Source organism: Lysinibacillus irui (assembly GCF_028877475.1).
In the GTDB taxonomy this organism is placed as follows: Bacteria; Bacillota; Bacilli; order Bacillales_A; family Planococcaceae; genus Lysinibacillus; species Lysinibacillus irui.
On the sequence record NZ_CP113527.1, the window covers coordinates 2,940,268 to 2,997,938 of the forward strand.

At 37.7% G+C, this 57,671-nt stretch carries 56 protein-coding genes, 1 pseudogene and 1 riboswitch (2 of these 58 only partly in view); of the genes and pseudogenes, 12 read left to right on the forward strand and 45 right to left on the reverse strand.

Annotated elements, in window-relative coordinates; genetic code table 11:
- From era to rpsU, 12 genes are all read right to left on the reverse strand, one after another.
- Window positions 1-350, reverse strand: partial view of a GTPase Era gene (era, locus tag OU989_RS14880; protein ID WP_274793795.1) — the 5' end (the start) only. The gene continues 568 nt to the left of window position 1, outside the view; 350 of the gene's 918 nt are visible here — the first part of the coding sequence; the start codon lies at window positions 348-350; its stop codon lies beyond the left edge, outside the window.
- Window positions 337-750: a cytidine deaminase gene (locus OU989_RS14885; protein ID WP_274793796.1), complete on the reverse strand. Its 414-nt coding sequence runs from the start codon at window positions 748-750 to the stop codon at window positions 337-339. The genes era and OU989_RS14885 overlap by 14 nt, the downstream gene beginning before the upstream one ends.
- Before the next feature lie 58 nt (window positions 751-808).
- Window positions 809-1,159 (reverse strand): diacylglycerol kinase family protein, encoded by a 351-nt coding sequence (locus OU989_RS14890; protein WP_274793797.1) that lies wholly within the window; start codon window positions 1,157-1,159, stop codon window positions 809-811.
- On the reverse strand, window positions 1,160-1,633 hold the full coding sequence (gene ybeY, locus OU989_RS14895) for an rRNA maturation RNase YbeY (RefSeq protein WP_274793798.1): 474 nt from the start codon (window positions 1,631-1,633) through the stop codon (window positions 1,160-1,162).
- A gap of 8 nt (window positions 1,634-1,641) precedes the next feature.
- Complete coding sequence (locus OU989_RS14900) at window positions 1,642-3,762, reverse strand: HD family phosphohydrolase (protein ID WP_274793799.1); 2,121 nt, start codon at window positions 3,760-3,762, stop codon at window positions 1,642-1,644.
- A 348-nt stretch (window positions 3,763-4,110) separates the two neighbouring features.
- Window positions 4,111-5,067 (reverse strand): PhoH family protein, encoded by a 957-nt coding sequence (locus tag OU989_RS14905; protein WP_274793800.1) that lies wholly within the window; start codon window positions 5,065-5,067, stop codon window positions 4,111-4,113.
- Window positions 5,068-5,069: 2 nt separating this feature from the next.
- Window positions 5,070-6,182 (reverse strand): sporulation protein YqfD, encoded by a 1,113-nt coding sequence (locus OU989_RS14910; RefSeq protein WP_274793801.1) that lies wholly within the window; start codon window positions 6,180-6,182, stop codon window positions 5,070-5,072.
- Complete coding sequence (locus tag OU989_RS14915) at window positions 6,183-6,431, reverse strand: hypothetical protein (RefSeq protein ID WP_274793802.1); 249 nt, start codon at window positions 6,429-6,431, stop codon at window positions 6,183-6,185. It lies immediately after the preceding gene.
- A 54-nt stretch (window positions 6,432-6,485) separates the two neighbouring features.
- On the reverse strand, window positions 6,486-6,959 hold the full coding sequence (locus OU989_RS14920) for a hypothetical protein (RefSeq protein ID WP_274793803.1): 474 nt from the start codon (window positions 6,957-6,959) through the stop codon (window positions 6,486-6,488).
- Between the two features lie 26 nt (window positions 6,960-6,985).
- Entirely contained in the window at window positions 6,986-7,990 is a 1,005-nt protein-coding gene (floA, locus tag OU989_RS14925) for a flotillin-like protein FloA (RefSeq protein WP_274793804.1), read from the reverse strand.
- 3 nt (window positions 7,991-7,993) lie between these two features.
- Window positions 7,994-9,322 (reverse strand): NfeD family protein, encoded by a 1,329-nt coding sequence (locus OU989_RS14930; protein ID WP_274793805.1) that lies wholly within the window; start codon window positions 9,320-9,322, stop codon window positions 7,994-7,996.
- Between the two features lie 304 nt (window positions 9,323-9,626).
- On the reverse strand, window positions 9,627-9,800 hold the full coding sequence (gene rpsU / locus OU989_RS14935; protein WP_004227078.1) for a 30S ribosomal protein S21: 174 nt from the start codon (window positions 9,798-9,800) through the stop codon (window positions 9,627-9,629).
- A gap of 253 nt (window positions 9,801-10,053) precedes the next feature.
- A riboswitch (cyclic di-AMP (ydaO/yuaA leader) is annotated at window positions 10,054-10,193 on the forward strand.
- A gap of 100 nt (window positions 10,194-10,293) precedes the next feature.
- Between rpsU and OU989_RS14940 the strand changes: the two genes are divergently transcribed.
- Entirely contained in the window at window positions 10,294-11,631 is a 1,338-nt protein-coding gene (locus OU989_RS14940; RefSeq protein ID WP_274793806.1) for a TrkH family potassium uptake protein, read from the forward strand.
- Window positions 11,632-11,655: 24 nt separating this feature from the next.
- A complete protein-coding gene (locus OU989_RS14945; RefSeq protein ID WP_274793807.1) occupies window positions 11,656-12,312 on the forward strand; it encodes a potassium channel family protein in 657 nt (218 codons plus the stop codon).
- 52 nt (window positions 12,313-12,364) lie between these two features.
- Here the strand turns inward: OU989_RS14945 and OU989_RS14950 are convergent, their stop codons facing one another.
- The 4 genes from OU989_RS14950 to deoC all read right to left on the reverse strand — a co-directional run bounded on the left by OU989_RS14950 (window position 12,365) and on the right by deoC (window position 14,249).
- Window positions 12,365-12,934: a manganese catalase family protein gene (locus OU989_RS14950; protein WP_274793808.1), complete on the reverse strand. Its 570-nt coding sequence runs from the start codon at window positions 12,932-12,934 to the stop codon at window positions 12,365-12,367.
- Window positions 12,935-12,958: 24 nt separating this feature from the next.
- The gene (locus tag OU989_RS14955) at window positions 12,959-13,222 is read right to left on the reverse strand and encodes a spore coat protein CotJB (protein ID WP_016994107.1); all 264 of its coding nucleotides are present in this window, start codon (window positions 13,220-13,222) and stop codon (window positions 12,959-12,961) included.
- Window positions 13,219-13,443, reverse strand: a complete 225-nt coding sequence (locus tag OU989_RS14960; RefSeq protein WP_274793809.1) for a spore coat associated protein CotJA — start codon at window positions 13,441-13,443, stop codon at window positions 13,219-13,221. Before OU989_RS14960 ends, OU989_RS14955 begins: the two co-directional genes overlap by 4 nt.
- Before the next feature lie 134 nt (window positions 13,444-13,577).
- Window positions 13,578-14,249, reverse strand: a complete 672-nt coding sequence (gene deoC / locus OU989_RS14965) for a deoxyribose-phosphate aldolase (protein ID WP_274793810.1) — start codon at window positions 14,247-14,249, stop codon at window positions 13,578-13,580.
- Between the two features lie 300 nt (window positions 14,250-14,549).
- On the opposite strand from deoC, the gene mtaB reads away from it, so the two are divergent.
- Window positions 14,550-15,899, forward strand: a complete 1,350-nt coding sequence (mtaB, locus tag OU989_RS14970; protein WP_274793811.1) for a tRNA (N(6)-L-threonylcarbamoyladenosine(37)-C(2))-methylthiotransferase MtaB — start codon at window positions 14,550-14,552, stop codon at window positions 15,897-15,899.
- 316 nt (window positions 15,900-16,215) lie between these two features.
- Here the strand turns inward: mtaB and OU989_RS14975 are convergent, their stop codons facing one another.
- The 13 genes from OU989_RS14975 to OU989_RS15035 all read right to left on the reverse strand — a co-directional run bounded on the left by OU989_RS14975 (window position 16,216) and on the right by OU989_RS15035 (window position 31,776).
- Window positions 16,216-16,983 carry a CsxC family protein gene (locus tag OU989_RS14975; protein WP_274793812.1) on the reverse strand — a complete coding sequence of 256 codons (768 nt, stop codon included), beginning with the start codon at window positions 16,981-16,983 and terminating at the stop codon, window positions 16,216-16,218.
- A gap of 130 nt (window positions 16,984-17,113) precedes the next feature.
- Window positions 17,114-18,832, reverse strand: a complete 1,719-nt coding sequence (locus tag OU989_RS14980; protein ID WP_274793813.1) for a BC_2427 family protein — start codon at window positions 18,830-18,832, stop codon at window positions 17,114-17,116.
- 316 nt (window positions 18,833-19,148) lie between these two features.
- Window positions 19,149-19,952 carry a CsxC family protein gene (locus tag OU989_RS14985; protein WP_274793814.1) on the reverse strand — a complete coding sequence of 268 codons (804 nt, stop codon included), beginning with the start codon at window positions 19,950-19,952 and terminating at the stop codon, window positions 19,149-19,151.
- Between the two features lie 319 nt (window positions 19,953-20,271).
- Window positions 20,272-21,009 (reverse strand): 16S rRNA (uracil(1498)-N(3))-methyltransferase, encoded by a 738-nt coding sequence (locus OU989_RS14990; RefSeq protein ID WP_274793815.1) that lies wholly within the window; start codon window positions 21,007-21,009, stop codon window positions 20,272-20,274.
- Between the two features lie 83 nt (window positions 21,010-21,092).
- Entirely contained in the window at window positions 21,093-22,034 is a 942-nt protein-coding gene (gene prmA, locus OU989_RS14995; RefSeq protein ID WP_274793816.1) for a 50S ribosomal protein L11 methyltransferase, read from the reverse strand.
- Between the two features lie 21 nt (window positions 22,035-22,055).
- Window positions 22,056-23,174, reverse strand: coding sequence for a molecular chaperone DnaJ (gene dnaJ, locus OU989_RS15000; protein WP_274793817.1), 1,119 nt, complete (start codon window positions 23,172-23,174; stop codon window positions 22,056-22,058).
- Between the two features lie 227 nt (window positions 23,175-23,401).
- A complete protein-coding gene (gene dnaK / locus OU989_RS15005) occupies window positions 23,402-25,243 on the reverse strand; it encodes a molecular chaperone DnaK (RefSeq protein ID WP_274793818.1) in 1,842 nt (613 codons plus the stop codon).
- A 74-nt stretch (window positions 25,244-25,317) separates the two neighbouring features.
- The gene (gene grpE, locus OU989_RS15010; RefSeq protein ID WP_274793819.1) at window positions 25,318-25,890 is read right to left on the reverse strand and encodes a nucleotide exchange factor GrpE; all 573 of its coding nucleotides are present in this window, start codon (window positions 25,888-25,890) and stop codon (window positions 25,318-25,320) included.
- A gap of 17 nt (window positions 25,891-25,907) precedes the next feature.
- On the reverse strand, window positions 25,908-26,936 hold the full coding sequence (gene hrcA, locus OU989_RS15015; protein WP_274793820.1) for a heat-inducible transcriptional repressor HrcA: 1,029 nt from the start codon (window positions 26,934-26,936) through the stop codon (window positions 25,908-25,910).
- 89 nt (window positions 26,937-27,025) lie between these two features.
- Window positions 27,026-28,171, reverse strand: a complete 1,146-nt coding sequence (hemW, locus tag OU989_RS15020) for a radical SAM family heme chaperone HemW (RefSeq protein WP_274793821.1) — start codon at window positions 28,169-28,171, stop codon at window positions 27,026-27,028.
- A 192-nt stretch (window positions 28,172-28,363) separates the two neighbouring features.
- The gene (chrA, locus tag OU989_RS15025) at window positions 28,364-29,560 is read right to left on the reverse strand and encodes a chromate efflux transporter (RefSeq protein WP_274793822.1); all 1,197 of its coding nucleotides are present in this window, start codon (window positions 29,558-29,560) and stop codon (window positions 28,364-28,366) included.
- 55 nt (window positions 29,561-29,615) lie between these two features.
- Entirely contained in the window at window positions 29,616-30,470 is an 855-nt protein-coding gene (locus OU989_RS15030) for a DUF4179 domain-containing protein (RefSeq protein ID WP_274793823.1), read from the reverse strand.
- A 109-nt stretch (window positions 30,471-30,579) separates the two neighbouring features.
- On the reverse strand, window positions 30,580-31,776 hold the full coding sequence (locus OU989_RS15035) for a DHH family phosphoesterase (protein WP_274793824.1): 1,197 nt from the start codon (window positions 31,774-31,776) through the stop codon (window positions 30,580-30,582).
- A gap of 132 nt (window positions 31,777-31,908) precedes the next feature.
- On the opposite strand from OU989_RS15035, the gene OU989_RS15040 reads away from it, so the two are divergent.
- The 3 genes from OU989_RS15040 (at window position 31,909) to OU989_RS15050 (ending at window position 36,284) form a co-directional block, all read left to right on the forward strand.
- Window positions 31,909-32,613: a polysaccharide deacetylase family protein gene (locus tag OU989_RS15040; RefSeq protein ID WP_274793825.1), complete on the forward strand. Its 705-nt coding sequence runs from the start codon at window positions 31,909-31,911 to the stop codon at window positions 32,611-32,613.
- 346 nt (window positions 32,614-32,959) lie between these two features.
- Window positions 32,960-34,603 carry a pyridoxal phosphate-dependent decarboxylase family protein gene (locus tag OU989_RS15045; protein WP_274793826.1) on the forward strand — a complete coding sequence of 548 codons (1,644 nt, stop codon included), beginning with the start codon at window positions 32,960-32,962 and terminating at the stop codon, window positions 34,601-34,603.
- A complete protein-coding gene (locus tag OU989_RS15050; RefSeq protein ID WP_274793827.1) occupies window positions 34,587-36,284 on the forward strand; it encodes a methyl-accepting chemotaxis protein in 1,698 nt (565 codons plus the stop codon). The genes OU989_RS15045 and OU989_RS15050 overlap by 17 nt, the downstream gene beginning before the upstream one ends.
- Window positions 36,285-36,365: 81 nt before the next feature.
- On the opposite strand, the gene OU989_RS15055 is transcribed toward OU989_RS15050, so the two are convergent.
- The 5 genes from OU989_RS15055 to OU989_RS15075 form a co-directional block, all read right to left on the reverse strand.
- On the reverse strand, window positions 36,366-36,794 hold the full coding sequence (locus OU989_RS15055; protein ID WP_274793828.1) for a GatB/YqeY domain-containing protein: 429 nt from the start codon (window positions 36,792-36,794) through the stop codon (window positions 36,366-36,368).
- 122 nt (window positions 36,795-36,916) lie between these two features.
- Window positions 36,917-37,279 (reverse strand): hypothetical protein, encoded by a 363-nt coding sequence (locus OU989_RS15060; protein WP_274793829.1) that lies wholly within the window; start codon window positions 37,277-37,279, stop codon window positions 36,917-36,919.
- Between the two features lie 142 nt (window positions 37,280-37,421).
- A complete protein-coding gene (locus tag OU989_RS15065) occupies window positions 37,422-38,411 on the reverse strand; it encodes a zinc-dependent alcohol dehydrogenase family protein (protein WP_274793830.1) in 990 nt (329 codons plus the stop codon).
- 83 nt (window positions 38,412-38,494) lie between these two features.
- Window positions 38,495-39,178 (reverse strand): VOC family protein, encoded by a 684-nt coding sequence (locus OU989_RS15070; RefSeq protein ID WP_274793831.1) that lies wholly within the window; start codon window positions 39,176-39,178, stop codon window positions 38,495-38,497.
- Between the two features lie 359 nt (window positions 39,179-39,537).
- On the reverse strand, window positions 39,538-40,296 hold the full coding sequence (locus tag OU989_RS15075; RefSeq protein WP_274793832.1) for an SMI1/KNR4 family protein: 759 nt from the start codon (window positions 40,294-40,296) through the stop codon (window positions 39,538-39,540).
- Between the two features lie 273 nt (window positions 40,297-40,569).
- Here OU989_RS15075 and OU989_RS15080 point away from each other — a divergent pair, with 273 nt between their 5' ends.
- From OU989_RS15080 to OU989_RS15095, 4 genes are all read left to right on the forward strand, one after another.
- Entirely contained in the window at window positions 40,570-41,115 is a 546-nt protein-coding gene (locus OU989_RS15080; protein ID WP_274793833.1) for a GNAT family N-acetyltransferase, read from the forward strand.
- Window positions 41,116-41,126: 11 nt separating this feature from the next.
- On the forward strand, window positions 41,127-41,567 hold the full coding sequence (locus OU989_RS15085; protein WP_274793834.1) for a GNAT family N-acetyltransferase: 441 nt from the start codon (window positions 41,127-41,129) through the stop codon (window positions 41,565-41,567).
- Between the two features lie 129 nt (window positions 41,568-41,696).
- Window positions 41,697-41,831 carry a hypothetical protein gene (locus OU989_RS15090; RefSeq protein WP_274793835.1) on the forward strand — a complete coding sequence of 45 codons (135 nt, stop codon included), beginning with the start codon at window positions 41,697-41,699 and terminating at the stop codon, window positions 41,829-41,831.
- A 971-nt stretch (window positions 41,832-42,802) separates the two neighbouring features.
- On the forward strand, window positions 42,803-43,408 hold the full coding sequence (locus OU989_RS15095; RefSeq protein ID WP_274793836.1) for a hypothetical protein: 606 nt from the start codon (window positions 42,803-42,805) through the stop codon (window positions 43,406-43,408).
- A 603-nt stretch (window positions 43,409-44,011) separates the two neighbouring features.
- Here OU989_RS15095 and lepA read toward each other — a convergent pair.
- The 6 genes from lepA to gpr form a co-directional block, all read right to left on the reverse strand.
- Window positions 44,012-45,838 (reverse strand): translation elongation factor 4, encoded by a 1,827-nt coding sequence (lepA, locus tag OU989_RS15100; RefSeq protein WP_274793837.1) that lies wholly within the window; start codon window positions 45,836-45,838, stop codon window positions 44,012-44,014.
- 279 nt (window positions 45,839-46,117) lie between these two features.
- The gene (locus OU989_RS15105) at window positions 46,118-46,927 is read right to left on the reverse strand and encodes a PP2C family serine/threonine-protein phosphatase (protein WP_274793838.1); all 810 of its coding nucleotides are present in this window, start codon (window positions 46,925-46,927) and stop codon (window positions 46,118-46,120) included.
- On the reverse strand, window positions 46,920-47,372 hold the full coding sequence (locus OU989_RS15110) for an HIT family protein (RefSeq protein ID WP_274793839.1): 453 nt from the start codon (window positions 47,370-47,372) through the stop codon (window positions 46,920-46,922). The genes OU989_RS15105 and OU989_RS15110 overlap by 8 nt, the downstream gene beginning before the upstream one ends.
- Before the next feature lie 149 nt (window positions 47,373-47,521).
- Window positions 47,522-49,417, reverse strand: coding sequence for an acyltransferase family protein (locus OU989_RS15115; protein WP_274793840.1), 1,896 nt, complete (start codon window positions 49,415-49,417; stop codon window positions 47,522-47,524).
- Between the two features lie 464 nt (window positions 49,418-49,881).
- Window positions 49,882-50,742 carry a stage II sporulation protein P gene (spoIIP, locus tag OU989_RS15120; protein ID WP_274793841.1) on the reverse strand — a complete coding sequence of 287 codons (861 nt, stop codon included), beginning with the start codon at window positions 50,740-50,742 and terminating at the stop codon, window positions 49,882-49,884.
- 108 nt (window positions 50,743-50,850) lie between these two features.
- A complete protein-coding gene (gpr, locus tag OU989_RS15125; protein WP_274793842.1) occupies window positions 50,851-51,867 on the reverse strand; it encodes a GPR endopeptidase in 1,017 nt (338 codons plus the stop codon).
- A gap of 163 nt (window positions 51,868-52,030) precedes the next feature.
- Between gpr and rpsT the strand changes: the two genes are divergently transcribed.
- Window positions 52,031-52,279 (forward strand): 30S ribosomal protein S20, encoded by a 249-nt coding sequence (rpsT, locus tag OU989_RS15130; protein ID WP_274793843.1) that lies wholly within the window; start codon window positions 52,031-52,033, stop codon window positions 52,277-52,279.
- A gap of 186 nt (window positions 52,280-52,465) precedes the next feature.
- On the opposite strand, the pseudogene tnpA reads toward rpsT, so the two are convergent.
- Window positions 52,466-52,905 (reverse strand): annotated as a pseudogene (tnpA, locus tag OU989_RS15135) (IS200/IS605 family transposase).
- Between the two features lie 166 nt (window positions 52,906-53,071).
- On the reverse strand, window positions 53,072-54,085 hold the full coding sequence (gene holA / locus OU989_RS15140; RefSeq protein ID WP_274793844.1) for a DNA polymerase III subunit delta: 1,014 nt from the start codon (window positions 54,083-54,085) through the stop codon (window positions 53,072-53,074).
- Between the two features lie 234 nt (window positions 54,086-54,319).
- On the opposite strand from holA, the gene OU989_RS15145 reads away from it, so the two are divergent.
- Complete coding sequence (locus OU989_RS15145; protein ID WP_036121877.1) at window positions 54,320-54,457, forward strand: YqzM family protein; 138 nt, start codon at window positions 54,320-54,322, stop codon at window positions 54,455-54,457.
- 28 nt (window positions 54,458-54,485) lie between these two features.
- Here the strand turns inward: OU989_RS15145 and OU989_RS15150 are convergent, their stop codons facing one another.
- The 3 genes from OU989_RS15150 to OU989_RS15160 all read right to left on the reverse strand — a co-directional run.
- Entirely contained in the window at window positions 54,486-56,705 is a 2,220-nt protein-coding gene (locus tag OU989_RS15150; protein WP_274793845.1) for a DNA internalization-related competence protein ComEC/Rec2, read from the reverse strand.
- Window positions 56,706-56,779: 74 nt separating this feature from the next.
- Entirely contained in the window at window positions 56,780-57,349 is a 570-nt protein-coding gene (locus OU989_RS15155) for a ComE operon protein 2 (protein WP_274793846.1), read from the reverse strand.
- A 105-nt stretch (window positions 57,350-57,454) separates the two neighbouring features.
- On the reverse strand, window positions 57,455-57,671 hold the end of the coding sequence (locus OU989_RS15160; RefSeq protein WP_274793847.1) for a helix-hairpin-helix domain-containing protein. The gene runs 413 nt beyond the window's last position; the window shows 217 of its 630 coding nt (coding positions 414-630); its start codon lies off the right edge, out of view; its stop codon occupies window positions 57,455-57,457.

The window sequence follows — 57,671 nt, forward strand, 5'->3', positions numbered from 1 at the left end:
TTCCCAGCTAACATTTCTAGAATAAATTCATCGCCTTTACCAAGTTTCTGCTCCGCATTGACCATGAACATAATAACGTCCACTTCACGTAACGTGTTTTTAGAAACCTTGAGCATGAAATCGCCTAGTTTATGTTTTGGTTTGTGGATACCCGGTGTATCAATAAAAATCATCTGGCTATCATTTGTTGTTAGTACGCCTTGTACTTTATTTCGTGTTGTTTGCGGCTTATCACTCATGATCGCAATTTTTTGGCCAATGACACGATTTAAAAATGTCGATTTTCCAACGTTCGGGCGACCAATAATAGAGATAAAGCCTGACTTGTAGCCATTATTAGTTTCCTGCATTCTCTAAATCCTCCGTCGTAAAGGCAAACGGTAGTAATTCGCCCACTGACGTTACCGTAACATCACCTTTTAAATTCGTTAAATAGACAGGCATAGTTGGAGCACAAAACTCCATCATGACCTGACGACATGCTCCACATGGTGCACATGGCCCGTCCGTATCAGCTACAATCGCAATGGCTTCAAATTCGTAAATGCCCTCAGATATTGCCTTAAAAAACGCTGTACGCTCCGCACAATTCGTCATACTATAGCCTGCATTTTCAATATTACAGCCGTGAATAACCTCTCCCTCTTTTGTTAGAAGAGCAGCCCCTACTTTAAATTTTGAGTACGGAACATAAGCTTTTTCACGTGCTTTTTTTGATTCTTCTAGTAATGCTTGCATATCCATTGTCATCTATACTAATTCTCCCTCACATTTATGGTTTATTTACATTAGAAGACACTCATTTCCATTAAAACCATTTTGGTAGAAAGATGAGTAATCCGATTATAGCACTGAATAGCGCAAATACAAGCACTGCACCTGCTGCAATGTCTTTTGCTTGCTTAGCAAGTGGGTGTATCTCTGGGGAAGCTAAATCGACTACCCGTTCGATGGCTGTATTGATCATTTCTAGTGCAAACATTAGTGCTATTAATAGTAGCACAATATACCATTCGATACGAGATAAACCCGTTAAATAACCAGCCAACATAACAATAATTGCACTTACTACATGCGATTTAAAATTCTGTTCTTTACTCGCTGTTAGGATGCCTTCTATTGCATAGCCAAAAGATCGCAAGTATTTGCGCCAATCCATTTAGTCTCGTCCTAAACCGAAAGTCTTTAATATGTCATCTTGCTTTGCAAACATTACTTTTTCATCTTCTGGCTCCATATGGTCATAACCAAGTAAATGTAAAAAACCATGCACTGCTAAAAAGCCTAATTCTCGCTCAAAGGAATGATTGTATTCCTCAGCTTGCTCTTTTGCACGATCGGTTGAAATAATGATATCCCCTAATATTCGTGGCATACCTTCAAACGTTACTTCTATTTCCCCTTCACCCAGCTCCTCTAGTGCAAAGGAAATAACATCTGTTGGCTGATCCTTGCCACGGTATTCACGATTAATATCTTGAATCGCCTGGTTCGTAACAAACGTCACAGAAACCTCTGTTTCTGGCTCAATGTTTTCAATACTCGCAGCATGCTGCAATAGCTTTTCAACAAGCTCCGTATGCTGTACTGATACTTCATTTGTTTCATCTGTAAAATCAATTGTTAAAATCATAGATCCTCCTACTTGTCTGCCTTTGGATATTCAATACGTGAGTGGAAAATCCCATTCAACGTTTCACAAAGAACTCTCTCTATACATTTTAACTCTTTTATTGAAATATCGCATTCATCAAACTGATTATCCTGTACTCGATCATCAATAATTGCTCGTACTAGCTTATGAATTTTTTCAGCATTAGGTTCTTTCATTGAACGAACCGCTGCCTCTACACTATCCGCCACACTAATAATGGCCGCTTCCTTCGTTTGAGGTTTTGGCCCAGGATATCTGAACGTAGCTTCATCAATGGATTTCCCCTGCTCTTTTGCTTTAAATAAGAAAAATTTTAACAAACTTGTTCCATGATGCTGTAAGGCGATATCAATTATTTCTTGAGGCATTTTATAGCGTTTTAACATGTCAGCTCCGTCAGTCGTATGGGCTATAATAATTTCCGCACTTGTTTCAGGTGGTAATGAATCGTGTGGGTTAATACCAGACATCTGGTTTTCAATGAAAAAAGCTGGACGCTTTGTTTTACCAATATCATGATAGTAGCATCCAACACGTGCTAATAATCCATCAGCACCAATTTCTTCACACGCTGCCTCCGCTAAGTTCGCAACCATTACACTATGATGATATGTGCCTGGTGCTTCCATTAGTAATTTTTTTAATAATGGATGATTCGGGTTGGATAGCTCGATTAAACGTAGTGACGATAATAAGCTAAAGGCTGATTCAAAAAATGGTAAAAGTCCCATTGTTAAGGCCCCTGAAAGTAAAGCAGATAACATTGCTGCAATAAAATAAAACATTAATTCTGGTAGGCCATAGGATGATTGTGTCATTAATAAGTAAAAGGCGATAAAAGCCATATTTACAAGTGAAATCACACCAACCGCATGTAAAATATGTGAGCGCTTCTCAACACTACGTAAAAAGAATAGGCTGGCAAATCCGCCGAAAATGATATACAACGTAATTTCCATCTGCATTACCGATGAATAGCCTTCTTGAAAAATAACCCCAGCTGAAGCAGCTGTCATCACTGTAATCAAAACAGCCGCTCGCTCATCCGCTAACAATCTTACTAGCATTGTAGCTAATGCCGTAGGGAATAAAAAGGCAATCGTTACATCAAAGCCGCCAGACACTAAGCTAATAAACTTCATGAGCAGTATAGACAAACTATAAACAATTACTGTTACTAAAAGCGCATTGCGTTTTTTTCGTTCGTCCGCCTCCCAACGCTCAAATAAAATATACATGAACATCATTTGCAGTAAAGTGAGAATAATCAGTCCTGCAATTGGCTTTAAGGAAGCTTTATTACTAATCATCCCCAATAGCTCTAGTTGACGGTACGCCTCATTATCAATAATTTGACCTTCCTGCACAATAATTTGACCTTGTAAAATTCGTGTAGGCTCTACACTTTCCTTTGCCTGTTCTTTTCGAATTTTTGTTTGTTCCTCATTGATTGTTTCATTTTCAATAATACTTGTCCGTCCTATTAACACCACTGTATTGAATATTTTATCTGGATACCCTCGTTGTCCGCGAATCTTTGTCTCAAAATCATTTTGAGCAACAAAGACATTTTCTGGTCGAATGGATTTTTGTAAATATTCCTCTACAAATTTGGATAATTGCGTACTTGTTCTATTTAAGTCTTCTTCACTTTGCACTAATAAAGCTTCTAACTGCGAATCTGTAAAGATTAAAGGCATCTGGTCTTCATCTATGGATTCAAACTTTTTGCGAAGCTGTGTAACTTGGTCGGCAATGGGAATAGGTTCCTTACTACTTGCAACATCCTTTTTTACTTCTAGTACATAGTCAAATAATGATGTTACAATCGCTGCTCTTTGCTTGGCGACATCCTCCGAAAATTGATAGACCGAATCCACCGCATTTGCTGCTTTTTCTCGCTCTTGCTGTGTCTTATAAGTATCTTCAATCGTTTTAGTAGATCGTACGGTTTCAGGCGCAAGCTGTAATGGTTTGAAATCATATGTAACTCCTTTAACATTGCCATACATAAACGCAAATTGTAGGCCACCTGTTAAAATGAGAATAATGATAATAAAGTAGCGAAAACCGATAAACTCTGTAAATTTTCGAAGTTGTTTCTCCATCTGGCACCTCCTCTATCTACCTACTATCATACCAATTCAACATACATTTTTCTCGAAAAATGTAATAAGAAAGCAAAAAACAGCTATACATTTTCGTATAGCTGTCACATTTTTTTCCATATACTGATTGATTTTATGTTTACGACATTCGTCGACAACCCATTTCCCAGTGCACTTTGCTTTCGGGGCAGACTTCTTTAAAACCCGTTGCCCCTGACGCTTCGCTTTCGGGGCAGACTTCTTTAAAACCCGTTGCCCCTGGCGCTTCGCTTTCGGGGCAGACTTCTTTAAAACTCGTTGCCCCTGGCGCTTCGCTTTCGGGGCAGACTTTAGAATTGCTTTGCAATTCTAAAGTTGCTGTTCTTCGTAGGCTTGGATGATTTTGGCTACGATTGGGTGACGTACGACATCGCCTTGTTCTAATACTTGGAAATGTATTGATTTGACATACTTTAATGTACGTTCAGCTACGATTAAACCAGATTCTGTATTTTTAGGTAAGTCAATTTGCGTTTTATCCCCTGTAATGACCATTTTAGAGCCAAACCCTAAACGTGTTAAAAACATTTTCATTTGTTGATGGGTTGTATTTTGTGCTTCATCTAAAATAACAAAGGCATCATCTAATGTACGACCACGCATATAGGCTAGAGGCGCGATTTCAATTGTTCCACGTTCAATTAGTCGTTGCGTCTGTTCTGCTCCGTAAATGTCGTTTAAAGCATCATAGAGAGGTCGTAGATATGGATCTACCTTTTCCTTTAAATCACCAGGCAGAAATCCTAAAGACTCTCCTGCTTCAACAGCAGGGCGAGTTAAAATAATACGCTTCACGTGTCCATTTTTAAGTGCCTGTGTTGCCATGACTACCGCTAAATACGTTTTCCCAGTACCGGCAGGACCAATACCAAAAACAACGTCTTTGTGACGGATTGCTTGTATGTATTCTCGTTGACCAATTGTTTTTGCACGAATCGACTTACCTTTCGTCGTACGGGCTATTTCTTCATCATATAGTTCTGCAAAATATTCGATTGTTCCTTTTTGTGTCATTTCAATAGCTGTTGTGACATCACGTTGATCAATATTAATTCCTTTGCGAATGACCTTCAATAAGGCATGCAGAAGAAATGTTGCCTGTTCCTTAGCATTTTCTTCACCCGCAAGTTGAATTTGTTCACCTCGTGTAATGATATGAACATTCAGTGCTTCTTCAACTAATTTCATATTTGCATCGGAAATACCGAGTAGCATAACCGCTTCATTTGGATTATCCACTTGTAATACAGTTAACTGTTCTGACATAATCATTCTCCTTGTAGGCCTTGTATTGGACTTGCAATGTTTTCATTGACTAAAAATAGAACTTTCCCTTCAACTGTACCATTCCCCCACTTTGCCTGTAAAAGGTTTTCTTTTTTGATAATCGTTTTTTCAGGCAACGAACGTAGCACCTTTTCATGCAATAGAGGGAGAAGTAATGTCTCTATTTTCGATTCATCAAGCTCAACTTGTACAGTTTTCGTCTGCTGTTCCTCTACAATTGAAACATAGGGGTCTAACCAATTCGGTAAATCCTTTTTTTGTACATAATCAACTTTTTCTTGATGTATCCCCTTCACCAATACTCGCCATTGCTTTTGTTGGACAGTTTCCATTGTAATTTTCGTCGGAATTTTAAAGGAGCACTCTAACCAATAATCTGCATAAACCTCTCCCTTCGCACCAACAAAAACCTGATCTGTACCACTTTCTATTACGCCACTTACGAGGACATCCCCCTCATAGGCTGTATCGTTTATTGAAATTTTTCGTTCACCATTCTTAATATTAAAGTGCGTAATGACTCCGCTCTTAGTCGCTACTAAATGAGAGGCTAATTTCTCATTTGTTTGCTCTGTTTGTTTCGGTGACTCCTGTGGTCTAAGTATGACCCTTCCACCATGTTTATCAATATGCACCCATGATAGCTCTCGGTGTTGTTCTAACAGTTTTTGACGTATGGCAGTATTAGAAGGTAACTGTTTTTTAGAGAGTGGTGTTTCTAGTTGAAAAGTATTTTGAAAGGTCTTGCCTAGCCGTTGCTCTAATTCTGGCGTCGCTGCTTCGATATCCACCCGCCAAATGACTTGTGCACATAGGATTGGAATGACAATCATCAAGGCTAAACCAAGCAAAGTCCAAAGCTGTGCACGTAAAACTTGTAGCTCATCTGCATAAAAAACAGCCATTTTTAAGCGAAAGCGTCTACGAACGCGACGAATTTTCGGTAAATAATGCATCGTTGTTTCAAAGGAAACTTCTTGCTCACGAAAGACTACACGTTTTAACGGAATATGTTGAGCATGCAATGCTTGAATAAAAGGATGAACATTTTCATGCCGCTTTATACGTACAATGATTGGCCGATTATTCCACATTTAGCTCACACCCATATTCTTTGTCTTTTTCATATGAATCTCCTGTAGATTATTTACCGTGAGATGAAGCATTTCTTCCTTAAGAGCGTTAATAGTCACTGATTCTGCATTAACAGTGATATGATAATCTGCATAGTCAAACGAGCAAGTCGTCGCATCTGCATGGATAAAACGGTAGGGTCCAATAATTTTTAATGATTCATATTCTAACAATTCAAGTAGCGGCGTTAATTGAAACAATTTTTTCATAAAAAATGCCTCCTTCTTCGGCAATATATGCAGCGAAAAAGGAGGACATGCTAGTTATTTTCGTTTTGCTTTTGGCGGACCTAATATTTCAGCCATCACGATTGCTTGCACGAGCTCATTTTTAGATTGAGGCAAACGAAAAGTTGCTGGTATTTCAACTGCTGTGTGTGCCTCTTTTTTCCCAGCAGCAAGACGTCCCCTATTTTCTCGATTAGAAGAACGACTAGGTACATCCGCTTGAATGACAGGCGGAGCAACATAGCTTGGAACTTCCTTCTTCTTCTGCGCTTCTACTTTAGGCTCTTCGGCTTTCTGATTTTCAGGAATCCATTCGCCTATAAAGTCCCGCGCAAAATCCTCAAAGCTTTGTGCTTTCCCTGTACGATGTGGCGTTTCCTCCGTTACTGGTGGCTCAACCATTGTGTCTTTATTAAAAGGAGGCATCTGTTTCTGAGGCTTTTTATTTTTTGATTTTCCGAAAATAGAGCTGACTATAGCAATTATGGCAAAGAGTATTAATTGTTCCATATGTTTAGTTCCGCTCCTTTCCGTTATTAAACATTCGGTTCATTCGTTTCAGGTTTATCTGTGCTTACTTTTGAAATCGAGTCACGCATTGCAGTATCCGCTTGAATGTTACGATAGTTCATATAATCCATAATCCCCAGATTACCAGAACGTAATGCTTCAGCCATCGCTTGCGGTACTTCCGCCTCCGCTTCTACTACTTTCGCTTTCATCTCTTGAACACGCGCAATCATTTCCTGCTCATTGGCAACAGCCATCGCACGACGTTCCTCAGCTTTTGCTTGCGCAATGTTTTTATCCGCCTGTGCTTGTTCAATTTGTAATTCTGCACCAATGTTTTTACCGATATCTACGTCAGCAATATCAATGGATAAGATTTCAAAGGCTGTCCCTGAATCCAAACCTTTTGATAAAACGGTTTGTGAAATCATATCTGGATTTTCTAAAACTTCAGTATGATGGGTAGCCGAACCGATTGTCGAAACGATCCCTTCACCAACACGGGCAATAACTGTTTCCTCTCCAGCACCACCGACTAAACGCTCGATATTGGCACGTACTGTAATACGAGCTTTAGCTTTAACTTCAATCCCGTTCATTGCTACACCTGAAATAAATGGTGTTTCAATAACTTTTGGATTAACAGACATTTGAACTGCTTCTAATACATCTCGACCAGCTAAATCAATCGCAGCACAACGCTCAAACGAAAGTTCAATATTGGCACGATGAGCCGCAATTAACGCATTAACAACACGGTCTACATTACCACCTGCTAAATAGTGACTCTCAAGTTGATTGATTGTAACAGGTAAACCTGCTTTATGTGCTTTAATTAACGGATTGACAATTCGAGAAGGAATTACTCGACGTAAACGCATCCCAATTAATGTGAAAATACTAACACGAACACCTGCAGCCAGTGCAGAAATCCATAGTGCTACCGGTACAAAGGTAAAGAATACCGCGAGAACTATGAATAAAATAACCAATCCAGCAATTGGACCAATTAGAGCTAAATCAAATCCCATTTTCTATTCCTCCATCTCTTTATCTGTTCGTCTCACAACAATACGTGAGCCTTCTACTTTAATAATTTCTACATGTTGATTTACATCGATATAGCCACCTTCAGAAACAATATCAATGCGTTCATTACCAAGAACCATAGTACCTGCTGGACGAAGTGGCGTAAGCGTTTTCCCCACTTTACCTAGCAGTTCTGTGCGATTCACATTGGACACATACCCTTCCTCAGTCGTAGTTGCATCCATTAACACAAGCTTGTTTAAGACATGCAGTTTTTTCCCGAAAAATTTCATCAGAATCACCATTCCTATCATCGCTATCACCAACGCAATGAGAATTGCTATTATCATTTGCATCATATTTGCACCTGCCAGTATCAGACTTAGCACTATTAATACGCCACCTAAAATACCAACAATACCACCGGGGACAAAAAACTCTGCAACTACAAGCGCTAAACCAACAATAAATAACAATAATGTTTCATAACCCGCAAAGCCTGCAACCATATGTCCGAAGAAAAATAAACCAAGTGCTGATAACCCCATTATACCTGGAACGCCAAAGCCTGGCGAATAGAGCTCCATCACAAGTCCTAAACTTGCGATTGATAATAAAATCGGGACAATGATTGGATTTGTAATAAAACGAGCCAATTTTTCAGAAAAGGTCGGTTCGATTGAAACAACATCGCTACCATTCAGGTTGGTTACCTCTAATAGCTTTTGAAAATTTTTAACTGTTCCTTCAGAGTACTTGACCTTTAATGCTTCAGAGGCTGATAAAGTTAACAAGTTTTTCCCTTCCGCACGATATTCAGGCAGGTCATAATTAGAATCAGCCATTGCTAAAGCGTACTTTGGATCACGCCCAGATGTTTCTGCTGCTGCTTGCATTTGAGCAAGCCAGGCACTATTTGCCTTTAAATCTGCTGCATTCCCAGCTGAATCAATGACCGCTGCTGCACCGATTGTTCCATTTGGTACCATGTAGATTTCATCCGCATGTAATGCTAAAAAAGCACCTGCTGAATGGGCATCCTTATTAATAAAAGCAATCTTACGTATATCCGAGGCATCCATAAGCATGGCGATATCACTTGCTGCATTTACAAAGCCACCAGGCGTATGTATATCTAAGATAATGGCCTCGGCATTATTTTCTTCAGCCTCTTTAAAAGCTCGTTCTAAAAATGCGTGAAGTCCTCGCTCTACTTCATTATGAATAGGAACCTGGTAGACCTTACTGCTTGCAAAAGCCGAAGTTAATGGAAACGCTAACAAAAAAGTCATCCATATTACTAATAGATAGCTGAGGATTCTCCGTTTTCGCACCTTTTTCCCTCCCTTCTAACATGCTTCTCCTCTTATATACGGTCTATCATGCGAAAAGTTTCACAAATCTTAAAAGTTTATTAACTTCTTTAATTCTATTCCAAATACCAACACTTAGTATGTACAAAAAAGCCGAATGAATCAACTTGATTTCATTCGGCTTTTTCTTATGTACGTAAGAATGAGCAATGTAAAATACCTGAAATTAATCAACATTGTGATTAATCTCAGGTATAACTTTGTCTGCTCAGTGAATCATACAATTGCGTGTTATGAACGTAGGGATTTTTAATGGGAAATTAAATTACCACTTACGTTTACGTGCAGCTTCTGATTTCTTTTTACGTTTTACGCTAGGTTTTTCGTAGAACTCGCGCTTTCTAACTTCTTGAATTGTACCACTTTTTGATACAGTACGTTTGAAGCGGCGAAGAGCATCTTCAAGCGATTCGTTTTTGCGAACGACAGTTTTTGACATCTCTCTTTCCCTCCCTCCGAACACACGTCAATACACAATTAGGCAAATAACCTTCTGTTGTGTACTAAAAAATTATATCGTATTGTCTAATAATGGTCAATAGAAAGTGTGCGAAAATATCAAGTGAATTTTTGGTTTTATTTTTGCTCGAATTATTAATGAATATTTCGCTCACAATATAAAATAATTACATTTTCCTATTAATTAAGGGGTTTACAAAAAATAGAATATGGGCGTAGAATAATCACATTCAATTTCATATCGGCCAAATCTCAAACGTTGAGAACGGAGGACCCAATCTTTTGGGGTTAATTCTGCTATTGCAGAAGGGATGAGAATCTCTTTCGCCATCCTACCCGTCAGCTAACTTCGTCGGCTAAAGCGAAGGAGGTCATACAAGACCACCATTAAAAGCATGTTTTTCTATGCCTGTGCATGCTTTTTTAGTAGGTCTTTTTATTATGCCGTTTAATAAAAGATTAAGGAGAACACGATGAACAATTTTAAAAATACATTAAATCCTCCCAAAATTCTCGTACTTGGTTTTGCATTGATTATTGTGATAGGGACGTTTCTTTTAACGCTGCCTTTCTCCACTGAGGATGGGAACGGACTACCCTTTTTAGATGCATTATTCACCGCTACCTCTGCAACTTGTGTCACAGGGTTGATTGTTGTGGATACAGGAGATACATTTTCCATTTTTGGAGAATTGGTGATATTATCATTAATCCAAATCGGTGGCCTAGGATTTATGACATTTGCAACTTTATTATTTTTAATACTTGGAAAGAAAATTTCTTTAAAAGAAAGATTGTTGCTAAAAGAAGCATTCAATAATATTTCGATTGCTGGTCTTGTTAAATTAGTAAAAAGAATATTGCTCTTTACAGCGTTAATTGAAATAATCGGCGGCCTTATTTTAACTATTCGTTTTTCATTTGACATGCCGATAGGAAAAGCTTTTTATTTTGGATTTTTTCATGCCATTTCTAATTTCAACAACGCAGGATTTGATTTAATGGGTGGTTTTAACGGAATGACATCCTACGTAGATGACCCATTTGTTGTTTTGACAATTTGTGCGCTAATTACAATTGGTGGCTTAGGATTTATTGTCATGAATGAATTGTATGAATATCGAAAGACAAAAAGGCTCTCCGTCCATACAAAAATTGTCTTAGCGACTACACTTCTATTGACTGCTAGCGCAACCATTTTGATTTTTTTATTTGAATATAGCAATTCAAAAACAATCGGTCCATTATCTGAGTGGGGCAAAATATTAGGTTCTTTTTATCAAGCTGTAACACCAAGAACAGCTGGGTCCAATACTCTTGCAATTGGTGACTTAACCCATTCCACATTATTTTTAATCATTCTCTTAATGTTTATAGGAGCTGGGTCTGGTTCCACTGCTGGTGGTATTAAGATTACAACCTTCGCTGTATTAGTAGCTACCATGTGGTCACAAATCAGAGGGAAAGAAGATGTTGTTTTATTTAAACGTCGAATTGTCAACGAAACCATTTTAAAAGCGTTAACTGTCACAATGTGTGGCGCCATGATTGTTATAGTTGTGACAATTCTTCTTAGTATTATTGAACAACGGCATAGCTTCATGATGTATTTATTTGAGGCTACCTCTGCCTTTGCTACTGTTGGTCTTTCGATGGGACTAACGCCAGAACTAACACCAGGTGGTCGTGTTCTTATTATTTTGACAATGTTCGCTGGAAGACTTGGTCCATTAACTATAGCTTTCGCCATTACAAAACGACGAAAAAAAGAGGCTTTTCGACATCCAAAAGGAAATATTATGATTGGATAATCAAATTAGAGGAGTGTGTGATCTATGGCAATCAAACAATATGCCGTAATAGGCTTAGGAAGATTCGGAACAAGTGTCGCCCGACGATTACATGAAGCGGGACAAGAAATATTAGGAATTGATGTAAATGAAGAAAGAGTTGAGGATGCAGAACCTTATGTAACCCATGCAGTAGTAGCTGATACAACAGAAGAAAAAGCTTTAACATCCCTTGGTATAGGAAACTTCGATTGTGTCATTGTGGCAATCGGTAACGATATGCAGTCTAGTATTTTAACTGTGTCCTTATTAAAAGAGCTAGGAATCAAAAAGGTTATTGCAAAGGCACTTGGTAAAAGACATGGGCAAGTCTTAGATAAAGTTGGTGCTGATTGGATTATTTATCCTGAACGAGATATGGGAGAGCGCGTGGCAAATCAGCTACTATCCCCCAATATGCTGAATTATATCGAACTATCCAAGGAATACAGTATTGAAGAAATTATGATTCCCTCCAAAATGGCTGGGCATAATTTACGGGATTTAGATTTACGTGCAAAATATAACGTCAGTGTGATTGCGATTGTGCGTGAAGGTGAAATTATTATTTCTCCTTCTCCAGAGCAAATTATTGAAAAGGAAGATTTATTGGTGATGATCGGTCATCGAGAAGATCTTACTTTATTTTCCAACATTCAATAGCAAAGAAAAGGCTGTTTCAAGTTCACTTGAATACAGCCATCCATTTTTTGTCTTAGAAAATTTTCTTCTGATTTCTGTCATCTTTTAAAATTTCTACTGCCTCTCTAAAACGCTGGGAATGGACAACCTCACGTTCACGTAAAAACTTCAAGCTATCATTTAAATCCGTATCATCTGATAAATCGATAATCCATTGATATGTGGCACGCGCTTTTTCTTCAGCCGCAATATCCTCATACAAATCCGCAATAGGATCTCCCTTAGCCTGAATATAGGTTGCTGTAAATGGTACTCCTGAAGCATTCTGATAAAATAATGCTTTATCATGATTCACGTAATGATCCCCTAGACCCGCTTCCTTTAGCATTTCTGGCGTAGCGTCTTTTGTTAGCTTATAAATCATCGTAGCAATCATTTCTAAATGAGAAAATTCCTCAGTCGCTATATCGGTTAAGAGCCCTACCACTTTGTCTGGAATGGTATAGCGCTGGTTCATATAGCGAAGGGCCGCTGCCAGTTCCCCATCTGCTCCTCCATATTGCTCTATTAAAAACTTAGCAAGCATTGGATTACATGTACTAACTTTCACCGGATACTGGAGCTTTTTTTCGTAATACCACAAAGATTATTCCTCCTAGTCTTTAGATTAGACTTGCCATGGCCATGGTGTATCAATCCAGTTAAAAGGATAATTCGAATAACTTCTCCCAAAATTCATGAGCGGTCCATATTTTTGTTCAAAATCAATTTTGAGCTTCATACTTTTCTCTGTATTTTCATTAAATTGCTGAATGGCATCATAATCGTGTGGATGGGTGTCTAAATAGAGGTTTAATTCAACGATGACGAAATCAATTGCCTGAATTTCTTCTAATTGTTTATAAAATTCTGGTGGCATCTTTTTAGTCATGCTTCATCCCTCCTTTTTAGGGGAATTGGGTATGGGCTAAATAATTGGGGCCATAGTGTTCCAGCCATTAAAGCTTCCCTTGGGGTTTGGAATTGTGGTAGTCCGGGTGGTTGAAAACCCATATATAGTTGTGGTGGCGTTGAATAATACTTTACTTCTATGGGCTTACAGGGATCAAAGGGGCTAATATAAGGCTTCCAATACTTATACTGTGTAAACATGGCATCCTCCTTCCTGATTCACATTCATCAGTGGAGTATATGTGAAGAAAAAAATATTATTCTAATTGCACACAAAGAAGCCACAAGCTCCTACAATAAATTGTATTAGCTTGTGGCCAATCGATATACGAATTTTAATAGTTAGAATCAGCAATTAAACCGTTCATAATGGCCACACCAGAGCTTGCCCCAATACGCGTAGCACCAGCTTCCACCATTTTTTTCATGTCTTCTAAGCTACGAACACCACCTGAAGCTTTAACGCCCAGTTCAGGACCTACTGTTTTACGCATAAGCGCAATATCTTCTGCTGTTGCGCCACCAGTAGAGAAACCTGTAGATGTTTTCACATAGTCAGCACCCGCAGCTACCGCTAGTTCACATGCTTTCACTTTTTCTTCATCTGTTAATAAACAAGTTTCAATAATCACTTTTACAAGTGCATGACCTTTTGCTGCTTCCACTACTGCCGCAATATCAGCTTGTACCAGTTCGTAGTTCTTATCCTTTAATGCGCCGATATTAATAACCATATCTACTTCTTTTGCACCGTTTGCAATTGCATCTTTTACTTCAAATGCTTTAACAGCTGGTGTATTAGCACCTAATGGGAAACCAATAACGGTACAAACTAAAACGTCTGAACCTTGTAATAGCTCGCTGCTGTGTTTAACCCACGTTGGATTTACACAAACAGAAGCAAAATTAAATTGTTTAGCCTCTGCACATAATGTTTCAATTTGTTCTTTTGTTGCCTCAGCCTTTAATAATGTATGATCAATCATACGCGCAAAATTTTGTTCCATTGTTAAACGCTCCTTCACTAAGCAAGATGTACGTACCTCTTCGAATCATATCATTTTTTCACGTTGGCGTCTAATTTCTTTCTATATAATAAAAGCTGAAATGTAAACTTTTAAGAACACAGAAGTTATCAGAAGACTATATTGAAGCAAATCACTTAATTATTTCACAAAAAAATCTTATATGTACTGATTTCATAAGGTTTATGTTATCATAAATCACGTATCTAAAATATGTACACCAAAAAACTATTTAAATGTTGCAAACACAAGGTAATGTGAATTGAAAGGATGATATATATTATGAGTAACGAGCGATCAAAAATCGTGAGTTTCCATACTCTAGGTTGTAAAGTAAATCATTACGAAACAGAGGCAATTTGGCAGCTGTTTAAAGAAGAAGGCTATGATCGTACAGAATTTGATCAACAGGCAGACGTTTACGTCATTAATACATGTACAGTTACGAATACTGGAGATAAAAAATCTCGTCAGGTTATTCGTCGAGCAATCCGCCAAAATCCGGATGCAGTTATTTGTGTAACAGGATGCTATGCTCAAACATCCCCTGCAGAAATTATGGCTATCCCTGGTGTCGATATCGTTGTCGGAACACAAGATCGTACGAAATTACTTGGTTATATTGAACAATATCGTGCGGAACGTCAACCGATTAATGCTGTACGTAATATTATGAAAAACCGTGTATACGAAGAATTGGATGTACCTACATTTACAGACCGTACACGTGCTTCATTAAAAATCCAAGAAGGCTGTAACAATTTCTGTACATTTTGTATTATTCCTTGGGCGCGCGGCTTAATGCGTTCTCGTGACCCACAAGAAGTATTACATCAAGCACAGCAATTAGTTGACGCTGGTTATCTTGAAATTGTCTTAACCGGTATTCATACAGGTGGCTATGGACAAGATTTAAAAGATTATAATCTTGCTCAATTACTACGTGATTTAGAAGCTAATGTGAAAGGCTTAAAGCGTCTTCGTATTTCATCTATTGAGGCTAGTCAATTAACGGATGAAGTAATTGAAGTACTACGTGAATCAAAGATTGTCGTGAATCATTTACATATTCCGATTCAATCTGGTTCTGATACAGTATTAAAACGTATGCGTCGTAAATATACAATGGAATTCTTTGGTGAGCGCTTAACAAAATTACATGAGGCTCTACCTGATTTAGCTGTTACTTCCGATGTAATCGTTGGGTTCCCTGGCGAGACAGAAGAAGAGTTTATGGACACATATAACTTTATCCGTGATCATAAATTCTCTGAGCTACACGTTTTCCCATTCTCTCCTCGTACAGGAACTCCAGCTGCACGTATGGAAGATCAAATTGATGAAGACATTAAAAATGAACGTGTCCATCGACTCATCGCTTTAAACGATCAACTAGCAAAAGAGTATGCTTCTCGTTTTGAAGATCAAGTGCTAGAAGTTATTCCTGAAGAATTTGTGCATGATGGCAGTAAAGAAGAAGGCCTTCTAACAGGCTATACAGACAACTACTTAAAAGTAGTTTTTGAGGGTCCAGAAAATCTAATCGGACAACTTGTAAAAGTAAAAATTACACAAGCAGGCTACCCTCACTCAAAAGGACAATTTGTACGTGTTTTAGAAACAGTTAATTAATATTGAAAAAAAGGGGTTGCCAATTTTTATAGGCACCCTTTTTTCATTGAATGGATATCATTCTATTGCTATTCATTCAAATATCATTAAGGACAAATCATATTGTACATTAATTGCTTCGAAAGATTACCAAAAGTAAACATCGATTCATATATCCTCAAATTCAATTTTATACTCTATTATTAGTCCAACTAAATACACTTTTATTGATCTATCCTACAATCAGAAAATTAGTAGTACAAACAAATATCTGTTTGTACTACTAGCTTTGTTAGTATATTATAAGTCGTTCTGCTTTCCTCTAATCTAGCAATGATCAAGGACTAGGAGGAGGTGTAAGTCCTAAGAGAACTGGCGTTATTACACTGCTGCCAGCACCAAGACGAATTTGCTGAACTTGCAATACTTTTACAGTAAGTTCTAAGACAATTTTTTCACGTAATGTGCTGAATGTTCCTTCAGGAGCTGCCATAATTGGTGAAAAATCAAGTTCGAAGAAGTTTGCTGCTACTAACTCACCAAATGGTTGTTCATTGTATTTAACGAGATTTTGGAAGAATGCCTTATCTAATCGTGCATCCATTTGCGTTCTTTCATTAAGGAAGTTCGCTTCCGCAAACTCGGAAATGCCTAGGATTGGTGTAGCTCCACCAGGTGCTTGTGGGAAAATAAGGTCTGTAAAACCTGAAAACGGTACGTCTGCAATTCTGTCTCGAAGTGCTCCATTACATGCTGATGAAGCATATTCAATATTTTTCCGAATATGTCCTGCTACAAATAATTTAGCTCTTGTTACTCTAAAGAAATCAGTGCCAGCAATACGAGCAAAGCTAACTGGTACTAGTTTTACTTGATTTAAGAAGACATTCTTTTTCACTCGTTTGATTTCTGTTGCAGCAGGGCTAAGTGTAATATCCGACTCGACAACAATTTGCAATGTTGGTTCTGCCAGTACAACCGGAACTTTAATAGTTGGTGTTGTAACTGGTGTAGTGACTACGGGTGTAATCTCATTCGTTAATGGAATTTGTTCAGTTGATGTTACAGGACAAGGTTGAAATTGACTTTCTAATTGATCGCTCAAAAAATTTCCCTCATTTCATTTTTTTAGTATTAGAGAGCTCTCCTATCGCTAGAATATGTGGCAATTAAATCTATACATAGACGTATATATTAGTTTTTCATTCATTTTATTTGAGTTGAGCGATAAATTTCTATAATCCTCCAAAACCTTCCCCGTCAAATAAGACTTTAATTTTTTGGACTTGTAGCATATGGATAACTAATTCTAATACTATATTTTGACACAATTGATTGGGATGAATGTCTGTCTCAATGGGCTTATTAGACACTGTATACTCAATATTGTGCTGTATATAACCTTCTATAAATAAATTCCCCTTTAATACCGTACATGTTCCATTATCTGATGTCTGAGATTTATAAATAGGTACAAATCTATAATCGGACAGTAGCACCTCATTTGTGATCTCTTTAACTTCTTTAATACCTTCATCAAAAGCTATATATTCCTCCATACATATTTCTATTTTGTATTCCCCTAGCACAACAGGAACTCGTATATGTATAAAAGAATCAGAGGAATAAGAGTTAGTTTCTCCTTTGTGAATTGTTTGCGAGTTATGTAAGGGAACTACTCCTGATTTACACGGATGACGATACTTATTTTTTTTATCATTTTTATCAGTCCTTATTAAAGAAATCATTTGATTAATGTTGGAGCGAACCAAACGATAATTAGGTTGTTCAGGGTAATCCCTAATCGTGTGGAATAACTTAGTTTCAAGTTGAGGTGTTAGATCGTCTTGTAAATCAAGAAATTCAAATGTAAACTGTTGAACATTTTCACCATAAATAGGAGCATGAAGAAAATCGGTAATTTCTACAAAGGTGGAAAAGGGACTTTTTTTGGTTGTGGTGTATACTTCCCCTTGTTTAGAGGTTGGACTCGCCTTATCAAGATCTGGTGGATTGTTTGACTTTAATTTTTCTATGTCATCTATATGTATATTATGTTCAACCTCAGGAAGAGCTTTATTGGGGAATTTTAGATTACTGTCTGCTTGAGTTGTTAAACCTTGTTCTTCAGACACGTTCTCATTACTATTTGGTAGATAGTCATTTTCTTCCGTATCATTTGATTCTGTAGGACTTGCTAGTTCTTGATTGGAGGCTATCTGATCTTTAATTAAATCCTCGACATGGTCCGCATCGATATGTTGAAATTGTTCGTTGTTCTCCTCTACTATCGGTTCGATAGGTATGTGAAGCCCTTCATTGGAGGTGAGTTGCTCTGATATGGTTGGTTCCTCCGGTAGACACTTCTCGATATGTGAGGGGTGGTCGTATTCTTCCTCAGAATTGGTTTCTGTAAATAGAGGTTGTTCTTCATGGATGATTAGTTGCTCGGTTATTGTCAGTTCCTCCGGGAGACTTCCATCGTTCGCTTGGAGATGGTCGTCTATATATATGAATTGCTCTTCATGGTTAGCTAATTGTTCCGTTAAGATCACTTCTGTGTGGCTCTCACTGATAGCTAGGGGATGGTCTTTTTCTTGCGCAACATTTGTTTCTTTATCTATTGGTAGCTCTTCATTAGATGCTAATTGTTCAGCTAAGCTAGCATCCTCCCTGAAGTGCTCAAAATTTGGATGATGTTCGTGTTCTTCCTCAATAATCGTATCAGTAAGTATGGGTAGCTCTTCATTAGAGATTACATGGTCTGTTAAAGTGGATTCCTCTGCAAGTATTGATATATCCCCTATTTCATCAAATGCATTAGTATCTCCGTTATAAGTAGGTTCTAATGGTGATTCGTGATCTATTTTAGTCTGATACGTCCACTCACTATATTTATTTTGTTTAGAGGATATTTCCTTCATCTCTCTAAAGTTAATCCATGGAGTTGCCATTCGTTCACTCCCAAATAATGATTTGACAAAAAAAGCACAACAATAAACAAACTTTTTTTGTTATCAGTTGCGATGATATTAATTCCTTTAAAACATGTTATATGATCGGAAACTTACAATACTAATTACAATTCATATTATGCATTATTTCTACTTTTGTCACAGTCCCCTCCATGAGATATGATTGTACATGTTCTTTTATATTGCAAAAAAGACAGTTAAAAGTTCAAGTAAAGTGAACTTTCAACTGCCTGACAACATATTTGATTTTATATTAGCTTTATTGTTACCATATCTGCTCCACTACATAAAAATATTAACAAGACTCAGTAGGAGGAATAATTTCAGGGACAATTGGTGTTGCTGGTGGAGTAAGCCCTGGAAGAACAGGTGTTACTACACTACTTCCAGCGCCCAAACGGATTTGTTGAACTTGCAATACTTTTACAGTAAGTTCTAATACAATTTTTTCACGTAATGTGCTGAATGCTTCTTCAGGAGCTGCCATAATCGGTGAAAAATCAAGTTCAAAGAAGTTGGCTGCTACTAATTCACCAAATGGTTGTTCATTGTATTTAACGAGATTTTGGAAGAAAGCCTTATCTAATCGAGCATCCATTTGCGTTCTTTCATTAAGGAAGTTTGCCTCCGCAAACTCGGAAATACCTAAGATTGGAGTAGCGCCACCAGTTGCTTGTGGGAAAAATAGTTCTGTAAAACCTGAAAACGGAACATCAGCAATTCTATCCTGAAGTGCTCCATTACATGCTGATGAAGCATATTCAATATTTTTCCGAATATGTCCTGCTACAAATAATTTAGCTCGTGTTACTCTAAAGAAATCCGTGCCAGCAATCCGTGCAAAGCTAACCGGTACCAGTTTCACTTGATTTAGAAAGACATGCTTTTTCACTCGTTTGATTTCTGTTGCTGCAGGACTAAGCGTAATATCCGACTCGACAACGATTTGCAGTGTTGGTTCTGCCAGTACAACTGGAATTTTAATAGTTGGCGTCGTAAGCGGTGTAGTGACTAGCGGCGTAATCTCATTCGTTAACGGTATTTGTTCAGTAGATGTTACTGGACAAGGTTGAATCTGATTAATAAATTGTTCACTCAAAAAATCCCCTCATTTCATTTATAGTATTAGTGAGCTCTCTATCGCTAGAATATGTCGCAATTAAATCTATGTATGGACAATGAACTTGTTCACTTACATATTTTATTTGGAATGTTTGAGCCTGTGATTTTCCGGGGTGACTTTGACTATCCTTTATGTATTAGTAATGATACATATCTTTAATCATAGATGTATAAATCCACTTATAGCACGGATTTAACACCGATCCGCTTCAAATACTAATTAAATAAAAAGCCACTTAAAATAATTTTTAAGTGGCTTTTTCTAGGTCTTGTTGATAGTTAGTTGTACATTACTGTTATTCGAATTCATAGGATATGGCAGACAACGCATATAGTGGCGCTGTTTCTGCACGTAAAATTCTTGGCCCTAATGACATCGTTTGAGCACCTGCTTGTATTAGAGCTTCAGACTCATGACGAGAGATGCCTCCCTCTGGCCCAAAAATAATCAACATTGATTTTGATTTCTTATCATCGACATTTTTTAGCTTGTCCGCAAATCTTGTCCGCTCATCAGCCTTGGCATCTTCTTCATCTGCGATAAAAACGGCATCAAAAAGGTCTATTTGTTGTAACAGTTGCTTAAATCCAATTGGTTCAAAAACTACTGGAATATGTGTACGATGAGCTTGTTCAGCTGCCTCTTTAGCAATCTTTTGTAATCGTTCCTGCTTTTTTGCTCCTTTTTTCTTGTCCCATTTCACAATGGAACGCTCGGCTTCAAATGGTAATAAAGCAAACATTCCGAGCTCTGTTGCTTTTTGCGTAATCAGCTCTAGCTTATCGCCCTTTGGCAAGCCACAAGCTACTGTTACTTGAATCGGTAGCTCTGGTGAAGGAATCGTTTGACCTGTCGCTTCAATTACGATTTCATCATTATCAAACCCTTCAATTGTACAAATATGAGCTGTATTTTGTGCAACAACAACGATTTTGTCGCCCTGTTTCATACGCATCACTCGCTCAATATGGCGTGCATCTTCTCCACTAATACGTGCATTTTCTATGGCTGTCTCAATAAAATAACGTTGCATGCTACACAGTCCTTTCTACTACTGGTAGAGAAAACGCCAAATCACAAGCACACGGCTCACGATTTGGCGCTTCTTCAATCATGTTATAGTGGTCGACGGGCAATAATAGCGACCCAATCTTCCATCAATAATACTTCTTCAATAACGAAGCCTGAAGCTTCAAGTGCTGCTTTTACATCATCACGTTTTGCCCCGATGATGCCTGAAGTGACATATAATCCACCTGGTTTCACAATTGTATAAGCGTCGTCTGTGAAGGACATAATGATCTCTGCCAAAATATTAGCTACAACCACATCTGCTGGTTCTTTTACTGTATCTAATAAGTTCCCATGGAATACCGCTACTTTATCTTCTACTTTATTTAAGGCAACATTTTCTTGTGCTGAGCGTACAGCTACCTCGTCTAAATCGAGAGCATGCACACTTTTGGCACCAAGTAATGCTGCTCCAATAGATAATACACCTGATCCTGTTCCAATATCGACTACTGTATCCCCTTCTTTAATGACTTTTTCAAGTCCTTGTAAACACATCACTGTAGTAGGGTGTGTACCTGTACCGAACGCCATGCCAGGATCTAACTCAATAATCAATTCATCTGTAGAAACAGGCGTATAATCTTCCCATGTTGGTACGATAGTAAAGCGTTCAGAAATTTTGACAGGATGGTAGTATTGCTTCCAGGCAGTTGCCCAATCTTCTTCGTTGACTTCAACAATGGATACTACATTTTCACCGATATCGATGTTAAAGTTTGTTAAATTTGTGATAGCTGCTTTAATTTCTTCGACAGTTTCATTTAAAAAGCTAGACTCCGATAAATAAGCTTTGACAATCACGCCATCTTTCGGAAAATCCTCTTCATTTAGCGCGTAAATTTCACCATATTGATCCTCACGTGGCTTCGCAAATTCTGCAGAATCTTCGATGACAACACCACTTGCACCTGCTTCATGCAAAATATTCGAAATTGCTTCTACCGCTTCATTTTTTGTATGAATGGATAATTCTGACCACTTCACGTAGCTCTTCAGCTCCTCTAATTATTCACCTTGGAATTTTTTCTTAATTTTATCAAATAGTGAACTACCCTGTTCTTCAGGAATATCGCCACTAATTTCTGCAAATTCTCGTAGTAATTGCTTTTGTCTCTCCGTTAATTTTTCTGGTGTCATGACTTTCACCGTTACGTATTGATTACCCATACCATAGCCATGAACATTTTTAACACCTTTATCTTTTAGACGGAATTGAGCGCCTGACTGTGTACCAGCTGGGATACGTAATTTAACTTTACCATGAACTGTTGGCACTTCAATTTCGTCCCCTAGTGCTGCTTGTGGGAATGTTAATTTTAGCTCGAAGTAAATATCGTCCCCATCACGTTCAAATTCATTGTGACCTTGGACACGGAACATAATATATAAATCCCCTGCAGGTCCACCATTTATACCTGGTTCACCTTGACCAGATACACGAATTTGTTGACCATCATCAACACCAGCTGGAATCGTCACTTTAATTTTTTTGCGTTTTTGGACTTTTCCTTCTCCACGACAAGTTGAACATTTTTCTTTTATGATTTTACCTGTACCATGACAAGTTGAACATGTACGACGGTTCATCATACGACCAAATGGTGTATCTACTGCTTGATTGATTTGTCCAGCACCATTACATGTTGAACATGTTTCAGGCTGTGTACCTGGTTTAGCTCCTGAACCATGACATGTTTCACACGTTTCATCTTTCGGGATTTCTATTTCTGTTTCTTTCCCAAAAATAGCTTCTTCAAATTTTATGTTCATGCGATATTGCAGGTCATCACCTTTGCGTGGCGCATTTGGGTCTTGACGGCGACCTCCACCGCCAAAGAATGAGCTGAAAATATCCTCGAAGCCGCCAAAGCCACCGCCTCCGAAGCCACCACCAAAGCCTGCATTCGGATCTTCATGACCAAATTGGTCGTAACGAGCTTTTTTCTGGTCATCACTTAATACTTCATATGCTTCAGCGATTTCTTTGAATTTTTCATCTGCACCTGGCTCTTTATTAAGGTCAGGGTGATATTGTTTTGATAATTTACGGTATGCTTTTTTAATCTCATCTTTTGAAGCCGATTTTGTTAAACCAAGCACCTCGTAATAATCGCGTTTCTCCATGATTCACACTCCGCTCTGTTTGCATAAAATCTATTGTAACATGCAGTTGATAAAACTGCCTCTTTTTTTCGAACTAATTGTCTTATAATATAGAGTTTTTTTACTTCCTAGCAGCTAACGTATGCAGCTATTCCATAAATGGTGCCATTCACGTGAAGTGTTCTCACATCATGACAAAAGCCAAAGCCGCAAGCGGTCTTTGGCTTTTCACTTAACTGTGTTAACTCTTATTTATCGTCTTTTACTTCTTCGAATTCAGCATCTACAACACCGTCATCTTTTTTACCTGCACCAGTGTCTGCTCCTGCTTCGCCACCTTGAGCTGCTTGAGCAGCTGCTGCTGCTTGTTCGTAAACTTTCATTACTAATGGTTGTAATACGCCTTCTAATTTTTCTTTCGCTGCTTTAATGCCTTCTAATTCACCAGCTTCAAGTGCTTTTTTCAATTCATCACGAGCATCTTCAACTGATTTTTTCTCGTCTTCTGTAATTTGCTCACCTAAGTCAGCAATTGTTTTATCCACTTGGAATACTAATTGATCAGCTTCATTGCGTAGGTCTGCTTCTTCTTTACGTTTAGCATCTGCCTCAGCATTCGCCTCTGCGTCTTTTACCATACGCTCAATTTCTTCGTCTGATAATCCGGAATCAGATTGGATTACAATTGTTTGCTCTTTGTTTGTACCAAGGTCTTTCGCTTTTACAGATACGATACCGTTTTTATCAATATCGAATGTTACTTCGATTTGAGGTACACCACGTGGTGCTGGTGGAATGTCTGCTAATTGGAAGCGACCTAATGTTTTATTGTCAGCTGCCATTGAACGCTCACCTTGTAGAACATGGATATCTACTGCTGGTTGGTTATCTGCTGCTGTAGAGAATACTTGTGATTTTGATGTAGGGATTGTTGTGTTACGATCAATTAACTTCGTGAACACACCACCCATTGTTTCAATACCAAGTGAAAGTGGTGTTACGTCAAGTAATACTACGTCTTTTACATCACCTGTTAGTACGCCACCTTGTACTGCAGCACCCATTGCAACAACTTCGTCTGGGTTAACACCACGGTGAGGTTCTTTACCAGTTTCTTTACGTACTGCTTCTTGTACTGCTGGAATACGTGTTGAACCACCAACTAAAATAACTTGGTCGATTTCTGAAGTTGAAAGACCTGCATCAGATAATGCTTGGCGCACTGGTCCTACTGTACGGTTTACTAATGGTAATGTAATTTCATCGAATTTTGCACGAGTTAAAGAGATTTCTAAGTGTAAAGGTCCTGCTTCACCCGCTGTAATGAACGGTAAAGAGATTTGCGTTGATGTTACACCAGATAAATCTTTTTTCGCTTTTTCAGCTGCGTCTTTAAGACGTTGCATAGCCATTTTATCTTTTGATAAATCAATACCATTTTCTTTTTTGAATTCTGCTACTAGATATTCGATAATTGCATCATCGAAATCATCTCCACCTAGCTTGTTATCACCAGCAGTTGCTAGTACTTCAAAGACACCGTCACCTAATTCAAGGATTGATACGTCAAATGTACCACCACCAAGGTCAAATACTAATACTTTTTGATCTTGATCTTGTTTGTCTAATCCATAAGCTAGTGCAGCAGCAGTTGGTTCGTTAATGATACGCTCTACTTCAAGACCTGCGATTTTACCAGCATCTTTAGTCGCTTGGCGTTGTGCATCGTTAAAGTAAGCAGGAACTGTAATAACAGCTTTTGTTACTTTTTCTCCTAAGTAGTCTTCCGCGTAGCCTTTTAAGTATTGAAGAATCATAGCAGATACTTCTTGTGGTGTATAATCTTTATCTTCCACTGTTACTTTTTCAGCTGTACCCATTTTTGATTTAATAGAAATGATTGTATTAGGGTTTGTAACTGATTGACGTTTCGCTACTTCACCAACTTGACGTTCACCATTTTTAAAGGCAACAACAGATGGTGTAGTACGGTTTCCTTCTGGGTTTGGAATTACTTTTGGTTCTCCACCTTCAAGTACAGAAACGCAAGAGTTTGTTGTTCCTAAGTCAATACCAATAATTTTGCTCATTAAAATTTCCTCCTATTATTTCAACGCAAGGGATGCGTTTTTAACTGATTTTAATTGACTAAATAGTACAAGGACTATTCGTTCACAGATACCATTGTAGGGCGTAACACACGATCCTTTAAGATATACCCTTTTTGCAGCTCGCGTAAGACAACACCCGTCTCTTTTTCACTATCTTGTTCTTGCATAACAGCTTGGTGTACATTTGGATCAAATGGTTCACCTTCTGCTTTAATAACTTGCAGACCTTCTTTTTCTGTTGCTTCAATTAAAGAGCGATACACCATTTCAATCCCTTTAATAATAGATGCAGCTTCTTCCGAAGTTGTCTCAACTTGTAAGGCACGCTCAAAATTATCAAGAACTGGCAATAAATCAGATAGTAAGTTTTGTGCGCGGTATTTTTCAGCAGCCTCACGGTCTAACTGATTACGACGACGCATATTATCGAAGTCAGCGCGTAAGCGTAGGTGACGGTTTTCCTCGTCATCAAGCTTGGCTTGTAGTTCAGCCAGCTTTGCCTCATACTGTTCTTCAATTGATAATTCAACTTCTTCTTGAACTTCTGCTTGTGCTACTTCCTCTTCTGTCGTTTCAGCTTGTACATCTTCTTGTACTAAATCTTTGTTTTCAGTTGTTTCTGTCACTTGAATCCTCCTCATTATCATTCACTACGATTCTTCGTAAAGGCCTGTGTTAAATCCAAGCGCATTACGTCTAATAAAGCCACGACACGCTTATAATCCATGCGTGTTGGGCCAATAATAGCAATGGCTCCCTGTTGATCATCACCAATGGAATAAGTAGTAGTAATGACACTGCAATTTTCCATTTCTAATTGTTTATTTTCTGAGCCTATCCGAATATGAATACCTGATTCGTTCGGATGAAAAAGTGACTGCACTTGGCTAGTCGTCTCCATTAAGTCCAAAATCATACGGACTTTGTTTAAATCATGGAATTCTGGTTGGTTAAACATATTCGTTTTACCACCATAGAAAATTTTACTTTCTGGATTTTGCATAGTGGCTGTCACGAGTGCGCGAATAAAATCATCCGCTGATCGAACATGCTGCTGTAGCACAGCCAGCACTTCAGCCTCAAGTCTTTTATGGAGATCTTCTAATGATACACCGATTAAGCGCTCATTTAAGATATTCACCATTTTCTCTAAATCCGAAGCGGTAAAGTCAGGCGGTAAGTTGAACATGCGATTTTCTACATGCCCATTGTTCGTCACGATAATTGCTACTGCAGTATCGCTCGAAAGAGGCACAATTGAAAATCGTTTGACACGATGCCTTTGAACATCAGGTCCTAAAAGTATGGAAGTATATGATGTCAGCTCCGATAAAATATTGGCTGACTTTCGGATAATATGCTCTACTTCTACTAATCGATCATTGAAAATTGATTGGATTTGTTGTATGTCCTTCGAATTAATACCTTGTGGACTCAACAAATGATCTACATAAAATCTGTAACCCTTTTCCGAAGGCACTCGACCAGAGGAAGTATGAGTTTTTTCTAGAAAGCCTAATTCCTCTAAATCCGCCATTTCATTTCGAATAGTGGCTGGACTAAATGTAATCCCTTGTTTTTTGGAGATTTGGCGAGAACCTACCGGCTGTGCAGACACAATAAAGTCGTCTACAATGACTTGCAATATCTGTAACTGCCGATTTGTTAGCATGATTATCACCTCTGTTAGCACTCGACTAAGAGGAGTGCTAATACTATTATTAAATTATCAAATCCCACATTTTATGTCAACGATATCGCTCAATCTTCTAGCAAAAATTGTTGAAATACTTCATTCCCTACGAAACGTCCTTTGCGCGTAAGACGAATTCCCCTCTCATCATGTTCCAAAAGCCCTTCTGATTCTAGCTTTTCGATGACTTGCTCATACTGTGCATTCATCGGCTCATTAAATTTCTCTTCATATATAGAGTGCATAACGCCCTCTGTTTTTCGCAGTCCTAAAAACATTTGTTCTTCTCTCTTCTCCGCTTGTGTTACCTCATGCTCATGTACAATTGGTAGCTCTTCTGCAAAAACAGCATCCATATACTTTTTCAATGGACCATGATTAGAATAGCGTATACCCGCTAGGTACCCATGAGCACCTGCCCCAAAACCGGCATACTCATCATTATCCCAATATATTTTATTATGTTCTGAATGAAAACCTGGTTTTGCAAAATTACTAATTTCGTATTGTTGAAGTCCGTGTAAAGACATTTCTTGCATTAGCACATCATACATATCCGCTTCAAGATCCTCAGTCGGTAAATGCAATTTGCCTTTAGCATATTGATTATAGAAAATGGTTTTTGGCTCTACAATAAGGGAATAGGCAGAGAAGTGCGGTAAATCTAGCGCAAAAGCTTTTTCTAATGAATCCCGCCATTGAGCCATCGTTTGCCCAGGCAACCCATACATTAAATCAATGCTAATATTGTGAAAGCCATGCTGTTTTGCCAAAGCGATTGTTTCGTAGACATGTTCATTACTATGTGTGCGTCCAATCTTCTGTAACAGTCCTTGGTCAAATGATTGCACACCCATACTCAGGCGATTAACACCACCATCAAACAATACTTGCAATTTTGCTGCAGACAGTTCATCAGGATTGGCCTCTGATGTAAATTCTTTCACACTACTCATTGGAATATACGCATGAATATACGTTAGTAGTTTGTCCAATTGTTTTGGAGATAAAGCAGTTGGTGTCCCTCCACCGAGAAAAATCGTTTCGATGTTACGAAAATGCTCAGGATATTTTTTTGTTACTAGGGCCATCTCTTTCCCTAGTGCTTCTATATATTCATCCACTGGTTGATTTTTAAAATAAAATTTATTGAAATCACAGTAATTACAGATTTGATGACAGAAAGGAATATGAATGTAAACACCTCGCGCCATAGCCATCCCTTCTTTCTCGTTAAGTCTTTTCCATTTCTACATTATAACGAATCAATAGCAGGAACGCTATGAAACCATCTAGAGAGCTTGCAATTCAACACTCTTAAGATGATGTATATTTGATTGGTCTCCACAAAAACGAACTGCACTTCAAATGTTAGTTAGACTCTAACAATCGAAAGTGCAGTTTTTTCATGTATAACAAACAATTCCCACTATAATACCTAAGAGCACCAGTATGTAGGGTTGCATTTTCCAACGAATTAAACACCATATAAAGACCGCGACTATACAAATATCTAACCCGCTTACAATGGTTTGCGTCACAATTGGATGGATAAATGCAGCAGCTAAAATGCCTACGACTGCAGCATTTGCCCCTGCCATTGCCCCTTTGAGCCGTGCAATACGACTTAAACTAATCCAAAATGGAAGAGTCCCAATGACTAGTAAAAAAGCAGGTAGAAAAATCGCTAAAGTAGCAATGATTGCTCCTGGAATACCAGCAATGACCATACCTATATACGCTGCAAACGTAAATAAGGGTCCTGGAACTGCCTGTGTCATACCATAGCCAGCTAAAAAATCGGACGTAGTAATTTGGCCGCTTTGTACAAACTGTGCTTCCAGTAAAGGTAAAACAACATGACCACCACCAAATACTAAGGCCCCAGCAGTATAAAATTTCTCAATCATAGCGATCCATTCATGATTCCAAATGGCACTTATGAATGGTAGACCGATCAGTAACAGTAAAAAAAGTGCTAATAACACCATGCCAGTTATTTTAGAAATTGGTATATGAACCATTTTGGATGAATGATCCTCATGGTCTTTTTTAATATATTGAAAACCTATACAGGCAGCTACTACTATCGAGGTAATTTGTGCAAATGGATGCAACCATGTCAACACAATTACAAGTGCCAACAAGGCAATCAACCAATGCAATGTGGTAGAAAGTATTTTTTTGCTCATATCAAAAATAGCCTGCGCCACAATCGCCACTGCCACTAACTTCAAACCATGTATCCAATCCATTTTCAGTTCTGTCAAAATGGACAGATAAGCAAATACCATGAGTATTAATACTGAGGGTAATGTAAAACCAACAAATGATAGAAGGCTCCCTAATAGCCCACCTCTTATTAAACCGATCCCCATCCCCACCTGACTGGATGCGGGACCAGGTAAAAATTGACTTAATATGACAAGTTGACTATAGTCATGCGCAGACAGCCATTTCCTTTTTTGCACATATTCCTGTTGAAAATAGCCTAAATGAGCTGTTGGCCCTCCAAACGAGGTACAGCCTAATTTTAAAGAAACCCAAAATATCTCCCATAGCGTTCGCAAACTCTCAACTACTTTCCCTGTCTTTTCTTTCATTTTACATGGAAAGCAGATCCTTTCATTTTAAAAGTTTGTAAATTTTACTTACAGGCTAATCTTCCTTTATTTTAATGGCAGAACCAACTTTTTGACCTTCTTTATCGACTGGGATTAATTGATAATTCCCCTCTGTTAAATAGAGAGCATCCACACGGCTCCCCCACTTTGTACGCTCTTTATTTAATGGATAGGGTGTTTCAAAGCGCCACGATTGCCCTGCTTTTGATTGGATTTTAAAGTATAAAGTGTCATTTATTATACTCTTTTCAGACTGAAAATAAATTGTGGTCGAAATAGGTGTTGAAACGACTCTGTCAATCGTTATTTCCTGTTGATCGACATGCTCGATTTTTTTTCCTATAGAAAAGACTTGCCGATCTTCTTGTAATTGTTCCTGAGATGCCTCTATTTGAAATTCCCACGGCTTGTCAATTGGTGTTTCTACATTCCAATCTTTATACCGAATAACTAATTCTAATTGTTCATCAGACGGAAAATCATCCATTTTAATGCTATTGTATATTGTATAAACGTGTGCAGATTTTGCTATGGACTGTCCACCATTACGAACCATATAATCTTGACCATTGACAAGTATTTGCGGGAAGAAGAATACTTGATGATCAGGCGCAAACTCTTTTACAGGCTCGAAGGTTGCATTTAACAAAATTTGATTATCATCAATAATCACTTCATTTAACGTTAAACGACCTAAGCTATTGGTAGCTGTCTTACCTACTTCTGTTTTGTAGGCTTCAAAGTCAACATCTTTATCCCAACATAAATACAGCACAAACCCACTAACCATCATCAATAAAAGAAATACAACTATACTCCTACTCCATTTTTTTCGTCCTCGATTTTCCTTATCCAAATCAACAACTCGAAGTATATCATCGGACAACATGTACACCTCATTTTTTTATAATCGTTATGTTTCATTGTAGTTTGTCTCGATGCATTATATAACCTTGATTTACCGGAAGGATGGATAAATTCATATGTAAAAGGAATTATTACATTCCTTTATTTGAATGACGGACTTTATTTGCTTCCTGCATTAAATAGTCCACAAAGACATCATCTCTTACTAGCCATGCTTGGTAATTCCGTTTCAAAAACCACTCTGCTTCATTAAAACTTGAAAAAATTTGCTCTAAGGGTGTTCGATTTTTTTCTATTACCCAGTCTATTTCATTATTTGTATATAGTAGAAACACTTCATCTTCAAGGTTTTTATAAAATGTTCCAAATGATGTTCCTTTGATGTTATAGCGATTTCTTTTTGCATCCTCTGGAATAGGCTCTATATGAAATGTTTCTAACACAAACTGTTTATAGGCTTCCACTGTTAAAGAGCAACCGGCAGCCTTTTGATGCCCACCACCACCATATTGGGCTGCGATGGAGGATACATCAATATGGTCATGAATCGTCCGAAATGAGATTTTTTTACTTCCCATATTCATCATGGCAATATAATCAAGATGAACATTTTCTTTTCCTAATTCATTGCCAAGCTCAGAATGGTACGATTCCGCATAGACAATGCCAGCATAAAATTCGCCCAAATTTGTTTGGACAAGCTCTCGTTTCTTACGTCGAATATAACGCTCTATTTTTTCTTCTTCCATACTTAAAATTTTCTTTTCGAATTCATCAAAATCAAAGTGATTATTTGTTTTTAAACGATCAAGCATTTTCTCTTCAAACTCTTCAATAGACACTAAAAAAAAGAGGGCATTTAACCGTTGTGCTTGAAAATTCCCATTCTTTTCCCATTCCCAAGTATCGTACTGCCTTACTAACTCTACAAACTCTGAAATGGCCTCTGTTTTTTCTAATAGTCCATGGGTCACAAGGTATTGATAAAATAATGAAGTAGCTGATGTTAAGCCTTGCTCATCTTCAATTAAAACCTTTCCCCATTCATATTGATTTAAGTGAAGAGCTGTTTTATGATGGTCCAGCAATTGCACATTACCAGTGGCTTGGTAATAATCCTGAATCCTTTTTTCATTTTTTTCATTTGGAGAAAGATCGGTAATAAACAAAAACGTTTTCTGTTGGTCATTCTCCAAAAAGAACTCTATTTCACGGTCAAGTGCCGTAATGGAATTGTAGCGTATCTTCACTTTATCATTAAACGCAAGCTTCGCTAAAATTCCACAACCTACTCCATCTAAATCGTTATGTGATAATAGTTTATACATCTCCTCACCTCAAACGTAGTATGCTTAATTTTTTGGTATTCAAACAAAAGAAGATGAAACTTCGTTGTGATCGCATTTGAGATGACATACATTTAAACAATAACCGTCATGATGAAAGAAAGGAGTTTGTCAATGAAACGGAGACTAACTTATACCGGAATGGGGATTTTATTCATCATTGCTTTAACATTTGCTGCCTATAAATTAATGAATGCTCGTGATTATCAATTGTTTGGTAATATTACCTCACATGTTATAACAGAGGAAAAGGTTGTTGCCTTAACCTTTGATGATGGACCTACTAAAAATACTAGTGCCATTCTCGCGTTACTTGACAGTTACCAAGTAAAAGCCACATTTTTTCTAATTGGGGATGACATTGAGGAAAATCCAGAAGAGGCTAAAAAAATTGTGGAAGCTGGACATCAAATTGGCAATCATACGTATTCACACAAGCGTATGGTATTAAAAAGCCCTTCCTTTATTAAAAATGAAATAGAAAAAAACGATGCGCTTATTGCTAGTATTGGTTACCAAAAAACACCTGTCGTAAGACCACCGTATGGTAAAAAATTATTTGGATTGCCTTACTACTTAAATAAACATCAACGCAAGACGATTACTTGGAACTTAGAACCCGATACATTTTTTACAAACGCAGAAGACAAAATTAACTATGTAACTGAAAATATTCAACCAGGATCTATCATTTTAATGCACCCGATGTATGATCCTACTGACAATGAATTGCAGGCAACAGAAGGAATGTTGCAAGCTCTTAGTAATGATGGATATACATTTGTTACAGTAGATGAACTTCTACAATTTCAGCAATAAACATACAGTTACTTCGGGTCTGTACTACTCTCCGTGCAGACTCAAGTTAGTTAGAAAGTATCACCTTTTCAATCTTTATATATAACATCAACATTATAAATTATATAACTTCACACCTCCCCTTTAATCAACATTTTGTACACCTTCATCAGCTATTATCTCTACACAGAACAACAATGTATTTTATACCAACGAAAGTAAGACTTTTCAGAAATGTTAATAAATATTTTTTCAGTAAAATATAATAACCAACTCTGCTAAAATATGCTATTATACCATTAGTATAAGGTCCTATTTTTATTAAGTTAAAAATAGAGGAAATATGAACTAAAAAAGGATGATGATGATGCACAATATCCAACAATTATTCCAGAGCGAAGATGGAAATATTCAACAAAGAGAGAATTTTTTATCCCTATTAGAGAAAATTGTTTCCTCATTAGATGAATTAAAGAATCCTAATAAAACTACACTTGGTCCAATGAAAGAACGCTCTGCTAATTTTTACCAAGAAATAATGCAGGACCATCAAGTACCAACAACAGGTGTTGGGCTCGATCAAGTAGTAGATGAATTAACACAATTAATGCAAGGACATCCCTATCATACACGTAACTTTGTTACCAATGTTTTACCGATGGCAAGTATCCCAGGTGTATTAGGCCAGTTTACAAATGCCCTATTGAACGGCAATAACTTATGGGATGTTTACGGTCCAGCTGCTGCTGAGTGTGAAGTAAAAGTAGTATCGATGATGTCAAAATTAGTAGGCTATGATTATACAAAGAGCTTTGGCTATACTACATGGGGCGGTCAAGGTGCGGTATTCAGCGGATTACGTCTTGCTATTGCAAAACAATTCCCACATGCAAAGGAAGACGGTGTACCAAATAACTTATATTGCTTTGCTTCAGAAAATGCCCATTATAGCCTATTAAAATCTGTAGAAGCAGTAGGCATCGGTAGTAAACATTTAGTACGTGTAAAAGCAGGCAAAGATCATGCTATGGATGTGGAAGACCTACGTGCTCGTATGACAGAAGTTATCGAAAATGGCGGTATTCCTGTCTATGTAGTAGCAACTACAGGTGCAACAGATCAATTTGGGATTGATGATGTACAAGCCATCAAAGAAGTCACAACAACGCTTGAGAAGAAATATAATTTACAGCCAGTACATATTCATGCGGATTCAGCGTTAGGTGGATTTTATGCTTTTTTCAATGATTATGATTTCAAGAATAACCCACTACAATTTGAAGAGGAAGTATTACAAGGTTTATCACAAATCCATAAACGTATGCAGCATTTAGCTATTGCAGATAGCCTGTGCTTCGACTTCCAAAAGCTTGGACAAACACCTTATTTAACAAGCTTATTCTTAGTTAAAGATGGTAAAAGCTTGCAATTATTAGATATTGAGGACTTCGATACGCCATATGTCGGGAATCGTGGTTATGGCTCTTATCATACTGGCTATACATTAGAATGTTCTCGTATGGGTAGCTCTATTGCTATTTTCGCTGCATTACAAGCGTTCGGTAAAGAAGGCTATCAACAATTACTAGCTAATTATGTACGAGTGAATTTAGCTTTCCGTGCTCAATTAGCTGAGAAAACACCAATGTTACAAGTGGTAAATGAAACGAATATCGGTCCTGTAACAGCTTTCCGTTTGTATCCAGACGGGTTGAATTGGCAAGCTGAACAAGCTGGTCATTATACACAAGATCAGATTGAACATATTAATGGTATCAACGCTTCATTCTTTGAAATTATTGGAGAAGGACGAGACGAAGTATTCTTTGGTGACACGACACGAGTTTGTACCGTTCATACAAGTGATACAACACAACATGTTCCAGTTGCAGCGGCGAAATTCTTCTCTATTTCACCTTATACAGAAACAGCTCATATTCCAGATATGATTCATTTCTTACAGCAAAAGCTTAACGTACTGGAGGCGTCTCACATTGCGTATCGTCACTAAATTTAAGAGCTCTTTACTCTATAAATATATAGCCAGTTTCACTATTCCAATAGCGATTATCTCTTTGCTATTTAGTGTTGTATTATTTGTAGCTTCTTATCGGATTATCGACAATTTTGTGATTAAACAATTCGAATCTACTTTAGAGATTACATCCAATACGATTTTTGAAGATATTGAGAAAAATGACGTCAAAGCAGCGGATAACGGTAGTCCTGACAAATATAAAAAAGTATTGGATCAATTGAACACAGTAGTTAAAAAGTATGATATTGAAAATGCCTATGTGCTTTCTAAAGCCAATGGTAAGGAGCATATTGTCGCTTTAAGTAATACCGATAATCATCAACAAGACTATGTGTTTAGTGAAGAAATGCATGAAGCCTTAAACTCTGGAACTAGTCAAACTAGTGAATTATACGAGGATGAATATGGAATCCATAAATCTATTTTTATCCCATTTAAAGATACTGATATTATTTTCGGTTTAGATATGGATGCCTCTTTCATCTCTGAACTTCAAACGGAAACACTATGGATTTGTATTGTTCTTACCGTTATATTTATTATTTTTGGGGTGATCGTTGCTTACTTTATTAGTGTAGGTATTACGAAGCCAATCAAAAAAATGACTCGCTATGTCGGTCAAGTTGCACAAGGGGATTTAGCTGTCGAACCTCTGCAAATAAAAGGTTCCAATGAAATTGCCCAGCTGTCTTCAGGGATAGAAAATATGACGGAAGATTTACGCTCATTGATTCATCAAATAGCTCAGAATGCTGAACAAGTGGCCGCCATGTCAGAAGAATTAACAGCAAGCTCTGAACAGACAAGTGCATCCATTCAGCAAATTACATCTTCTATGCAAGAGGTGGCAGTGGGCTCAGAAAAGCAAACTTCTTCGATTGAAGAAGTAGAAAGTCATATTACTACTATCTCAAGCAAAATGACAGAGGTTGTAAAAAGCGTCACTGATGTTACAGAAAAAGCATTTCACACTTCAGCAATCTCTGAAAAAGGAAATACGACGATTCAGGATGCTACAGAAAAAATGGCCGTTACATCTCAAGCCATTCAAGAGTCTGCAACTGTCGTAGAACGATTAAGCACATATACAAATGAAATCGGGGATATTGTAACATTGATTACCCAGATTACAGATCAAACAAACTTATTAGCTTTAAATGCATCGATTGAGGCAGCTCGTGCCGGTGAGCATGGTAAAGGCTTTGCCGTAGTGGCTGAGGAGGTACGTAAGCTAGCAGATCAATCTTTAGATGCAACAAACAGTATTCGTACACGTATCGAAACCATTAAAGAAGAAACCTCACAAGCAGTAAAATCAATGGCGATCAGCAGTAGTAATCTTGCTGAAAGCTCAGCTACATTTGATGCATCAGGAGAAGCATTCGCAGATATCAATAGTCAAATCACTGCATTGACGCAGGAAATGGATCATGTGAATACTATTATGTCCAACATCAATGAAGGCGTTAGCAGTATAGCTATTTCTGTAGAGCAAGTGGGCGTAGTAGCTATGCAAGCCTCAGGTAATATTCAAAACGTAGCGGCTGCCTCTGAAGAGCAATCAGCAAGTATTGAAGAAATAACCGCTTCTTCAAATAACTTAGCTGAAATGGCGCAACAGCTTCGTAATATTATTCAAAAATTCAAGTTATAAAATGAACAGATCCGCTATCCTTAATTATGGAATAGCGGATTTTTCCATCCATAAAAAAACTTCTACCGTAGTGGTAGAAGTTTAGGCAATAATACTCTTCACAACTTTAGAAATAACAGCGCCTTCTGCTTGGCCTGTAAGCAATGGTTTAGCAATTTTCATAGCCTCGCCCATGTTCATTCCTTTTCCAATACCAGCTGCCACTAATTTCTCAGCAATTTCTTCTTCTGTCAATTGCTTTGGTAAGAAAGATTTTAATAGAGTCAATTTGGCTTCTTCTTTTTCAATCAGGTCAGCTCTCCCAGCTGTTTGTGCGCCCTCTAAAGCTTGGTTGGTTTGCTTGACCTCACGATTAATAATGGCCATTTCTTCTTCAGCAGTTAATACCTCTCCCTTTTCCTTTTCAGCTGAATCTAATGCTGATTTTAAAAGAGATAGTACACCTTTCGCTAAAGTATCTTTCTCTTTCATTGCCGTTTTTAATTGTTCAAATACTTCCGTTTTTAACAATGATCTCACTCCTTCTAGCCATCTATATCAGAGAAGATTATATCATAAAACATCCTCAAGAATGACAATCATTGCCTCCATCAGTAAAATAAGCATCCTTGATAATGTAACTTCCCTTCTACTCATTGATGGAGTGGATTTCTTTCATTCTCGAGCGGGGTTGCTCTTCCTTTGAGCAGGTTCCTCCCATTTTCGAGCGGCTTTTCCCTTCCTTTGAGCGGGTTCCTCCCATTTTCGAGCGGCTTTTCCCTTCCTTTGAGCGGGTTCCTCCCATTTTCGAGCGGCTGGTCCCTTCCTTTGAGCGGTTTACCTCCCATTTCGAGCGGGGTTGCTCTTCCTTTGAGCGGGTTCCTCCCATTTTCGAGCGGCTTTTCCCTTCCTTTGAGCAGGTTCCTCCCATTTTCGAGCGGCTTTTCCCTTCCTTTGAGCGGTTTACCTCCCATTTCGAGCGGCTGGTCCCTTCCTTTGAGCGGTTTACCTCCCATTTCGAGCGGCTTTTCCCTTCCTTTGAGCGGGTTCCTCCCATTTTTCGAGGGGGTACCCCTCTGTGGAGATACCTTCCATTTTCAAGAGTAAAACATACACATTTGTAGCTCAAACAAAGGCCGCTACAAATGTGTTCGTTTGTTATTGATCGTTCGTCAAAAAAACTTTTCCTTTATTAGACGATTGAACAGCATCTATTGCCTTATGAATATCTAGTAATGGAAAATGGGTTTGCACCTTCATCATTTTTAACGAACCATTATGTACAAGATGAATGAGCTGTTGCATTGTTTGCTGCCATTTTTCTGTTGACGTTTGTCGCTGCCAATTTCTTAAATGAAACATCATAGCCTGTACTTTTGCTTGCTTCACAATGTTTGTCCAATTCACTTGTATGCCTGATAAAAGACCAATGGCTAGAAATTTTCCACTGGGCTTTACGCAGAAAGCAAGTTGATTGCCTGCTTCCCCTCCAATAGAATCAATTGCTGCATCGGCTCCTCTTCCCTTGGTTAATGCCATAACTGTTTCATATAAAGGCATTTGAGAAGTATCTATGACAAAGCTTGCTCCAAGCTGCTGTAATTCCTCAGTATGCCGTTGACTCCGTGTCACTGCGATAAGCTGAAAACCTAATAGTTTCGCAAATTGAGCATACATATGCCCGATAGCAGAGCCACATGCATTCACTAACAATACATCATTTTGCCGTAATTTGAGAACTTCTGTACAGGTCACCAAAGCTGTTAATGGATTAATATACATTTGTGCTGCAGTAAAATCATCCATTGCCGCAGGGAGAGCTACAGCAAATTCAGCATTGGTTTTCACCACTTCCTGCCAAGTTCCCTCTCCCCTGAGAGGCAATACTCTCTGTCCAATAAGCTTCAGACTAGCGAGCGGCCCAACCTCTTCTACAATCCCTACACCCTCATAGCCTGGGACTGTTGGTAAAGTGATTCTATGGGCATATTTCCCCCATATCGGTATTAAATCAGAAGGATTGATAGGTCTCGCTCGCATACGAACTAGGATTTCTTGACCTTGTGGAGGTAGGATCGTTTTATTTTCTATCCTTAACACCTCTTGAGGATTTCCAAATTCATAAATTTTAAGGCATTTTGCTTTCAACAACTCTAGCTCCTTTATTAAATATTTGACAACATTCTACGGAACAGCTACTTCTATAAAAATGTATACGACTCTATTGAATATTATAATAGCTTAATGGTTAGTTGACCTTTTTCATCCATATTTAATTGAACAGCTTCATTTATTTCTATACAGATCGGACTGACAATTGCTTTCTTACTCGAAAAATACCAAAGCCTCTCACTTGGCCCTAATAGAATATTAGCACCATCTTCATAGTTACCTAGAAAATTCAGGACATCTGGTTGAATGTCCTTGTTTTCTATAGACTTTATATCAAAGTTTTTTAACTTCCTCGCAACCATTAGAATGTCATCAGTCGTTAAATTAATTTCTCCGATATTTAACACATGCTCAACGGAAAAACTAGAGGAAGAATGTTTTTGATTCACCTCTTGTCTTGAAATAAATTCTATAATATTACCTTCAGGATCGTAAAAATAACAGGAGTAAGCCTTTAAAAATTCAAAATAGATTTCATCCTGCCCCTCTGAATGCAATAAGGCTACTCGCTCTTTTACCCAATTTTTTGCCTGTTGAAATAAATTACTAGGAATATTTAGTGCAAAATGATACTGCTTTTTAATACTTAATGGAGCTTTTTCAAAAGTCATCCTACTATCACCAACGGCTATTGTAAAATAGTCCTCTGTACTTACTAACAACACAAATCCTAACAGCTCACTATAAAATTGCTCCATTTTTTGTAGATCGTGAACAAAAAGTTTAGCCTTCGTAATCCTCATCTTTTAGCCCCCCTTTACTTTCTCTTACTATAACAAGCAGGTGGCTGAAAAGACTTCCTGCAAAAGAATGAAGTTCAGGTTTAGAAGCTATTTTTCCCATATTTGCTGTGGCTATTTCATTTTCTTCATACCACGTTAAATATATGCTTTTCTATCTATGATAGCTATGCACGATAATGGTAGTGGCTTATTACCGCTGTAGTTGCACCCCTTCTTTCTAGACTGAGCCAACTATTTTGTATAGTTGCCTTAGTAAATTTTAGATTGCCTCTGTATCTGAAGAAATAGCCTCTGGAATTGAACAAGTGACTGCTACAACTTTTTAAAGGAACCACTTTCATCCTCATGATTCCTTTTCATTATCCTCTTTGGAGAAATTCCGCCAAACTGATTTTCTTTTTTTCATAGTCTGCACAAATATGCTGTAGCTCATTTTCTACTCTTAGGGCACCTGCTTCAACTCCCCTAAAAATCAATAGTGGAGGCTGTTCTAGAGCTATTCTTGCCTGTGCATAATCGCAAGATAATATTTTTTTAAGCAACAATAATGTCTTTATTTTATCCTGCCCATTACCTGTAATATACAGTTCATAGTACGTTGCACAGCTTGCTTCGGGCAAATCTTCCTCTAAACCAGGCGCAGTTAGTACACTCTCCAGGAACATCAGTAAATTATCATAAGCCAGTGTAAAATCCCAGCTACCTGTTCCATGATGCGCGGTAAAAATAGCGCTATCCCCTCTTGATAAATCGAGACAATAAGGGTCTCCCTCATCAGTTGCAATGACCAAAAAGTCGTCCGGCCAATCTAAAATTACCTCATTTGTCACTGGATTATAGTTGTAACCTTCCTGCCCTCGTAATAAATCTCTTGCTCCATAGATCTGTAAATTTATATAATCACCAGTACTCCATGTGACCCCCTCCACTACATAATGACTCAAAAAGTATACATATTCTTTAGGCAATGACCAACGGCTATCAACAAAAGAGCTAACATCTTCTTCGATATAATTATGAAAAACCATTGGATATGCTGATTCTTGCTTATGAGTCTCTTGGATAAAACTGCGCATTTGTTCAAGTACTGTATCTAGCTTTTTAAGTAAATCTATCAAAATCTATTCCCTCCCTTTAGTTGTTTTTTATTTTACCATATTCCATCATTAACCAATTAAGGAGAACATGTTATAATCATATAATAGACTTATATTAGGCATATTTAGGACAAAACTAACGGACGGAGCAATCGCGCTACCCTTTACTATGCATTAGGTTACAGCTTGCACTTGATTGATTAACGCTGTATAGGCAGTTATGAATCATTTACTAGAAATTGACGTTGAACGAGCTTACCTTGTTCTAACAAAATTTAGAAGGGGCAAATAAACTTGAAATTACTTTTGAGACGTCCACAACAATCGGACATACAGGCGTTACACCAATTCTTTTTCCATGTTATTCAGGATACTTATGCAAAAGAAGGGATTGCGGAGCTAGTGGATGATCAACAGCATGAATGGGAATTGAAAAAAAAGTATGTAGCAATGGACCTAGAGAGCCGCGGCGAAAAAAGATTTTTTTGGCTAGCTGTTGACGAAGAGTCAAATAAAATAATAGGTACCATCGAATGTGGAGAAGCCAACGAGATCATTCAACAAACAATCAAAGAAGATTTATCCTATTGTCTTGAAATCGGTACCGTTTTTGTTCATCCAGACTACCAAAATCGTGGTATTGGGACATTGCTTGTACAAAAAATACTAACAACGTTGGAAAAACAAAAGAAATCTAGCTTTTGTTTAGATAGTGGATACAAACAAGCACAAATCATCTGGCAGAAAAAGTTTGGACAGCCTGACTTTATACTTGAACATTTTTGGGGAACAAATAATCACCATATGATTTGGAAGCGAGCATTACCATTCCAACTTTAAGGAGTAAAAATATGTCCTATCATATTACACAAGAAATACATCAAAAAAACAAAATGTTTGTCAATAACATGCTTTATGAATATAATGTAAAACACTTTCCAACAGATTTACAGGGCCGCTATCAGGAAATTAATTTATTTCTAACTGATAATGCTGGTCAAGTTTTTGGAGGCCTTCTAGGAGAAATTTGCTGGAACTGGTTAGAGATCCATACGCTGATGGTTGACGAAAAGCTTCGTGGCCAAGGGTATGGATCAACATTATTGAAAACAATTGAACAAATGGCTTGGGACAATCAGTGCGATTTCATTAAAGTAGACACACTTAGTTTTCAAGCGTTAACATTTTATGAAAATCATGATTATGAAATTTATGGAACTCTCGATAATGTTGGAAGAGATTTTAAACATTATTATTTAAAAAAGACTTTACGACAGAATCTTGAAACATAGGAAACAAAATTAATAAATGTGTGTATCATCTATGTATTTTCTATTTTAGTATTCGGTAGGAGCATTTTAAAAAGTAAGGACTAAATGCTTAATTGGTGACTATACTTATTATGTTTGGAGGGAAATGAAATGTTAAAATTCATTGATGATTTAGCCGGTGCGGTTTTCGATGTCTTTATGTTATTTTGTTATTTCTTTGCAGGCGTAATATTGGTAGGAGTCCCCATCTTTTTATTAGCTAAGTTTTTCCAACTGTTTCTCTAAATAAATTTTAAAAAGGAATCGAGAAGTCTACTCTCGATTCTTTTTTGTTTATTAAGCAATGCAAAATTATGGAAGGTATTTGTGCTACCGCTAGTTCCATTACTTGTTGTGTAGTAGATACAGGCATATCTGTGGAGGAATATTGTCATTGAGTTTCATAAACATAAATAGCCCTGTTCCCACTGCAACTGTGGATGGGAATGTTGCAGCTATTGCTACATGCTTTAGAGTTGCATACTTTTCATCACCTTCAAATCAATCACTGTTATCTGTATATTCATGAGCAGGTACAACCACTGATTTAATACGTTTCTTAAACATCTATATTCATCCTCTTATTGAATATCGTTAATTGTGTACACCGTGCACTTTAGCCCACCACAGGATGCTTCTAGCTGTTGCCTACGCGATTCTGTTGTGGTCAACCATACAAGGGTAATAACCTAATTGCTTGACAACGCTTGGTATAAGCTCTTTATACCATTTAATCTTTTCACGATACTCCTTCATGGTTTGAAAGTTATCGACTTCTAAAAAATGTTGAATTCCATTCCTTGAAAACATGCCGTCCACAATGATACTTGTAGTGCCATCTGATATTTTGACTTCACTCTTCCAGTCACTTGGACATTTTTAAAATAGCCAGAATTAATTTCGCATAATTGTGTGCTGTACATGGCCGCCTTTCTTAGGTACCTTGTCACAATCAACGTAATGAGCAGTCTAAAATGAAGTGCAAACCATTGATACAACAGCATTTCATATATGCCCACTTCAATACTCGAATGGCATTAATCAGGCATGGTATCGAGTATACAAATGGGCATAAAAATCACCGTACAATATACCCAACTTTGCGAGGTTCTTTTACTTTCTTATCAACAGTTTTATTAGCATCTGTGGAAGGTGGATGACAATAGCCTTTTAACACCCACCCCCTCTGAATAGACTGATGAAAAAGGAGGTATTAAATGCGTGATAATAATTCCATAAATTGTGGTTGTTCGTCAGCTAAAAACAATTGCAAAATCGGACCTTTTGAAGCTTTAGATGCCACATGTTCACCAGTACCTTCAGTTGCCTCAGGAATCTCAATCATCCCCTTCTCTTCCGGACCTTTTACTTCTTCTATATCTACAACTTCTGTGGGATTACCAAGTGGTATATCTTTAATCGGATTCGGAAGTGCTGTAAATGGATTAGCGTTACTACCCAATGGTGATATTGATCTAACTACTCAAGTGACAGAAGCTTTTTCTAACCCACAAGCAGGCAATATAACAACCATCTCTGCATCCTTTAGTTCTACTACTACTTTTCAACCTCAGATAGAAAGTACAATTAGAGCACAGATTTACCGTGCAGCTGCAGATAGCAATATTTTCTCTCCTACAAACGCATTTGTTGATTTAACCCCAATATCTACCCTATTTTCCGTAGCTAGGGGTCTTAAGAATGTTTCACCACCTGTATCTGTAGCAGCAGGTGATCTTTTATTAATGGTGTTTACAGTCACTTCATCAGGAACTGTTACCATTATTGGTAATGCAATGGCAGGTATCACTATAGCTTTATAGATTTAAATAATCTCGCTCTGCTATAGATAAGATTTATTAGGCTTCACTTTTGAACGTCCTACAGCCTTGTTATAAGCTCCTGTGAAAACGGCTCTTAATGTACTAGCAATAGTTTATGTACCGTTCGCAATATCACGGATAATGTTAGCCCCTTAGCGTTCACAAACTCACGTACATCGTTCATTTTTGTAGCTAAGATACATTTGTGAAGCTGGTCAATGGTTGCTGTGTATGAGGTTTATCGGTTGACAGTACATCAAACGCAATAAAGGTTGCTGGAAGGGTTAAAGTAGCCTGTTCAATTTTGGAGGGATTCTCCATCCATCCATTTTAAATCGTAAATCCCGATGTTGATCGAAAGTGGACAACCAATAAAAACTGTCCAAAAAAGATTAGGACACAGCAGATCAGCAATTACTGAAGACCGCTATGTCCATTTAACACAGAAGATGGCGAGAGATGCTGCCGATATTTTTGATTCCATCGCTAAGAATTTATAAATTGCTGGCACAATTTTTAATGCGGTGGCAAATCGGTGGCAATCTCCACCCAACTGTTAAAAAACTATTTGATTAAAACCTTATAAATACTGTTATTTCAAGGTTACTTCGTATCATCCATCTTCAGCACAGCCATGAACGCTTCTTGAGGGACTTCAACGGAACCTACTTGTTTCATACGTTTTTTACCTTCTTTTTGTTTATCAAGAAGTTTACGTTTACGTGAGATATCCCCACCGTAACATTTTGCTAACACGTTTTTACGGATAGCTTTAATTGTTGAACGGGCCACAATTTTTTGTCCAACTGCTGCTTGAATTGGTACTTCAAATTGTTGACGTGGGATTAATTCTTTTAATTTTTCTACGATAATTTTACCACGATCATAAGCAAAATCACGGTGGACGATAAAGCTTAATGCATCGACTTGTTCACCATTTAGTAAAATATCCATTTTCACTAGTTTCGATGGTTGGTAACCAATGAGTTCATAGTCGAATGATGCATAGCCCTTCGTATTGGATTTTAAATAGTCAAAGAAATCATAGACAATTTCTGATAAAGGCATTTCGTAAATAATACTTACACGAGAAGTATCAATATAATCCATTGTCATGAAATTACCACGCTTCATTTGACAAAGCTCCATAACCGCTCCTACATAATCATTCGGTACCATAATAGTTGCTTTTACATATGGTTCCTCAACACGATCAATTTTTTGTGGATCTGGCATAAAGGAAGGATTATCTACCTTAAGGGAAGTCCCATCTGTCATATGGACTTCGTAAATTACCGAAGGCGCGGTAGTAATGAGGTCAATATTAAATTCACGCTCAATACGCTCCTGAATAATTTCCATATGTAGCAATCCTAAGAAACCACAGCGGAAACCAAAGCCAAGTGCTTGAGATGTTTCTGGCTCATATTGTAGAGCAGAGTCATTTAACTCTAGCTTCTCTAAAGCTTCACGTAAATCATTATATTTGGCTGTATCAATCGGATATAATCCACAGTACACCATTGGGTTCAAGCGGCGATAACCAGCTAATGGTTCTGCTGCTGGTCGGTTAGCAAAGGTTACCGTATCACCGACACGTGTATCACCCACGTTTTTAATGGATGCTGTTAAATACCCTACATCCCCCACTGTTAGTTCAGCCTGTGGCACAACCTTTGGTGTATGTACCCCAACTTCAATAACCTCAAATTCTGCTCCTGTCGCCATCATGCGAATTTTATCGCCAGGTTTAACAGTACCGTTGATAACACGAATCGAAATGATAACACCTTTATAAGCATCGTAAACAGAGTCAAAAATTAGCGCTTGTAGAGGTGCATCAGGATCACCTGTTGGTGCTGGTACTTTCTCAACGATTTGCTCTAAAATATCTTCAATACCAATACCTGCTTTTGCAGAGGCTAATACCGCTTCCGATGCATCTAGCCCGATGACATCCTCTACCTCTTGACGTACGCGCTCAGGATCTGCTGCTGGTAAGTCGATTTTATTAATAACAGGTAAAATTTCTAAATCATTATCAAGTGCTAAGTAAACATTTGCTAATGTTTGCGCTTCAATACCTTGTGCGGCATCCACAACTAAAATGGCACCCTCACAAGCAGCTAAACTACGGGATACTTCATATGTGAAATCGACATGTCCTGGTGTGTCGATTAAATGGAATGTATACACTTCGCCGTCTTTCGCTTCGTATTTTAATTGAACTGCATTTAATTTGATCGTAATGCCTCGCTCACGCTCTAAATCCATTGAGTCAAGGAGCTGTGCTTTCATTTCACGGGAAGTTAAAGATTTTGTTTGCTCTAAAATACGGTCAGCAAGCGTTGATTTCCCATGGTCAATATGTGCAATAATAGAGAAATTTCGTATATTCTCTTGTCGTTTTAAACGTGCTTCTCGGTTCATCTTTTCCACTCCTAATTAAACTATAATGAATTATACTATGAACGATATGCAAAGTACAACAGCAACAAGAGTGGAAAGCCTATAATATCAATACTTTAGGTGTTTAATGCCACTTTTAGGTTTTACATTATTAAGTATATAAATGCAGAGAAATTGGCTGAAGTAGCCTGTATAGAAAGCGGTAGACACTCGAAGTAATAGGTTGAAAGTTAATAATGGATAAATCATAGTCAACAGTATAGAAAAAAGAGGTATAATTCTCACCTCTTTTTTAGAGTTCTATTGATTACTCGGTTTAGTGGCTTCCATCGAATTATCAACTCTCCAAGAAATGATAGTGGTGCTATCTCTAACATGATTGTCTTGGATGTTTTTCAATATCCACTGAATGCTTTTATCATCGTTGCTGTTCATAGAATGAAAAATGTTTGCAGGATTATCATAAGGCTCATTCGGACATTCAATTAGACCATCTGTCGTTAGAAAAAAAAGATTCTCACCTTTTCTTAACTCCCTAATTCCTACGCTATAACATGGGACGTCCTGTTCAAAAGTATTTACTTGTCCGATCCATTCATAGAATTGCCTTTGATTTATTTGGTACTGACCTAACGAGGCTAGTTCAGGGTGAAATAAATAAAAAATACAATCTCCAACGGAAAACCACCAACTATATTGATCTTTTCTTACAACAATTAAACAAGCAGTTTCTCCCTTTACATTTTTACAAATCGATAAAAACTCTTTCGATTGAAACATACTTAATATCTTTTCTTCTAGCATGTTAAAAGTTCTTCGGGTTGTGGCCATAGATAGCAAATGCTTTATGGTGTATTTTTCATCATTAAATAATGCTATAATTTTTTCTGCACTTTCAGATGTGTTATGTGCATCTAAAATAATGGCAAATTCCCAATTTTCTTTTTCGTTATACCAAACTAAACATCCATCCTCATTCTTATATTGCCCTGCAGTCGAGTTACCCCCATATCGACCGACAATGATATGATTTAATTGTTGAATAGTTATTTGATCAACAAAATTTTCTTCGCTACCAACCCAGCTAAAATCTTGGCTATTGTTATTCATATTGGTTATTCTCTAGGTGTGTTTTTAAACGATTACATAGATCGATAACCTCATTATTATCTCCCATAGGAGCCTCTTTCCAATTGTAGACCTCCATAGGACCCCAACATTCTTTTGGTGTATTAGCATAGCGAGCCACTAGGTGCAAATGGAGATGCGGAACCGAATTCCCTGAAACAAGTGCATAAATATGTTCAGCGTTTTCTGACTCCTTTAGTGCTTTGCTGACTCTAGCCATGATGATTCCAAATGCCTGCGCTTCCTCAACAGTCATTTCAGCAAGGGTCGGTACATGTCTTTTTAAGTCAATCATAATATGCCCTAAATAGTTCGGTTGACCGTTGCTATCAATATGACCCACATAAACATACTTGTCTTCATAAATCATCACGCCAGCAGCCTCAATATTGCCAGCATGTTTATTGCAAATAAAACAGTCTTCCAAAGAAATCACTCCTTTTCCATCATTAGTAAAATTATAACATCACACATCATTTATTTTTTACCATATTTGTATGTTTCCATTTCGAATAGCTACTAGGTGTATCTAAAAAAGTCAGCTACACAGAAAAACTGTGTAAACTGACTTTTTCATTAGTTTTGCTTTTGTAGGGATTGTTGAATCAGGTTTGTTAAAACTTCTACCCCTTTTTTCTCTAAATGAACGCCATCTGGGGCAAAGTATTCTGGATGATTGAGTGCTGCTGCATGCCAGTCAATTAGTGTAATATGCTCATGCTCCTGTGCTTTTTGGAGTAAAGCTTCATTCACTTTAGCCTCCCATGAACGAGGCACCCGTGTATTTACTAAATAAATATCCGCATTCGAAAATGCGTTAAGGAGTGTGTCCATTTGGTCATTCGTAAAATAACCATTCGTCCCTAACTGAAGAATCACTGCATTATTAGGTTGATTAAAACTTGCATAATTTGGTGCTAGTTTAACAGCTTGTGAAACTTGGCGACCTATTTTTCCATCGATCGTAATAGTTGGGTAAATAGTATGTAAGGTCGGTGCAATATCAATCATAAGCGAATCACCAATTGCTAATATGCCACTATAAAATTCTTTCTTTTCAGGCACTGCATGGACGTCATTTTCATCTTGCTTTGGCGTTTCTGTTTGCTGAACATCCTCGACTTCCTTTTCCTTACTAGTGGTAGCTTCGTCTGTCTCTGGTTGTTTGTCATGCTCATTTAGATTGGCTGTAGGTTCATCTCCATTAATTTTAATGGTTGTTGGATAGGAACTAGATGTGCTTTCCTGCCCTTCCCCTACAACGCCCGTCATTCCTGTAAAAAATACAAGAAGGAAAAGTGGTACCATGACGGTTGAAATTTTTCGTGATAGTGAAATACTTTCCCATTTATTTTTATTAAAGACAAGGTATTTTCGATAATAGTCTTTGAACCCCTCTTTACGAATAGGCATCTCAATGAAGCGATACGATAACTCTGCAATCATAATGATGAGGACAATCTGCCATGCAACTCGCCAATAGGAGGGATTACCGATTTCATGAATAGGTGTCCCCAACACCATAACAGGATAATGCCATAGATAAATCCCGTAGGATCGAGATCCAATCCAACAAAGTGGCTTCCAGGCTAGTATTTTTCCTAAAATACTCACTGGGTGACAAACACATGCAATTAATATCGCCGCATTCAAGCAAAATAAGAACATTCCCCCTCTATAAAGAAAGGATTGATATTCATCCACATATACTATACTGACTAAAAAAATAGTAAGTGCAATAAAACTCATACTATTTAATTTCTTCACATGTTTTGTCGATAATTTTTGAGAAGATAGCCTTTTCATTGGCCAAACAAGGGCTAGCCAACAGCCAATTAATAACTCAAAGCAGCGAGTATCCGTTCCATAATAGACACGACTAGGATCAGCACCTGGCTGATAAAGGATCGCCATGACTAATGCTGAACAAATGGCCCCAAGAAAGACGACCTTTGCTAGCTGACTTTGTTTTTGGACAATATAAAGCCCAATCATTAAGAGCAACGGCCAAATTAGATAAAACTGTTCTTCAATGGCTAAGGACCATAAGTTTTTTAAAGGTGACGGAGATCCGAAACTATCAAAATAAGAAAGCTTATGAAAAATGAACCACCAATTACTTGAATAAAAAATAGAAGACAGTGCATCTCCTCTTAATGTATGGAGGAGCTCTTTATGAAAGAGCATTGTCCAAACAAATGATGAAACAATCATAACGTAGGCAGCTGGTAGTAATCGTCTAAACCGTCCGATCCAAAATTTTTTGAGGCTGACTGTTAATTGATTGCCCTTTAAAGGTAAAATGGTAGAGGTGATTAAATAGCCTGATAATACAAAAAAGATATCTACTCCTAAAAATCCCCCTCTAGCCCAACTGAAGTTAAAATGGTAAGCAATAACTGCTAATACAGCTAATGCTCGAATCCCGTCTAGTCCAGGAATATAACGATGATTTAATGACTTGCCTGACATACTATTCCTTCCTTCAATAATCTATCAAATTCTCCTCAGTATAATGGCCCTTAAAGAGTACTAAATCTTGATTGACGCATAGTTGCGCCCTTTAATGAATAATCATCCCCTCTCCATCGTTCATTCATTTATGTTCACTATATGTTTGACGATTGAAAAACGATAAAAGTTTTAGAGAAAAATGAAACATTATTACACTTTTTTAATCTTTTAAAATTCATATGTATGTATGCTATATTTTTAAAAATACATCCTCCAAAAATGGTAGATGTTTCAAAATCATATTTACCTTACTTGCATATGCTTTTCATTTACGTTTAATCATGCAATCGGAGTCAACTTGAAAATTATAAGACAAGAATGGAGCAATGAAAAGACAAATAATGAGATTTTTTTCTGGAAATTTTATTATAATACAATAGTAAAAAAGTGAGTCTACAAGAGCCTCACTTTTTGCTGCCATTTTATTTTTTTGAATCATTTACAAATGCTTTTGATATAGCCTTCCCAATTACAGCAATCGTACGATTGATCTCTTCTTCTGTATTGCCAATTCCACCTATCTCAATAATCATCATTTGCTTCGCTAAATCCTGATTGTAACGTCCATCGACACCGTCACCGCTTTTGGAAATAACACCCTTAGAAATTTTAGGGACAATCGCGTTTAATGTGGAAGATAAACTTTCCGCATAGGCTGTATTCCAGCGGAAGTTGGCATGTTCAGCTCCAACAACGATTGCGATTTTCGCATAGTTTTCCCCGTTATACGAAATTGTTGTAAGATCATGTTTTAATGAGTCACGATGTAGATCCAGTATTAAATCATAATTATTTGTTTCTAAATGCTTACTTAAATAAGGTCTCATCACATTATAAGATTCGTGATATCCCTTACCTTCTGCTTGTAATTTCTTCATAATATCTACATCAAGAACATCTGTCTTCAAGCCATTTACATTAAAATGATTCACAATCTTATCTTTCAAGCTCATAATATTAACCGTTTCATGAGAAGTCGCTACCTTACCGCTCACTGCCTTTACCATTGGTTCATAGGCTTCATGGGAATGAGTAAATAACACTAACACTTTAAATGGGTCAGGTCCCGGATCCGGGGCTTGATCTGCTTCAGGTTCTTTCGTTTGTTCCAACACACTTTGTTCAGCTAAATTGGTAGCGGCAAACACGACCTGCTTATCTTCTGGTTGTTTAATCGGAGTCGATGCTTGCTTGTTGAACGGAAGTTGCCCAGCAATGACAGGTAATACGAAAAAGAACAATAATATACCAAATGACCATTGTAGTTTTTTTAGCAAAGTCACACCCTCCTCCCCATATCGTATGGAGGGGGGGTATTTTTTAGAACGAAAAAATATTTCTTGTTTTCTGCATAAAAATCAGTGCTTCAGAAGAGCTCTCATTTTACTTTTTTATATTTCACTTGCCCAATTCATTAGCATAGAAGCCACTAATCTTGCATAGCGATCAATCCAATAGTCTGCTTCTTTAGGCGTTACCATCAATTGTGTATGGGAGCCTGCGAAGGTTTCTTCAAAAAGCTGTTGACGTTCCTCTTTCGTCCATGTCGCCCATTCACCGAAAATAGGTTGAACTAACGTCATATCTAGGTCCTTACTGATGTCTGGTTGCCAAGAGGATAAAGAAAGCTTTGATGATGGTTTACTTCGTTCAGCCACTCGAGCAGCTATCGAACGAAGCATTGTTTCTACTGCATCTGCAATTAAAACTGGTGCATCAACTACAGTCGGGATGCCAATTGCAGTTACTGGAATACCCAGCATCTCATAGGAGATTTCCTGACGTTGATTCCCTACCCCTGATCCTGGATGTATACCTGTATTTGTTAGTTGAATGGTTTTACATAGTCGATTACTCGCTCTCGTAGCAAGTGCGTCCACGACAATGATTAATTTTGGTTGTAGACGTTCAGCAATGGCAGCCACGAACTCACCTGTTTCATAGCCTGTTTGTCCTGTTACACCAGGCGCATACATCACAAATTTTTCATCAATCACATCTAAACTATGCAGATGATCAATCAAATACGGACCAATCGCATCGGGTGTAATTGTGCGATTCCCCAAGCCGACAATTAGAATTTTATCGTCTTCTTGCCAGGAAAGGGATTCATGCAATTTCTTAAAATTCACCAATAGCTCTTGTTCTAGTTGTGTAAATCCATCTTGATCTTCTAATGTTAGGGTCGGGACAGAAAGTGTAATATACTGTCCTTCTTTTTTACCAATTTGCTTTTCCCCTTCAGCATCTACAAGAACGTCTGTAATTTTCACTCGACCAGCATTCCGATCTACTATTTGAATGCCACTTGATTGTTCCAATTTTTCTTTTTGTTCTTTTGTCTGATGGACAACTACCTCTTCTGATTCATCGATTAAATCTGTTCGTTGCCAATTAAAATTTTCCATACAGTTCACCTCAAGCTGTAGTTTGTTCAAACTGTCAAGTAAATATTCTTTGCATTTATCTATTGCAATTTGGCCAAGCGTTTGTTAAAATGATTTTTGTTGTATTGACACAAGAAATCAATGAGAAGATATCATCTCGTACCTAATTTAGGAGGTGAAATATATGCCAAACATTAAATCTGCGATTAAACGCGTAAAAGTTAACGAAAAAGCTAACATTGCTAATTCTCAAGCTAAATCTGCAATGCGTACTACAGTGAAAAAAGCTGAAAACGCTGTTGCTGCTAACGCTGAAAACACACAAGAACTTTTACAAGCAGCTTTCAAATCTTTAGACAAAGCAGCTTCAAAAGGACTTATCCACAAAAACGCGGCGGCTCGTAAAAAGTCTCGCCTTGCTAAAAAAGCGTAATTGTTTAAAGGATCAGATACTCTATTAGGAGTAGCTGATCTTTTTAATTTTGATAGATAATCAGAACCACCAGTCTAACTGGTGGTTTGCTCTACGCGTGAAACGCTGGGGTACTGGCCCATGTCTAAAGACACACTGAAAGGTCTGCCAACCGCACTCCGTTTTCACGCTACCACTAAAGTGGTTTTATTTTCGCTTTTTTGCTTGTATTTCTTCTCCTGTAAATGGATCAATGAATTCTTTCATAGTCATTTGATCCTCAAGAATATCCTCTTGCAATTGATTTTTTATATATTCCTGTATGATTTTTCTGTTTCGACCTACTGTACATATTTGTATTTCAGGTTCGCATGCCGATCGAATATCATTAAACTACTCTTCCCTTTCAAATAACCTACAAACGATGAAACACTTATTTTTGGTGGAATACTCACCAACATATGAATATGATCAGGACAGGCTGTAGCTTCAATGATTTCTACTCCTTTTCTTTCACATAACTGGCGAAGAATTCTACCTATATCTGCTTTGATTTTTCCATAAATAATCTGCCTTCTATATTTTGGCGCAAAGACGATGTGATACTTACAATTCCATGTCGTGTGTGCTAAACTTTTATTATCCATTTGGAGCCCCTTTCGTACGAAGTCGGTTGACCAGACCTGATTTCATTGTACGGCTGGGGTTTTTTTCTTGTCCATAGCTAGAAGCCCTTTGGAACCCCTCGCATAGCAAGGGGTTTTCAAAAGATACAATAAAAAAAGCTGTCGCAATATTGGACAGCTTTCTGTGTTAAAGTTGACGTAATAAGAAAAGCTCTAAAAAGCGTTCTCGGTTACCGCTTGTCGATTTCAGTTGTAAATCAACCTCTGCTAACTGATATAAGGCTCTTAACAAACTTTCTTCTGACGGTCGATTCCGCTGCTCAACCATTAATTTGACACGATACGGATGTATTTTTAAATTTTTAGCAATTTGTTGCGGATGATATCCTTTCTTCAACAAATAAAAAACATTCGACATTGTACGAACATTGGATGCGAGTAACCCAACTAACATAATAGGTTCTTGTTTTTGTCGTAATAAATCATGATAGATAGACAAGGCTCCGACAGAATCATTCGCCAAATAAGCATTGAGCATTTTAAAAGCATCTTGCTCCAATGTTTTGGCCACTAAATCCTCCACTAAAGTAGATGTAATTTCACCACCCTCACCTAAATAAAGGGTTAGCTTATCAATTTCCATTTGTAATTGTAGCATGTTCGCTCCAACCATCATCGTCATAAGCAGTTCAATTGCATCTTGTGTAATGCTATTGCCCTGTGCTTTCACAATGCCTTGAATCCACACCGCTAAGTCCTGTTCCTTTGGTGTTTCTGCTTGCACAAGTAACGCATGCTCTTTCATCATTTTGGTTACTTTTTTACGTTCATCTAATTTTTCATATGGGGCAATAAATACAGTTACTGAAAAATCGGATGGATTCGATAACCACGTTTCTAAACGCTTCACATCATGATCGATTTTTTCCTTCCCTTTTTCGGTTGCCTTTAAAAAAGAGGCATTTTTAGCAATAATCAATTTTCGTTCTGAGAAGAAAGGAATTGTATCTGCTTCATCCATGACAGCATCTACTGGCATTTCATCCAAATCAAATGTTGTCATTTCTAGCTCTTCTTCTGGGCCCATCGCTTTTTTTAAACGCTTGATGGTCTCATCTATAAAATAGCTTTCTTCACCAACAAGTAAATATACTGGTGCCAGCTCACCTTTTTTTATTGTATTCCAAACCGTTGAAATCATAATTTCCCCTCCATCTAGCAATACTATTAGTATACATGATTTTTTATTGATATAGCAGAAGACACAATAGCTCTTTCGTGAAAGATGAATGAGTTTTACTTTCTACCCTTTAAAGGCTATTTGTGTCTTTGACTAAATTGTGTCGATTCCTTGCCAGACGGGGAATTCTCCTTTTCAATATAGCTTTTATGCACATGTTGTCTTATAATAAATAACAGAATTGGAGGGATAACAATGAATCCATTTGAAGGAAAAAACATACAATGTCGACGTAACGATGCCATCGATTCTGGTGTTGGTTTCGGTGTATCATTTGGCGTTTTCACAATTATGTTTATTATTGCAACTATAGTAGAATTTGTATCACAGTAATTGGACTTATGCACAGAAAAGGGCTTTGTCATTGGACAAGGCCTTTTTCAATTTTTGACACTGACCATGTAGTATTGCCACGAATACGAATTTCAATTGTTCCATCTACTCCTGTTGTAAAAGTCGCCAAATTCCGACTTGTAAAACGTTGGACCACTTCTTCATGTGGATGTCCATAGCGATTCTGGAGACCTGCACTGAAAATCGTTAATTGCGGTTGGAGTAACTCGACAAATGATTCTATACTTGATGTTTTACTACCATGGTGACCTGCCTTAAGTAGTGTTAGATTGGCTATTAGATGCCCGTAACGCTTAATTAGCTGTTGTTCACCATATTGCTCCAAATCGCCGGTAAAAAGCGCTGTAAACCCCCTCTGCTGCATGTATAAAACAAGTGAATCATCATTTCCTTCATAAAAGGTATCTTGAGGCCATAAATAATAAAAACCCACCTCTCTGATATGCCACGCTGTCCCCTGCATCTTTTCCTTGATGGGAACTTTGAATTTCTTTGCCTCCTTCAATAAATCTCTCATGACAGGCTGTTCCAATGAACCCGGCGTAACATGAATTTCCTTCATTTTAATCTCTTGTAAAACTTCCTCTGCCCCTTCTACATGATCTGCATCTGCATGTGTGGCAATAAAAATGTCGATAGCTCTTATACCCTTGCCTTTTAAAAACGGCACTACAACTTGCTTTCCCACCTCATAAGGTCTATCTGTTTTCTTCCATTGCTCTTTTTCAAATCGCAATACCCCTCCCGCGTCAATGACATACACAGCTTTCCTAAATGGTAATTCAATCACGATACTGTCCCCTTGTCCAACGTTTAAAAACGTGATCTTTGTTTCGCTATACAATATGGGTGATAAATGAATCCAAAGGGCTGGTATGAAGAGGATGACAATTGCCTTCCCATATCGTCTTGTTTCTAAGTAATAAAAGCTCACTAGAACACTTAACATTGCTACACAACTAAGCCAAATAGTTGGTTTACCTGGTGACCATAATTGGAAAGGTAGCCCCTGCATGTAAAAAATCATATCGGTTAACAAATGACGTAATGGTTCGTAGACAATAAATAACATGTCTGCAAGTGGTAAGGGAAGATACGTTAGAACAAAGACCACTAGATTAAAGGGCAATATTACAAGGGAAAAGAGTGGAACAAACATAATATTTACAATGAACGAGGATAGGGATAGTTCATAAAAATGATAAAGTAATAAAGGATAGACGAGCAGCTGGCACACGAGTGTAATGCAAAAAGAGCGAGCAAGCTCATTTTTTGTTTGTTTAAAAATGGTGCCGGAATAAACAAGACTTACGGCTGCTAGATAGGATAGTTGGAAGCCTATTTGAAAAATGACGCCAGGTTCAAGCAAGACAAAGCCTATAAAGCTAAAAGCTAATGCATCATCCATTGGTAGGTCCAACTTAATCATGCGCAGTATCATCATTAATTCGACCACAGAAACCGCACGCCACACAGAAGGTGCGCCTCCTGCAATGACGCCATAAACGGGTAAGAGGATCAATAGAACAACCGTAGCCAATTCTTTGCGAACGCCTATTCTAAGTAATCCTTCAAAAAATAGCCAAGACATCAATGCTACATGTAAACCTGAAATTGCAAATAAATGCGTAATACCTAACTTTTGATAAGCACGCTGCAATTCATCATCCATTTGGTCCTTCTCCCCAATTAAAAGTGCTTGTGCCTCTACTACAAGGGATTTTGGAAAAGTACGTTCAATATGCTTTTCTATGCTGTATCTTCGTTCTGCAAGGAAGGTAACGAAGGAAGTTTGCTTTTCTACGTAACTCCAATTCGTGATTTCAACTATACCTATTGCTCCCTTACTCGTTAAATAATCTGACATTGAAAATGCATAAGTATGAGCAGCAGGTGATGGCTCAACAAGTTCACCTTTTGCTAAATAGGTTACGCCTGTTAGGGACGTATTTTCATATAGCTTTTTCTCTTGCTCAGAAGAAAATGTATAAACAACATAAAGTTTTTGGCCATCTGTGGTTGTTGCAAATCCTCGAAGTGTTTGACCGTTAATTTTATAGTCATTTGACCATGTTAATGGGAAGGTTGACGGTAAAGGGGAAGGTTCCGACAAATGATAGATTGAAAGGAAAAAATACGATAGTAACCCACAAGCCATTACAAGCGTTGCAAGAAAACGTGACTCATCTTTTATGATGAGCCACAGTGCTAAAAGAAGTATTAACATGAGTAGCCAAGCCGACTTGTGTGCCGCAAGAGCAGCTACAAGTACAGCAAGTGCTATATGGATCCATTTATGCTTTAAAGCTTGATGCCAAATAATGCGCTCACCTTCTGTTCATATGGGAGCAATTTTTCTTGTGACACACCACTCTCGCGAAGCTCATCTAGAATCTCTGTGTACAAGGCTAGTTTTTCATCTCGCAAAAAATCAATTTTACGCTCATCAAAGGGTACATGAACGACTTCCACTCCTGCTTTTTCAAATAATTCCTGAGCATATGGATTATTTTTATAGTCTGTTGCATAATACACACGTTCAATCCCTGCTTGAATAATGGACTTTGTACATGGTAGACATGGGAAATGAGTTACATACAAATCTGCACCTTTTGTTGGTGTTCCATATTTAGCGCATTGTAGCAATGCATTCATTTCGGCATGCACCGTACGAACACAATGATTGTCCACTACATAACATCCCTTTTCAATACAATGTTCATCTCCTGTAATAGACCCATTATAACCACCTGCAATAATGCGTTTATCACGTACCACAGTTGCTCCTACTGCTAGTCTAGTACATGTACTTCGTAATGCGAGTAAATGGCTTTGTGCCATAAAAAATTGATCCCAAGTAATTCGCTCCATATGACTACCTCCAAAATTTGCCTAACAAATGATTTTTCTCTTGTTTTTCTACTATAGTGTAGCCCTTTTTGAAAAGGGGCGTCAATATCACAAAATCTACAAGGTTTAGTTTACGGTAATAGAATCTTGTAACTTCTCAAATGTTTTATCACCGATGCCACTAACATTTTTTAAATCATCAATCTTTTGAAAAGGACCATTCTCCTCTCGGTATGAAAGAATACTTTGAGCTTTAGAGGGACCAATACCTGGCAATGTTGAAAGAGCTGACACATCCGCTTTATTAATATTAATCTTTTGCTCATTACTATTATTTTCAGCA

Bases quoted from the DNA above. Each gene is read 5' to 3' on its own strand.
- deoC (WP_274793810.1), bottom strand. From the start codon at position 14,249: ATGGAACAAAATTTTGCGCGTATGATTGATCATACATTATTAAAGGCT.
- OU989_RS14945 (WP_274793807.1), top strand. From the start codon at position 11,656: ATGGCAATCAAACAATATGCCGTAATAGGCTTAGGAAGATTCGGAACA.
- mtaB (WP_274793811.1), top strand. From the start codon at position 14,550: ATGAGTAACGAGCGATCAAAAATCGTGAGTTTCCATACTCTAGGTTGT.
- OU989_RS14905 (WP_274793800.1), bottom strand. From the start codon at position 5,067: ATGTCAGAACAGTTAACTGTATTACAAGTGGATAATCCAAATGAAGCG.
- OU989_RS15030 (WP_274793823.1), bottom strand. From the start codon at position 30,470: ATGTTGTCCGATGATATACTTCGAGTTGTTGATTTGGATAAGGAAAAT.
- OU989_RS14910 (WP_274793801.1), bottom strand. From the start codon at position 6,182: ATGTGGAATAATCGGCCAATCATTGTACGTATAAAGCGGCATGAAAAT.
- OU989_RS15095 (WP_274793836.1), top strand. From the start codon at position 42,803: ATGCGTGATAATAATTCCATAAATTGTGGTTGTTCGTCAGCTAAAAAC.
- OU989_RS14940 (WP_274793806.1), top strand. From the start codon at position 10,294: ATGAACAATTTTAAAAATACATTAAATCCTCCCAAAATTCTCGTACTT.
- OU989_RS15115 (WP_274793840.1), bottom strand. From the start codon at position 49,417: ATGTCAGGCAAGTCATTAAATCATCGTTATATTCCTGGACTAGACGGG.
- ybeY (WP_274793798.1), bottom strand. From the start codon at position 1,633: ATGATTTTAACAATTGATTTTACAGATGAAACAAATGAAGTATCAGTA.
- OU989_RS14955 (WP_016994107.1), bottom strand. From the start codon at position 13,222: ATGACTAAAAAGATGCCACCAGAATTTTATAAACAATTAGAAGAAATT.
- OU989_RS14885 (WP_274793796.1), bottom strand. From the start codon at position 750: ATGACAATGGATATGCAAGCATTACTAGAAGAATCAAAAAAAGCACGT.
- OU989_RS14990 (WP_274793815.1), bottom strand. From the start codon at position 21,009: ATGCAACGTTATTTTATTGAGACAGCCATAGAAAATGCACGTATTAGT.
- OU989_RS15085 (WP_274793834.1), top strand. From the start codon at position 41,127: ATGTCCTATCATATTACACAAGAAATACATCAAAAAAACAAAATGTTT.
- OU989_RS14960 (WP_274793809.1), bottom strand. From the start codon at position 13,443: ATGTTTACACAGTATAAGTATTGGAAGCCTTATATTAGCCCCTTTGAT.
- OU989_RS14900 (WP_274793799.1), bottom strand. From the start codon at position 3,762: ATGGAGAAACAACTTCGAAAATTTACAGAGTTTATCGGTTTTCGCTAC.
- lepA (WP_274793837.1), bottom strand. From the start codon at position 45,838: ATGAACCGAGAAGCACGTTTAAAACGACAAGAGAATATACGAAATTTC.
- OU989_RS15090 (WP_274793835.1), top strand. From the start codon at position 41,697: ATGTTAAAATTCATTGATGATTTAGCCGGTGCGGTTTTCGATGTCTTT.
- holA (WP_274793844.1), bottom strand. From the start codon at position 54,085: ATGATTTCAACGGTTTGGAATACAATAAAAAAAGGTGAGCTGGCACCA.
- dnaK (WP_274793818.1), bottom strand. From the start codon at position 25,243: ATGAGCAAAATTATTGGTATTGACTTAGGAACAACAAACTCTTGCGTT.
- floA (WP_274793804.1), bottom strand. From the start codon at position 7,990: ATGGGATTTGATTTAGCTCTAATTGGTCCAATTGCTGGATTGGTTATT.
- OU989_RS14920 (WP_274793803.1), bottom strand. From the start codon at position 6,959: ATGGAACAATTAATACTCTTTGCCATAATTGCTATAGTCAGCTCTATT.
- hemW (WP_274793821.1), bottom strand. From the start codon at position 28,171: ATGGCGCGAGGTGTTTACATTCATATTCCTTTCTGTCATCAAATCTGT.
- OU989_RS15035 (WP_274793824.1), bottom strand. From the start codon at position 31,776: ATGTATAAACTATTATCACATAACGATTTAGATGGAGTAGGTTGTGGA.
- OU989_RS15060 (WP_274793829.1), bottom strand. From the start codon at position 37,279: ATGGGAGGTAAACCGCTCAAAGGAAGGGACCAGCCGCTCGAAATGGGA.
- OU989_RS15045 (WP_274793826.1), top strand. From the start codon at position 32,960: ATGCACAATATCCAACAATTATTCCAGAGCGAAGATGGAAATATTCAA.
- OU989_RS14980 (WP_274793813.1), bottom strand. From the start codon at position 18,832: ATGGCAACTCCATGGATTAACTTTAGAGAGATGAAGGAAATATCCTCT.
- OU989_RS15150 (WP_274793845.1), bottom strand. From the start codon at position 56,705: ATGTTAATACTTCTTTTAGCACTGTGGCTCATCATAAAAGATGAGTCA.
- OU989_RS15145 (WP_036121877.1), top strand. From the start codon at position 54,320: ATGAATCCATTTGAAGGAAAAAACATACAATGTCGACGTAACGATGCC.
- OU989_RS14915 (WP_274793802.1), bottom strand. From the start codon at position 6,431: ATGAAAAAATTGTTTCAATTAACGCCGCTACTTGAATTGTTAGAATAT.
- hrcA (WP_274793820.1), bottom strand. From the start codon at position 26,936: ATGCTAACAAATCGGCAGTTACAGATATTGCAAGTCATTGTAGACGAC.
- OU989_RS15155 (WP_274793846.1), bottom strand. From the start codon at position 57,349: ATGGAGCGAATTACTTGGGATCAATTTTTTATGGCACAAAGCCATTTA.
- chrA (WP_274793822.1), bottom strand. From the start codon at position 29,560: ATGAAAGAAAAGACAGGGAAAGTAGTTGAGAGTTTGCGAACGCTATGG.
- OU989_RS14890 (WP_274793797.1), bottom strand. From the start codon at position 1,159: ATGGATTGGCGCAAATACTTGCGATCTTTTGGCTATGCAATAGAAGGC.
- OU989_RS15105 (WP_274793838.1), bottom strand. From the start codon at position 46,927: ATGAATAACAATAGCCAAGATTTTAGCTGGGTTGGTAGCGAAGAAAAT.
- gpr (WP_274793842.1), bottom strand. From the start codon at position 51,867: ATGGAAAATTTTAATTGGCAACGAACAGATTTAATCGATGAATCAGAA.
- rpsU (WP_004227078.1), bottom strand. From the start codon at position 9,800: ATGTCAAAAACTGTCGTTCGCAAAAACGAATCGCTTGAAGATGCTCTT.
- rpsT (WP_274793843.1), top strand. From the start codon at position 52,031: ATGCCAAACATTAAATCTGCGATTAAACGCGTAAAAGTTAACGAAAAA.
- OU989_RS15040 (WP_274793825.1), top strand. From the start codon at position 31,909: ATGAAACGGAGACTAACTTATACCGGAATGGGGATTTTATTCATCATT.
- OU989_RS15070 (WP_274793831.1), bottom strand. From the start codon at position 39,178: ATGAGGATTACGAAGGCTAAACTTTTTGTTCACGATCTACAAAAAATG.
- dnaJ (WP_274793817.1), bottom strand. From the start codon at position 23,174: ATGGAGAAACGCGATTATTACGAGGTGCTTGGTTTAACAAAATCGGCT.